The sequence below is a fragment of the Allobosea sp. 117 genome (assembly GCF_000702305.1).
Lineage (GTDB): Bacteria > Pseudomonadota > Alphaproteobacteria > Rhizobiales > Xanthobacteraceae > Ancylobacter.
The window spans coordinates 112,591-166,490 of record NZ_JNLC01000014.1; the positions used below are offsets into that span (position 1 = coordinate 112,591).

60 protein-coding genes (2 of these 60 only partly in view) are annotated in these 53,900 nt (G+C 68.4%); 26 read left to right on the forward strand and 34 right to left on the reverse strand.

Translation table 11 applies throughout. The features are described 5' to 3' along the window. The 6 genes from U742_RS0113640 to U742_RS0113665 all read left to right on the forward strand — a co-directional run. Positions 1–51, forward strand: partial view of an ABC transporter substrate-binding protein gene (locus U742_RS0113640; protein WP_156034225.1) — the end only. 1,545 nt of this gene lie to the left of the window's left edge; 51 of the gene's 1,596 nt are visible here — the last part of the coding sequence; its start codon lies beyond the left edge, outside the window; its stop codon occupies positions 49–51. Positions 52–306: 255 nt separating this feature from the next. Beyond that, the gene (locus tag U742_RS0113645; RefSeq protein WP_029353915.1) at positions 307–1,320 is read left to right on the forward strand and encodes an ABC transporter permease subunit; all 1,014 of its coding nucleotides are present in this window, start codon (positions 307–309) and stop codon (positions 1,318–1,320) included. Further along, entirely contained in the window at positions 1,310–2,233 is a 924-nt protein-coding gene (locus tag U742_RS0113650; RefSeq protein WP_051661168.1) for an ABC transporter permease subunit, read from the forward strand. Before U742_RS0113645 ends, U742_RS0113650 begins: the two co-directional genes overlap by 11 nt. A gap of 2 nt (positions 2,234–2,235) precedes the next feature. Further along, positions 2,236–2,841 (forward strand): hypothetical protein, encoded by a 606-nt coding sequence (locus tag U742_RS0113655; protein ID WP_029353919.1) that lies wholly within the window; start codon positions 2,236–2,238, stop codon positions 2,839–2,841. A 49-nt stretch (positions 2,842–2,890) separates the two neighbouring features. Then, a complete protein-coding gene (locus U742_RS0113660; protein WP_029353920.1) occupies positions 2,891–3,883 on the forward strand; it encodes an ABC transporter ATP-binding protein in 993 nt (330 codons plus the stop codon). Beyond that, complete coding sequence (locus tag U742_RS0113665; protein ID WP_282568326.1) at positions 3,880–4,881, forward strand: dipeptide ABC transporter ATP-binding protein; 1,002 nt, start codon at positions 3,880–3,882, stop codon at positions 4,879–4,881. Before U742_RS0113660 ends, U742_RS0113665 begins: the two co-directional genes overlap by 4 nt. Positions 4,882–4,889: 8 nt before the next feature. On the opposite strand, the gene U742_RS0113670 is transcribed toward U742_RS0113665, so the two are convergent. From U742_RS0113670 to U742_RS0113685, 4 genes are all read right to left on the reverse strand, one after another. Then, entirely contained in the window at positions 4,890–5,762 is an 873-nt protein-coding gene (locus U742_RS0113670) for an energy transducer TonB family protein (RefSeq protein WP_029353922.1), read from the reverse strand. Next, the gene (gene exbD / locus U742_RS0113675; protein ID WP_029353923.1) at positions 5,759–6,244 is read right to left on the reverse strand and encodes a TonB system transport protein ExbD; all 486 of its coding nucleotides are present in this window, start codon (positions 6,242–6,244) and stop codon (positions 5,759–5,761) included. Before exbD ends, U742_RS0113670 begins: the two co-directional genes overlap by 4 nt. A 9-nt stretch (positions 6,245–6,253) precedes the next feature. Then, positions 6,254–7,279: a tonB-system energizer ExbB gene (exbB, locus tag U742_RS0113680; RefSeq protein ID WP_029353924.1), complete on the reverse strand. Its 1,026-nt coding sequence runs from the start codon at positions 7,277–7,279 to the stop codon at positions 6,254–6,256. A 209-nt stretch (positions 7,280–7,488) separates the two neighbouring features. Beyond that, on the reverse strand, positions 7,489–8,937 hold the full coding sequence (locus U742_RS0113685) for an FAD-binding oxidoreductase (protein ID WP_029353925.1): 1,449 nt from the start codon (positions 8,935–8,937) through the stop codon (positions 7,489–7,491). Positions 8,938–9,111: 174 nt separating this feature from the next. Here U742_RS0113685 and U742_RS0113690 point away from each other — a divergent pair, with 174 nt between their 5' ends. Genes U742_RS0113690 through U742_RS0113700 form a run of 3 tightly spaced genes read left to right on the forward strand, consistent with a single transcriptional unit; the run spans position 9,112 to position 12,608 of the window. Then, entirely contained in the window at positions 9,112–10,920 is a 1,809-nt protein-coding gene (locus tag U742_RS0113690) for an ABC-F family ATP-binding cassette domain-containing protein (protein WP_029353926.1), read from the forward strand. Next, entirely contained in the window at positions 10,917–11,735 is an 819-nt protein-coding gene (locus U742_RS0113695; protein WP_029353927.1) for a TrmH family RNA methyltransferase, read from the forward strand. Before U742_RS0113690 ends, U742_RS0113695 begins: the two co-directional genes overlap by 4 nt. 42 nt (positions 11,736–11,777) lie before the next feature. Then, positions 11,778–12,608, forward strand: coding sequence for a quinoprotein dehydrogenase-associated SoxYZ-like carrier (locus U742_RS0113700; RefSeq protein ID WP_248310360.1), 831 nt, complete (start codon positions 11,778–11,780; stop codon positions 12,606–12,608). A 197-nt stretch (positions 12,609–12,805) separates the two neighbouring features. On the opposite strand, the gene U742_RS0113705 is transcribed toward U742_RS0113700, so the two are convergent. From U742_RS0113705 to U742_RS0113755, 12 genes are all read right to left on the reverse strand, one after another. Continuing rightward, complete coding sequence (locus U742_RS0113705) at positions 12,806–13,174, reverse strand: hypothetical protein (RefSeq protein WP_197028256.1); 369 nt, start codon at positions 13,172–13,174, stop codon at positions 12,806–12,808. A 14-nt stretch (positions 13,175–13,188) separates the two neighbouring features. Beyond that, positions 13,189–13,878, reverse strand: a complete 690-nt coding sequence (locus U742_RS0113710; RefSeq protein ID WP_051661169.1) for a hypothetical protein — start codon at positions 13,876–13,878, stop codon at positions 13,189–13,191. 23 nt (positions 13,879–13,901) lie between these two features. Next, complete coding sequence (gene pqqE / locus U742_RS0113715; protein ID WP_029353934.1) at positions 13,902–15,044, reverse strand: pyrroloquinoline quinone biosynthesis protein PqqE; 1,143 nt, start codon at positions 15,042–15,044, stop codon at positions 13,902–13,904. Beyond that, positions 15,041–15,322: a pyrroloquinoline quinone biosynthesis peptide chaperone PqqD gene (gene pqqD / locus U742_RS23575; RefSeq protein WP_029353936.1), complete on the reverse strand. Its 282-nt coding sequence runs from the start codon at positions 15,320–15,322 to the stop codon at positions 15,041–15,043. Before pqqD ends, pqqE begins: the two co-directional genes overlap by 4 nt. Beyond that, positions 15,323–16,057: a pyrroloquinoline-quinone synthase PqqC gene (gene pqqC / locus U742_RS0113725; protein ID WP_029353937.1), complete on the reverse strand. Its 735-nt coding sequence runs from the start codon at positions 16,055–16,057 to the stop codon at positions 15,323–15,325. It lies immediately after the preceding gene. After that, positions 16,054–16,980 (reverse strand): pyrroloquinoline quinone biosynthesis protein PqqB, encoded by a 927-nt coding sequence (pqqB, locus tag U742_RS0113730; protein ID WP_029353940.1) that lies wholly within the window; start codon positions 16,978–16,980, stop codon positions 16,054–16,056. Before pqqB ends, pqqC begins: the two co-directional genes overlap by 4 nt. A gap of 46 nt (positions 16,981–17,026) precedes the next feature. Then, complete coding sequence (pqqA, locus tag U742_RS23770) at positions 17,027–17,104, reverse strand: pyrroloquinoline quinone precursor peptide PqqA (RefSeq protein WP_081853019.1); 78 nt, start codon at positions 17,102–17,104, stop codon at positions 17,027–17,029. A 192-nt stretch (positions 17,105–17,296) separates the two neighbouring features. Further along, positions 17,297–17,986, reverse strand: a complete 690-nt coding sequence (locus tag U742_RS0113735; protein WP_029353942.1) for a response regulator transcription factor — start codon at positions 17,984–17,986, stop codon at positions 17,297–17,299. Further along, positions 17,983–19,650, reverse strand: coding sequence for a sensor histidine kinase (locus tag U742_RS0113740; protein ID WP_248310361.1), 1,668 nt, complete (start codon positions 19,648–19,650; stop codon positions 17,983–17,985). The genes U742_RS0113735 and U742_RS0113740 overlap by 4 nt, the downstream gene beginning before the upstream one ends. Positions 19,651–19,783: 133 nt before the next feature. Next, positions 19,784–20,035 (reverse strand): hypothetical protein, encoded by a 252-nt coding sequence (locus U742_RS0113745; RefSeq protein WP_029353945.1) that lies wholly within the window; start codon positions 20,033–20,035, stop codon positions 19,784–19,786. Positions 20,036–20,092: 57 nt separating this feature from the next. Next, complete coding sequence (locus tag U742_RS0113750; RefSeq protein WP_029353946.1) at positions 20,093–20,539, reverse strand: cupredoxin domain-containing protein; 447 nt, start codon at positions 20,537–20,539, stop codon at positions 20,093–20,095. Positions 20,540–20,771: 232 nt separating this feature from the next. Further along, entirely contained in the window at positions 20,772–20,921 is a 150-nt protein-coding gene (locus U742_RS0113755) for a hypothetical protein (RefSeq protein WP_248310362.1), read from the reverse strand. A 615-nt stretch (positions 20,922–21,536) separates the two neighbouring features. On the opposite strand from U742_RS0113755, the gene fae reads away from it, so the two are divergent. Continuing rightward, positions 21,537–22,043 carry a formaldehyde-activating enzyme gene (gene fae, locus U742_RS0113760; protein WP_029353950.1) on the forward strand — a complete coding sequence of 169 codons (507 nt, stop codon included), beginning with the start codon at positions 21,537–21,539 and terminating at the stop codon, positions 22,041–22,043. 287 nt (positions 22,044–22,330) lie between these two features. On the opposite strand, the gene U742_RS0113765 is transcribed toward fae, so the two are convergent. The 4 genes from U742_RS0113765 to U742_RS0113780 all read right to left on the reverse strand — a co-directional run bounded on the left by U742_RS0113765 (position 22,331) and on the right by U742_RS0113780 (position 25,365). Then, complete coding sequence (locus tag U742_RS0113765) at positions 22,331–23,044, reverse strand: ABC transporter ATP-binding protein (protein ID WP_029353951.1); 714 nt, start codon at positions 23,042–23,044, stop codon at positions 22,331–22,333. Between the two features lie 10 nt (positions 23,045–23,054). Continuing rightward, positions 23,055–23,780, reverse strand: coding sequence for an ABC transporter permease (locus U742_RS0113770; RefSeq protein WP_029353953.1), 726 nt, complete (start codon positions 23,778–23,780; stop codon positions 23,055–23,057). 68 nt (positions 23,781–23,848) lie between these two features. After that, positions 23,849–24,847: an ABC transporter substrate-binding protein gene (locus U742_RS0113775; protein WP_029353955.1), complete on the reverse strand. Its 999-nt coding sequence runs from the start codon at positions 24,845–24,847 to the stop codon at positions 23,849–23,851. Continuing rightward, the gene (locus U742_RS0113780) at positions 24,844–25,365 is read right to left on the reverse strand and encodes a DUF3280 domain-containing protein (protein ID WP_029353957.1); all 522 of its coding nucleotides are present in this window, start codon (positions 25,363–25,365) and stop codon (positions 24,844–24,846) included. The genes U742_RS0113775 and U742_RS0113780 overlap by 4 nt, the downstream gene beginning before the upstream one ends. Positions 25,366–25,614: 249 nt before the next feature. On the opposite strand from U742_RS0113780, the gene U742_RS0113785 reads away from it, so the two are divergent. The 6 genes from U742_RS0113785 to U742_RS0113810 all read left to right on the forward strand — a co-directional run bounded on the left by U742_RS0113785 (position 25,615) and on the right by U742_RS0113810 (position 30,768). After that, the gene (locus tag U742_RS0113785) at positions 25,615–26,847 is read left to right on the forward strand and encodes an ABC transporter substrate-binding protein (RefSeq protein WP_029353959.1); all 1,233 of its coding nucleotides are present in this window, start codon (positions 25,615–25,617) and stop codon (positions 26,845–26,847) included. A gap of 20 nt (positions 26,848–26,867) precedes the next feature. Continuing rightward, complete coding sequence (locus U742_RS0113790; protein WP_051661170.1) at positions 26,868–27,857, forward strand: YVTN family beta-propeller repeat protein; 990 nt, start codon at positions 26,868–26,870, stop codon at positions 27,855–27,857. A 38-nt stretch (positions 27,858–27,895) separates the two neighbouring features. Then, a complete protein-coding gene (locus U742_RS0113795) occupies positions 27,896–28,336 on the forward strand; it encodes a cupredoxin domain-containing protein (RefSeq protein WP_029353963.1) in 441 nt (146 codons plus the stop codon). 97 nt (positions 28,337–28,433) lie between these two features. Beyond that, a complete protein-coding gene (locus tag U742_RS0113800) occupies positions 28,434–29,222 on the forward strand; it encodes an ABC transporter ATP-binding protein (protein WP_029353965.1) in 789 nt (262 codons plus the stop codon). Between the two features lie 29 nt (positions 29,223–29,251). Further along, on the forward strand, positions 29,252–30,067 hold the full coding sequence (locus tag U742_RS0113805) for an ABC transporter permease (RefSeq protein ID WP_029353967.1): 816 nt from the start codon (positions 29,252–29,254) through the stop codon (positions 30,065–30,067). Next, complete coding sequence (locus U742_RS0113810) at positions 30,064–30,768, forward strand: hypothetical protein (protein WP_248310363.1); 705 nt, start codon at positions 30,064–30,066, stop codon at positions 30,766–30,768. Before U742_RS0113805 ends, U742_RS0113810 begins: the two co-directional genes overlap by 4 nt. Here U742_RS0113810 and U742_RS0113815 read toward each other — a convergent pair whose 3' ends face one another. The 8 genes from U742_RS0113815 to U742_RS0113850 all read right to left on the reverse strand — a co-directional run bounded on the left by U742_RS0113815 (position 30,769) and on the right by U742_RS0113850 (position 38,308). After that, positions 30,769–31,359, reverse strand: a complete 591-nt coding sequence (locus U742_RS0113815; protein WP_029353971.1) for an HXXEE domain-containing protein — start codon at positions 31,357–31,359, stop codon at positions 30,769–30,771. A gap of 58 nt (positions 31,360–31,417) precedes the next feature. After that, a complete protein-coding gene (locus U742_RS22560; protein WP_051661172.1) occupies positions 31,418–32,197 on the reverse strand; it encodes a class I SAM-dependent methyltransferase in 780 nt (259 codons plus the stop codon). A gap of 85 nt (positions 32,198–32,282) precedes the next feature. Then, entirely contained in the window at positions 32,283–32,828 is a 546-nt protein-coding gene (locus U742_RS0113825) for a PQQ-dependent catabolism-associated CXXCW motif protein (protein WP_029353975.1), read from the reverse strand. Positions 32,829–32,962: 134 nt separating this feature from the next. Next, positions 32,963–33,835 (reverse strand): substrate-binding domain-containing protein, encoded by an 873-nt coding sequence (locus tag U742_RS0113830; RefSeq protein WP_156034226.1) that lies wholly within the window; start codon positions 33,833–33,835, stop codon positions 32,963–32,965. Continuing rightward, positions 33,804–34,394, reverse strand: a complete 591-nt coding sequence (locus U742_RS0113835; RefSeq protein ID WP_029353979.1) for a c-type cytochrome, methanol metabolism-related — start codon at positions 34,392–34,394, stop codon at positions 33,804–33,806. The genes U742_RS0113830 and U742_RS0113835 overlap by 32 nt, the downstream gene beginning before the upstream one ends. A gap of 209 nt (positions 34,395–34,603) precedes the next feature. Beyond that, positions 34,604–36,409 (reverse strand): lanthanide-dependent methanol dehydrogenase XoxF5, encoded by a 1,806-nt coding sequence (gene xoxF5, locus U742_RS0113840; protein ID WP_029353981.1) that lies wholly within the window; start codon positions 36,407–36,409, stop codon positions 34,604–34,606. A 406-nt stretch (positions 36,410–36,815) separates the two neighbouring features. Beyond that, complete coding sequence (locus tag U742_RS0113845; protein ID WP_029353983.1) at positions 36,816–37,781, reverse strand: quinoprotein relay system zinc metallohydrolase 2; 966 nt, start codon at positions 37,779–37,781, stop codon at positions 36,816–36,818. A gap of 131 nt (positions 37,782–37,912) precedes the next feature. Continuing rightward, on the reverse strand, positions 37,913–38,308 hold the full coding sequence (locus tag U742_RS0113850) for a c-type cytochrome (RefSeq protein ID WP_029353985.1): 396 nt from the start codon (positions 38,306–38,308) through the stop codon (positions 37,913–37,915). Positions 38,309–38,567: 259 nt separating this feature from the next. On the opposite strand from U742_RS0113850, the gene U742_RS0113855 reads away from it, so the two are divergent. The 6 genes from U742_RS0113855 to mgtE all read left to right on the forward strand — a co-directional run bounded on the left by U742_RS0113855 (position 38,568) and on the right by mgtE (position 44,088). Then, positions 38,568–39,188 (forward strand): amino acid kinase family protein, encoded by a 621-nt coding sequence (locus U742_RS0113855; protein ID WP_038361566.1) that lies wholly within the window; start codon positions 38,568–38,570, stop codon positions 39,186–39,188. Next, on the forward strand, positions 39,164–39,763 hold the full coding sequence (locus U742_RS0113860; protein ID WP_248310364.1) for a flavoprotein: 600 nt from the start codon (positions 39,164–39,166) through the stop codon (positions 39,761–39,763). Before U742_RS0113855 ends, U742_RS0113860 begins: the two co-directional genes overlap by 25 nt. Continuing rightward, positions 39,756–41,207, forward strand: coding sequence for a DUF6513 domain-containing protein (locus U742_RS0113865; RefSeq protein WP_029353990.1), 1,452 nt, complete (start codon positions 39,756–39,758; stop codon positions 41,205–41,207). The genes U742_RS0113860 and U742_RS0113865 overlap by 8 nt, the downstream gene beginning before the upstream one ends. Then, positions 41,204–41,770: a DUF447 domain-containing protein gene (locus tag U742_RS0113870; protein WP_029353992.1), complete on the forward strand. Its 567-nt coding sequence runs from the start codon at positions 41,204–41,206 to the stop codon at positions 41,768–41,770. The genes U742_RS0113865 and U742_RS0113870 overlap by 4 nt, the downstream gene beginning before the upstream one ends. After that, the gene (locus U742_RS0113875) at positions 41,767–42,489 is read left to right on the forward strand and encodes a (5-formylfuran-3-yl)methyl phosphate synthase (protein ID WP_029353994.1); all 723 of its coding nucleotides are present in this window, start codon (positions 41,767–41,769) and stop codon (positions 42,487–42,489) included. The genes U742_RS0113870 and U742_RS0113875 overlap by 4 nt, the downstream gene beginning before the upstream one ends. Before the next feature lie 204 nt (positions 42,490–42,693). After that, positions 42,694–44,088: a magnesium transporter gene (mgtE, locus tag U742_RS0113880; protein WP_029353996.1), complete on the forward strand. Its 1,395-nt coding sequence runs from the start codon at positions 42,694–42,696 to the stop codon at positions 44,086–44,088. A 114-nt stretch (positions 44,089–44,202) separates the two neighbouring features. On the opposite strand, the gene U742_RS0113885 is transcribed toward mgtE, so the two are convergent. The 6 genes from U742_RS0113885 to U742_RS0113910 all read right to left on the reverse strand — a co-directional run bounded on the left by U742_RS0113885 (position 44,203) and on the right by U742_RS0113910 (position 49,615). Beyond that, complete coding sequence (locus U742_RS0113885; RefSeq protein ID WP_029353998.1) at positions 44,203–44,415, reverse strand: DUF1059 domain-containing protein; 213 nt, start codon at positions 44,413–44,415, stop codon at positions 44,203–44,205. A gap of 127 nt (positions 44,416–44,542) precedes the next feature. Next, a complete protein-coding gene (locus U742_RS0113890) occupies positions 44,543–45,343 on the reverse strand; it encodes a formylmethanofuran dehydrogenase subunit C (protein WP_029354001.1) in 801 nt (266 codons plus the stop codon). Beyond that, a complete protein-coding gene (fhcD, locus tag U742_RS0113895) occupies positions 45,340–46,266 on the reverse strand; it encodes a formylmethanofuran--tetrahydromethanopterin N-formyltransferase (RefSeq protein ID WP_029354004.1) in 927 nt (308 codons plus the stop codon). Before fhcD ends, U742_RS0113890 begins: the two co-directional genes overlap by 4 nt. Next, positions 46,266–47,936: a formylmethanofuran dehydrogenase subunit A gene (locus U742_RS0113900; RefSeq protein ID WP_029354006.1), complete on the reverse strand. Its 1,671-nt coding sequence runs from the start codon at positions 47,934–47,936 to the stop codon at positions 46,266–46,268. The genes fhcD and U742_RS0113900 overlap by 1 nt, the downstream gene beginning before the upstream one ends. Then, entirely contained in the window at positions 47,933–49,225 is a 1,293-nt protein-coding gene (locus U742_RS0113905) for a formylmethanofuran dehydrogenase (protein ID WP_038361571.1), read from the reverse strand. The genes U742_RS0113900 and U742_RS0113905 overlap by 4 nt, the downstream gene beginning before the upstream one ends. Before the next feature lie 9 nt (positions 49,226–49,234). Next, entirely contained in the window at positions 49,235–49,615 is a 381-nt protein-coding gene (locus tag U742_RS0113910; protein WP_029354010.1) for a 4a-hydroxytetrahydrobiopterin dehydratase, read from the reverse strand. 165 nt (positions 49,616–49,780) lie between these two features. Here U742_RS0113910 and U742_RS0113915 point away from each other — a divergent pair, with 165 nt between their 5' ends. The 4 genes from U742_RS0113915 to mch form a co-directional block, all read left to right on the forward strand. After that, positions 49,781–50,809 carry a beta-ribofuranosylaminobenzene 5'-phosphate synthase family protein gene (locus U742_RS0113915; RefSeq protein WP_029354012.1) on the forward strand — a complete coding sequence of 343 codons (1,029 nt, stop codon included), beginning with the start codon at positions 49,781–49,783 and terminating at the stop codon, positions 50,807–50,809. 103 nt (positions 50,810–50,912) lie between these two features. Further along, positions 50,913–51,812 (forward strand): NAD(P)-dependent methylenetetrahydromethanopterin dehydrogenase, encoded by a 900-nt coding sequence (locus tag U742_RS0113920; RefSeq protein WP_029354014.1) that lies wholly within the window; start codon positions 50,913–50,915, stop codon positions 51,810–51,812. Further along, positions 51,775–52,938, forward strand: a complete 1,164-nt coding sequence (locus U742_RS0113925; RefSeq protein WP_029354016.1) for an ATP-grasp domain-containing protein — start codon at positions 51,775–51,777, stop codon at positions 52,936–52,938. The genes U742_RS0113920 and U742_RS0113925 overlap by 38 nt, the downstream gene beginning before the upstream one ends. Before the next feature lie 9 nt (positions 52,939–52,947). Continuing rightward, positions 52,948–53,900, forward strand: the 5' portion of a protein-coding gene (gene mch / locus U742_RS0113930; RefSeq protein WP_197028257.1) for a methenyltetrahydromethanopterin cyclohydrolase. 10 nt of this gene lie beyond the right edge of the window; 953 of the gene's 963 nt are visible here — the first part of the coding sequence; its start codon is at positions 52,948–52,950; its stop codon lies off the right edge, out of view.

Below are 53,900 nucleotides of genomic sequence, written 5' to 3' on the forward strand. Positions count from 1 at the left end.
AAGGTCAGCCCCTTCGGCCGGCACGAATTCTACGGCGTCAGCCTGAAGTGATGCGAGCCGGTGCCGGCGGAAGGAGCGCTCCGCCGGCACCGTGCCTTCCGGAACCACGCGACCGAGGAGATGGGCAGGCGGCTTCTCTGTCCGGAGGGAATCTCCGGCCGGCCGTCCGCGGCATCGCACGGTTATACGCCCAGCGCATTGGCGCCCCGTCCGTGATGTGACGACCCCGATCCGCCGCCGACCGCATCCGCCGCTGCTTCCGGCGGAGCGGCGTCCGGCATGGCGTATCGCAAGCCCGGGATATCGATGTTCCAGTTCATTTTCCGCCGCGTCGCGCTGACGCTGCCGACCTTCGTGGCGCTGATGTTCGTCACCTTCGTCGCGGTGCGGCTCGTCCCCGGCGACCCGATCGAGGCGCGCACCGGCGAGCGCGGCATCGCGCCCGAACGGCTTGCCCAGCTTCGCCATGATCTCGGCCTCGACCAGCCGGTATGGAAGCAGTTCCTCGACTATGCCGACGGACTCATCCACGGCGATTTCGGCGTCTCCATCGTCACCAAGACGCCGGTGCTCAACGAGTTCCTCACGCTGTTTCCGGCGACCATGGAGCTCGCCGTCTGCGCGCTCCTCTTCGCCGTCGTGTTCGGCATCCCGGCCGGCGTGCTGGCGGCGGTGAAGCGCGGCAGCGCGTTCGACCACGGGCTGATGATGGTGGCGCTCACCGGCTATTCCATGCCGATCTTCTGGTGGGGCCTGCTGCTCATCATGTTCATGTCGGAATATCTCGGGCTCACCCCGGTGTCCGGCCGCATGGACCTGATCAACTACTATTTCGAGCCGGTCACCGGCTTCATGCTGATCGACAGCCTGCTCTCCGACCAGGAGGGCGCGTTCGGCGCGGCGGTGGCGCACCTCATCCTGCCCTCCATCGTGCTCGGCACCATCCCGCTCGCGGTTATCGCGCGCATGACCCGCTCCTCCATGCTGGAGGTGCTCGGCGAGGACTATGTGCGCACAGCGCGCGCCAAGGGCCTGTCGCCGCTGCGGGTGGTGGGCCTGCACGCGCTGCGCAACGCGCTGATACCGGTGGTGACCGTCATCGGGCTGCAGACCGGCACGCTGCTCGCCGGCGCGGTGCTGACCGAGACCATCTTCGCCTGGCCGGGGGTCGGCAAATGGCTGATCGAGTCGATCTCGCGGCGCGACTACCCCGCCCTGCAGGGCGGCATCATGCTGATCTCGGGCATCGTGATCCTGGTCAACCTGCTGGTCGACCTCGCTTATGTCGCCATCAACCCGAGGATACGCCATGGCGGATGATCAGGTGATCGACCCGTCCGGCGGCGCCGCGCTGATCGAAAGCGTGCCGGCGGAGCTGTCCTCGTTCCGCGCCTTCTGGAACGCTTTCCGCGAAAACAGGGGCGCGGTGCTCGGCCTCGTCGTGGTGGTTTTCATCGCGCTGCTCGGCGTCTTCGCCCCGCTGGTCGCGCCGCATTCGCCGATCGAGCAGTTCCGCGCCCACGTCCAACAGCCCCCGGTCTGGGCGGGCGGCGGCTGGGAATTCCCCTTCGGCACCGATGCGGTCGGGCGCGACGTGCTTTCGCGCCTCATCTACGGCGCGCGCATCTCGCTCGGCATCGGCCTGTCGGTGATGGTCGTCTCGGTGACCGTCGGCATCGTGCTCGGCCTCGCCAGCGCCTTCCTGCGCGGCCTCGTCGAGACGGTGGTGATGCGCATCATGGACGTCATCACCGCGATTCCGAGCCTCGTCCTCGCCATCCTCGTGGTGGCGGTGCTCGGCCCGAGCCTGACCAACACCATCGTCGCGGTGACCGTGGTCTATCTGCCGCGCTATGTGCGCATCGTACGCGCCGCCGCGCTGTCGGAGCTCTCGAAGGAATATGTCGTCGCCGCGCGCGTCGCCGGCGTCGGGCGGCTGCGGCTGATGTTCGTGACCGTGCTGCCGAACTGCCTCGCCCCGCTGATCGTGCAGGCGGCGCTCGGCATCTCCGACGCCATCCTGGAGGCAGCCGCGCTCGGCTTCCTCGGGCTCGGCGCGCAGCCCCCGACCCCGGAATGGGGCGCCATGCTCGCCGACAGCCGCGAATTCATCCGCGCCGCGCCGTGGATCGTGACGCTGCCGGGTCTCGCCATCCTCGTCACCGTGGTCGCCATCAACCTGATGGGCGACGGCCTGCGCGACGCGCTCGACCCGAAGCTGCGACGGAGCTGAGGATGCAGAGCTGGATCGGCCCGGCCATCATCGCAGCCGTCATCTCATCATTGGTGACCGTCATCGGATGGTGGTTCAACCACCGGCATGAGCACAGGACACAGGTGGCACGCCGCCAGGAGCGAATACGCGACGTGCAGACCGCGCTGCGCGCCGAGATTCGCAGCCATAGAAGGCGATTGTTGCTGTTCGAACAGGCGACGGCACTCAAAGAGGCCGTGGGGGACGGTCCGGCGTTCACGCCATTCGTCCCCAGCGAGGTGCGGAGCTTCCTGTTCGAGGCCGTCGTTACGGACATCCCGATCCTGCCGGTCGCCGTCATCGACCCCGTGGTGATCTACTATCGGCAGGTACACGCCCTGACGCAGTTTGCGGAGGATTTGCGCGCCGATCGCTTCGCGTCGCTCGAATGGCCCAGAAAGGCGGCGATGCACGCCGACTATATCGCCATGGGAATCTATGCCGGGACGCTGGCGGACGAGGCGATAAGCGCCATAGACGCCGCACTGGCGCGGGCGGCGCTCAGTAGCTCGGCTTCGGACCGGTCGGTCCGGAAATCGGCTTCGGAGCCGGCGGGGCCGGGATCGGACGAGGGTTCCAACCCATGATGATTTCCTCCACGCGAAACCAATATAGGCTCCGGGGAGCACAAATCCAATGACCCCCCTCCTCTCCATCCGCAATCTCTCCGTCTCCTTCGCCACCGGGCGCGGGCCGTTCCGGGCGGTCGACGGCGTCGATCTCGACGTCGAGGCCGGCGAGGTGGTCTCGATCGTCGGGGAATCGGGTTCCGGCAAGTCCGTCGCCATGCTGGCGGTGATGAGACTGCTGCCGTGGACCGCGACGGTGACCGCCGACCGGCTGAGCTTCGACGGCCATGACATGCTGACGCTGTCGAGCCGCGAGCGGCGCAGGATCATCGGGCGCGACCTCGCGATGATCTTCCAGGAGCCGATGTCGAGCCTGAACCCCTGCTTCACCGTCGGCTTCCAGATCGGCGAGGCGCTGAAAGCCCATCTCGGCCTCTCGCGCGCCGAGCGCAAGGCGCGCTGCATTGAGCTGCTCGATGAGGTGGGCATTCCCGAGCCGGAAAGGCGCCTTTCCGCCTTCCCACACCAGCTCTCCGGCGGCATGAGCCAGCGGGTGATGATCGCCATGGCGCTCGCCTGCCGGCCGAAGCTGATCATCGCCGATGAGCCGACCACCGCGCTCGATGTCACCATTCAGGCGCAGATCCTCGACCTGCTCATGCGGTTGCAGCGCGACAACGGCGTCGGCCTCGTGCTCATCACCCACGACATGGGCGTTGTCGCCGAGACCGCGCAACGCGTCTGCGTCCACTATGCCGGCCAGCAGGTGGAGATGCAGGACACGTTCGGCCTGTTCCGCGACCCGCATCACCCCTATACCGCCGCGCTGCTGGCGGCGCTGCCCGAGCGCGCCCATGGGCGCATCCTGCCCTCCATTCCCGGCCTGGTGCCGGGCCTCGCCGACCGGCCGAAGGGCTGCCTGTTCTCGCCGCGCTGCCGCTTCGCGACCGAGCACTGCCGCACCGTGCCGCCGCCGCGCGCAGGGGCGGAGCTCGGCTTCGCGCTCTGCCATACGCCGCTGGTCGACGGCGTGCCCCAGAAGCTGGAGGTGGTGGCATGAGCGAGGCGGGCACTGGCGCAGCGGTAATGTCGAAGACCGGCGAGGCGGTGATGGAGGCGATCGACCTCGCCCAGACCTACGAGGTCTCGCGCGGCCTGTTCGGCAAGACCGGCTCGGTGAAGGCGGTCACCGGCATCAGCTTCCGGCTGGCGCCGCGCTCGACGCTGGCGGTGGTCGGCGAGAGCGGCTCCGGCAAGTCGACGCTGGCCCGCATGCTGACCATGATCGAGCGGCCCGGTCGCGGCGCGCTCATCATCAACGGGGTCGATGTCGCGGAAGCCGATACCTCGACACTGCGCCGCTATCGCGGCGAAGTGCAGATGGTGTTCCAGAACCCGTACGGCTCGCTCAATCCGCGCCAGACTGTCGGCAAGGCGATCGAGGAACCGCTGCTGGTCAACACCAACCTCTCCGCCGCCGAGCGGCGCGAGCGCGCGCTCGACATGATGAAGCGCGTCGGGCTCCGGCCCGAGCATCACGGGCGCTATCCGCACATGTTCTCCGGCGGCCAGCGCCAGCGTATCGCCATCGCCCGCGCGCTGGTGCTGAGGCCGAAGATCCTCGTGCTCGACGAGCCGGTCTCGGCGCTCGACGTCTCGGTGCGTGCGCAGGTGCTGAACCTGCTGGTCGAGCTGCAGGAGAGCCTCGGCGTCGCCTATGTGTTCGTGTCCCACGATCTCGGTGTGGTGCGCCACATGGCCGACGAGGTGCTGGTAATGTATCTCGGCCGTGCGGTGGAGCACGGCCCGCGCGACGCCATCTTCGACCACCCCAAGCACCCCTATACGCGGGCGCTGCTCTCCGCGACGCCGGTCGCCGAGCCGGGCCGCAAGCGCGAGCGGATCGTGCTGGAGGGCGAGCTCCCCTCCCCCTTCAACCCGCCCTCCGGCTGCCCCTTCAACCCGCGCTGCCCGCTGGTGATGGAGCGCTGCCGGAGCGAGATGCCGCCGCTGGAGGAGAAGGGCGGGCGGCTGGTGGCCTGCTGGGCGGCGGTATAGGCCGCCCCTCACCGCTGGGTGAAATCGACCGGCACGGTGAAGGAGAAGCTGCCGCCGGGAATGTCGGGCGGGGGCGCCGGCATCGGCGAGGCGCGGCGCACCATGGCGACCGCTTCGTCGTCGAAGCGGGCATTGCCCGAGCCTCCGGCGAGCCGCGCCGAGAGCACGCGCCCCGAGCGGTCGATGGTGAAGGCGACGCGGGCCCTGCCGCGCCCGTCCTCGCCGCTCGGATAACGCTTATGGCGGTTGAGATGCGCCATCAGCCGCGAGCGCCAGTTGGCCGGCGACATGCTGCGCGAGGAGCTCGAGCCCGCCGTCGGCGCGGCGAGGCGCGGTGACGGCGCCGCATCCATCGCCGGCGCGGCGGAGGTGCGCGGCGCGGGCGGCTTCTCGTTCTTCTTTTTCTCGATCGGCTTCGGCTTGGGCTTCGGGCGTTCCTTGGGAACCTCGATCTTTCGCTCGGGCGGCGTGAGGTCGAGCGCCAGCGGCATGGGCGGGGGCAACGGTACCTCGATGTTCACCGCCGGCGACTCCTCCACCTGCGGCAGCGGTTCCTCGACCTGCGGCAGCGGCGGCGGGGGCGGCACGTCCTCGACCCGCGCCAGCGGATCGGGCGGCACCTCCTCCTCGACCTTTTCCGGCGCTTCCATCATCTGCGGGCCCGGCGCCACCTCGACCGGCTCGGAGGGCGGCGCGACGGGGAGCGGCGCCAGCTCGATCATGATCGCCGCCGGCTCCTCCATCGGCACGATGGGAGGGCGCGAGGTGATGTAGCCGAGCGCAGCGCCGTGCAGAGCGACGATCACCACACCGCAGCCCAGCCAACGCGACGTCTCGCCGGCCCGGTGCTGCGCCCCGCCCTGCAGCAGCAGCACGCTCATGGCGTCGGGGTTCCGGCCGCGGGCGCCGGAGTGGCGCCCGTTGCGCCCGGCACGGGCGCGCCGGGAAGCTGCTCCAGCCCGACCAGCGCGATCTTGAGATAGCCGGCGGCGCGCAGGAGGTTCATCACCTCCATCAGGTCGCCATAGCTCACCGTCTTGTCGGCACGCAGGAAGATGCGGGTGTCCTTGTTGCCGCTGGTGATATTGGCGAGCGCCACCGCGACACCGTCGCGCGGCACGTCCTCATTGCCGAGTGCCAGCGTCAGGTCGTCCTTCACGGTGAAGTAGACCGGCTTGTCGGGGCGCTGCTGCGGCTGGGCGGTGGAGGCCGGCAGGTCGACCGCGACGTCGACGGTCGAGAGCGGCGCCGCCACCATGAAGATGATCAGCAGCACCAGTATCACGTCGATGAAGGGCGTGACGTTGATCTCGTGGTTCTCGGCGAGATCGTCGCTGTCGCTCGATTGCAGCCTGGCGCCCATGACGGTTCCTCACTCGGCGGCGGCGCGCACCCGCACCGGCGGCGCATAGGGGATCTCCTGCCGGGCGGGCGCCGCATCGCGGCGGTCGAGATCGCGCGAGAGCAGGCGCAGCGTCTCGGCGGAGGCATCCCCGAGCAGGGCGCGATAGCCGGAGACCTGCCGGGTGAAGTGGTTGTAGATCACCACCGCAGGGATCGCGGCGACGAGGCCGATGGCGGTGGCGAGCAGTGCCTCGGCGATGCCGGGCGCCACCACGGCGAGGTTGGTGGTCTGCGCCTTCGAGATGCCAATGAAGGAATTCATGATGCCCCACACCGTGCCGAACAGGCCGACGAAGGGGGCGGTGGCGCCGATGGTGGCGAGCAGGCCGGTGCCGCGGGTGATGCGGCGCCCAGCGCCCGCCTCGATGCGTCCGAGCGAGATGGCGACGCGTTCCTTGATGCCCTCGGCCGGCAGCGGACCGGAGCGTTCGAGCTCGAGATCGGTCACGCGGAGCATCGCGGCCGCCGGACCGCCGGCGCGGGCGAGCGCACGGCGCGCGTCGTCCAGCGTCGTCGAGCCGAGCAAGCTGCGAAGCGCGCCGCGGAGGCGGCGGACGGTGAAGAAGAGTTCCAGCGTCTTGGCCAGCCACACCGTCCAGGTCACCACCGAGGCGAAGGCGAGGCCGATCATCACGGCCTTCACCACCCAGTCGGCGGCCATGAACATGCCCCAGGGCGAGAGGTCGTGCGGCAGCTCGGCATTGGCCACCGGCGCCTCGGCCGAAGCGGGGACTGGCGACGGGGCGACACCAGAATCGACCGGGGAAGATGGCATCTCGACCGGGTGGGCCTGCTGCAGCTCCGCTCCCGGCGCGCCAGGAGAGGGATTGACGCCCTGAGCCGGGGCCGCCTGCACCTGCTGCGGCGAAACCGGCTGTGCCGGAGCGGGTGCCACGCTCTCCTGAGCGGCGAGCGGCGCCGGCACGAGAGCGGCGAACACCGCCAGCGCGGCAAGCAGGCGAGCGGGATGCGAAGCGAACCGACGAAGCGACATTCGGCTATCCGGGTTCGGCCGGCAGCCATATGCCGCGCTCGCGCGCGGTCCCGGAGAGCCGGCCAATAGTCAGGTTTCGCGCTTCCTTAAACCCGCGAGCCACACGCCGACAACATGAAAATACAGAATCCGGGGAATGTAGAATTGTTCAAATGAAATAAATCGCCAGAATCTTCATCTAGTTTTTCATCGTTCCAAACTGGCAACATCTACTCCCTTGCCGCGATGACCTTGCCTGGATTGAGTGTGTCGGCGGGATCGAGCGCCTGTTTCAGGCGCTTCATCAGATCGAGGGCGACCGGATCGGCATAGTGGGCGAGTTCGCCCCGCTTCAGCAGGCCGATACCGTGCTCGGCGGCGATCGACCCGTCCATGTCGGTCACCACGTCGTGAACGATGCGGTTGAAGCGCTCCCACTGGGCGATGTAGTCGGCCTTCGCCATGCCGACCGGCTGGCTGAGGTTGAAATGGATGTTGCCGTCGCCGACATGGCCGAACGGGCATGGCCGGATGCCGGGCAGCGCCGCCTCGACCGCGGCGATCCCCCGCTCCAGGAATTCGGGCACGCGGGAGACCGGCACGGAGACGTCGTGCTTGATCGAGCCGCCCTCGAATTTCTGCGCTTCCGACATGTCCTCGCGCAGCTTCCACAAGGCGTCGGCCTGCGCCTCGCTGGCGGCGATGGTCGCATCCAGCACCTCGCCCGCCTCCATGGCCTCGCCCAGCGCCGCCTCCATCAGCGCGCCGAGATCGAAGGCGCGGGTGGGCGAGGAGAACTCGGCGAGCACGTACCAGGGATAGGTGTCGCCGAGCGGGCGCTGCGTGCCCGGCATATGCTTGAGGACGGTCTCCAGCCCGAAGCTCGCCATCAGCTCGAAGGTGGTCAACGCATCGCCCGCCGTGGCGCGCAGGCGGCTCAGCAGGGCAAGGGCGGCAGCGGGATCGGGTACGCCGGCGAAGGCGGTCGCCCGCTGCACCGGCAGCGGAAAGAGCTTCAGCACAGCGGCGGTGATGATACCGAGCGTGCCTTCCGAACCGAGGAAGAGCTGCTTCAGATCGTAGCCCGCATTGTTCTTGCGCAGGCGCTTCAGCCCGTTCCAGACGCGACCGTCGGCCAGCACCACCTCGAGGCCCAGCACCAGCTCGCGCGCATTGCCATAGCGCAGCACGGCGGTGCCACCGGCGTTGGTTGCGAGGTTGCCGCCGATGCGGCAGGAGCCCTGCGAAGCGATGTGCAGCGGGAACAGGCAGCCGACTTTCTCGGCGGCGCGGTGCACCTCGTCGAGGATGCAGCCGGCCTCCACCGTCATCGTCATGTCGAGCGGATCGACGGAACGCACGCGGTTGAGGCGGGCGAGCGACAGCAGCACCTCGCCGAACGGCATCTGCCCGCCGACCAACCCGGTATTGCCGCCCTGCGGCACGACGGGAACGCCGGCCCCGGCGCAGGCCGCGACCACAAAGGCGACCTCCTCCGTGCTGCCGGGGCAAACCACCGCCGGCGTGCGCCCCTCATAGAGCCCGCGCTCCTCGTGCAGATAGGGCGCCACATCCTGCGGCGCGGTGAGCACGTGCTGGCTGCCGATACGCTGGGCGATGTGGGGGAGAAGGCTGTCGACGGCGGGGGCAGAGGAGGACGGCGCAGTGGAGGACGGCATGGGGAGAAGCCTGTCGCATGGTCACGGATAATGTTGTGCGGGAGCGTGTCGCCCCTCCTCCTTCTCGCACGGCGTCCCGGCCTCCGCCATGGGTCTCTCCGCTCTCCCGGACCTGACCGACCTCCCATACGCGCCCCCTTGCCCGGTCCTCGCTTTGCCCCTATCGGAAGCGCCATGGCGCCCCCTCTCCTTCTCCTGCAGGACATCAGGCTCACCTTCGGCGGCACGCCGCTGCTGGAGGGAGCCGAGCTCTCGGTCGCGGCCGGCGAGCGGGTCGGCCTGGTCGGGCGCAACGGCTCGGGCAAGTCGACCCTGCTCAAGATCGCCGCCGGCCTCGTTCACGCGGATACGGGCACGCGCTTCCTGCAGCCCGGCACGACGGTGCGCTACCTGCCGCAGGAGCCGGACCTCTCGGGCTTTGCGAGCACCCTCGCCTATGTCGAAGCCGGGCTCGGGCCGGGCGACGCCGACTATCGCGCGCGCTATCTGCTCGAACAGCTCGGCCTGACCGGCGAGGAGAGCCCGTCGAGCCTGTCCGGCGGCGAGGCCCGCCGCGCGGCGCTCGCCCGTGCGCTCGCGCCGGAGCCGGACATCCTGCTGCTCGACGAGCCGACCAACCATCTCGACCTGCCGGCCATCGAATGGCTGGAAAGCGAGATCGCCTCCTCGCGCTCGGCGCTCGTTCTGATCAGCCACGACCGGCGCTTCCTCGAGGATCTGACCCGCGCCACCGTCTGGCTCGACCGCGGCCGCACGCGCCGCATGGAGCGCGGCTTCAAATTCTTCGAGGAATGGCGCGATCAGGTGCTGGAGGAAGAGGAGCGCGAGCAGCACAAGCTCGCCCGCCAGATCGTCGCCGAGGAGCACTGGATGCGCTACGGCGTCACCGCCCGGCGCAAGCGCAACATGCGGCGCGTCGGCGAGTTGGCCGAAATGCGAAAAGCATTCCGCGAGCACCGCCGCGCCGTCGGCACGGTGACCATGACCACGGCCGAGGCCGAGGTCTCGGGCAAGCTGGTGGTCGAGGCCGAGGGCGTCTCAAAGTCGTTCGGCGACCGGGCGATCGTGAGGGATTTCTCGATCCGCATCCAGCGCGGCGACCGCATCGGCATCGTCGGTCCGAACGGGGCCGGAAAGACGACGCTGCTGAAGCTGCTCACCGGCGAGCTGGCGCCGGATTCCGGCATCATCAAGCTCGGCACCAATATCGAGATGGCGACGCTCGACCAGCGCCGCGCCGCGCTCGATCCCGAGCGCAGCGTGCGCGACACGCTGACTGACGGGCGCGGTGACCAGGTGTTCATCGGCGGCAATCCGCGCCACGTCATCGGCTACATGAAGGACTTCCTGTTCGCGCCCGAGCAGGCCGGAACGCCGGTCGCCTCGCTCTCCGGCGGCGAGCGCGGGCGGCTGCTGCTGGCCTGCGCGCTGGCGCAGGCCTCCAACCTCATGGTGCTGGACGAGCCGACCAACGACCTCGACCTCGAGACGCTCGACCTTTTGGAAGAGATGATCGACGACTATGCCGGCACGGTGCTGCTGGTCTCCCACGACCGCGACTTCCTCGACCGCACGGTGACGGCGGTGATCGCCTATGAGGGCGAGGGCCGCTGGACCGTCTATGCCGGCGGCTACGAGGACATGGTGGCGCAGCGCGGACGCGGCGTCGAAGCGCGTGCCGGCGCGGTCAGGGTCGCGGCGCCGAAGCCGGTGGCCGAGAAGGCGGCGGAAAGGCCTGCGGCGAAGCGCAAGCTCTCCTTCAAGGAGAAGCATGCGCTGGAGCAGTTGCCGAAGACCATCGCCAAGCTGGAAGCCGAGATCGCGACGCTGGCCGCCAGGATGCAGGCGCCGGACTTCTATTCCCGCGATCCGGCCGGCTTCGCTAAGACCTCCGAGGCGCTGGAGACGGCGCATGCGGCGCTCTCGAAGGCCGAGGAGGAGTGGCTGGAGCTGGAGATGCTGCGCGAGGAACTCGGGGCGTGAGGCTGATCCCCCTCGCCTCGCCTGACGATCCGCGCATCGAGGCCTATCGCGTCATCAAGGAACGCGACCTCGTCGGGCGCGGCGGGCGCTTCGTGGTCGAGGGGCGCACCGTGCTCGACGTCGCGCTGTCGCCGCGCAACCGCTTCCGGCTGGAATCGCTGCTGCTGTCGGAAAGCCGGGTGGCGGCGCTGGGCGGCCTGCTCGCGCAGGCGCCGGACGACCTGCCCGTCTACACCGCCAGCCAAGAGATCCTCGACGGCATCACCGGCTTCCACATCCATCGCGGCCTGCTCGGCATCGGCCTGCGCGGCGCCGAACCCGACATGGGCACGCTGCTCGCCGGCCTGCCGGACAAGGCCGTCGTGGCGGTGCTGCTCGGCATCACCAATCACGACAATGTCGGCGGCATCTTCCGCAACGCGGCGGCCTTCGGGGCGGACGCGGCGCTGCTCGACTTCGCCTCCTGCGATCCGCTCTACCGCAAGGCGATCCGCGTCTCGGTCGGCGGCAGCCTGATCGTGCCCTTCGCGCGGCAGGGCGGCGCCGGCGACGTGCTGGACGCGCTGGAGCGCGCCGGCTTCACGCCGATCGCGCTGAGCCCCGCAGGCACCGAGGTGCTGAGCGAGGTGGTGCGGCCGAAGCGCGTGGCGCTGCTGCTCGGCGCCGAAGGATCCGGCCTCTCCGCCCCCGTGATGGCCCGGGCGCACACAGTGCGCATTCCCATGAAGGGCGATTTCGACTCGCTCAACGTGGCGACGGCGGCGGGCATCGCGCTCCATCATTTGACCTGCGATCCACGCAGCTTTCGCGTATAAATGCCCGGAAGCCGGAAAACCGGCCGATGCCGGGAGGGCATCATGCGCATGATGAACGCCGTGCTTGCCACAACCATCATGGCGGCCGCATTGCTCGCCACTTCCGTCGCCGCCTCCTCGGCGCAGGAGCCGGGCGCGGACGCGACGTGGAACGCGCTGAAGCCGGACGTGTTCGGCGAGCGGCCGGTCACCGAGGCAAGCCCGCTTGTCACGCTCACCGCGCCGGTGCGGGCCGAGGATGCGGCGATGGTGCCGATCGAAGTGGTGGTGGCGCTGCCCTCCGGCGATGCGCGGACGGTGAAGAAGGTCACCCTCATCGTCGACGAGAACCCCGCTCCGGTGGCGGCGACCTTCACCCTCGGCGGCGCACGGCACGACATCACCATCGGCACGCGGCTGCGCGTGAACTCCTACAGCTATGTGCGGGCCATCGCCGAACTCTCCGACGGCGCTCTCGTCATGGCGGCGCGCTATGTGAAAGCCTCGGGCGGCTGCTCGGCGCCGGCGATGAAGGACGAGGAGAACGCGCTGAAGAACATCGGCCAGATGAAGCTTCGCCTCGTCGAGGGCGACCAGAAGGGCGACGCGACGCAGGCCAACCGCCTCGCCCGCGTGCAACTGATGATCCGCCACCCGAACTATTCCGGGCTGCAGATGGACCAGGTGACGCGGCTCTACATCCCGGCGAAGTTCGTCGACCGGATCGAGGTGAAGCAGGGCGACGAAATGGTCTTCACCATGGAAGGCGGCATCTCGCTCAGCGAGGATCCGGCGATCCAGTTCTCCTTCGAGCCGACCGGCCAGCAGATCCACGTCAATGCCGGCGACACCGACGGCCGCAACTTCAAGGGCGACCTGCAGCCGGCGGGGTGAGTGGTCGCCAGCCCGAGCCGTCAGGCGGATGCAAAGAAAGGCTTGGCCAAAAAGCTTTTCCTGGGTCCCGGATCAGCGTTCTGGCTTCGCCGTCACTTGTCCGGGACACGTGGAGCTGTTGTTTCCCGGACAAGCTGCGCGAAGCGCAGCGCCGATCCGGGATCCAGCGAAGACCCTTCGCCTTGCCGCTCAAATCCTCAATAGAAGCAGGTCACTTCCGCTTCCGCCTGGGCGCGGCGAAGGTCGGCGACCATGTCGCGGAACATGCCGGTCGCGCGGAACACCTCGGCCTGCTGGCCACCGACCTGCGTCATGCTGAGGATGGTCTCGGCCTGGACGTATTTGTCGTAGGGCAGGATGGTGGCGATGGTGTCGATCGAGCAGGAGCACTTCTCCAGCGCCTGCCGGCTCTGGCCGTTCGCCGCCATGCAGCCGAACACGTAGTCGGCGCGCGCCACCGTCGGATAGTCGTTGACGAGGCCGGCGGGCGCGGCGTTCTGCGCGAGCGCGCCGGTGGAGGCGAGGCCGAGCACGAGGCCGGCGGCGGCGAACATCTTCACGCGCATTGGGGCGTCTCCCTTCATTTCGCCGCGGCGGGCGCGTTGCTTCCGGCAAGGGTGAGGCGCGTCTCGATCATGTTGGCGCTGCCGTCCGCCTTAGGGGTGGTGACGTTGACGGCGTAGAGCCCGCCGGGCACCTCGTCCGAGAACAGGAACTCGTAGCGGCGCTGCGCGATCTCGAGGAGTTGCACCTTGTTCGGGTCGTTCGCGAAGGGCGTCATGACGAGCTTCCATCCCGTCACGCTGCGCCCGTCATAGTCGAAGCGCGCCTCCTCGACGGTGCCGCCGGCGAGGCCGTCGCGCATGCGGTTGCGGATGTAGAACGGGCTGCCCTTGGTGAGCGCCGCGATCTCCTTGGCCTCGCGCTCCAGCAGTACGAGCACCACGGGGTTGCCGGTCATCACCGGGAACGGCCCGGCCTCGGTCTTGTTATCGCCGCGCCGGATGTCGATGTCGGAGACCCGCTTGGCCGGATCCTCCGGTACCGCGGAGATGGTCAGATCGAGCGTCTCGTCGAAGCTCTCCCCAAGCTTCGCATCGGCCGTGGTGTGCTTGTAGGCATAGGAGATGCGGGTGCCGGGCTGGAGCAGCGCCAGATAGGGCTTGTCGAAGAACAGCTCGGAAGCGGTCGGCAGCGCCGCCAGCGCGGAGGTCGCGGCAGCGACGGCGACAGCCAGCACGATGACGGGACGCAGGAAGGCGATACGCATGAACCAAAGCTCCGTCGCCGCGCTCAGGACGCGCGATCCGGGTTGAGGAAGCGGCGATAGTCGTAATCCTCGACGCCGGCGGCGGCGTCGATTTCCGCCAGCTCGAGCAGATGCCGGTGCAGCGGCGACTTGTGGCAGGCGGGATCGGTGGCCGCGGCGTCCCCGGCGATCGCCATCGCCTGGCAGCGGCAGCCGCCCCAGTCGATCTCCTTGCGCTCGCAGCCTTTGCACAGCTCGGGCATCCAGTCGGTGCCGCGGAAGGCGTTGAAGGCCGGCGAATCCTGCCAGATCTCGCTCAGCGAATGCTCGCGCACGTTCCAGAAGTCCAGATTCGGGATGGTCTCGGCGGCGTGGCAGGGCAGCACCTTGCCCGACGGCGTGACGTTGAGCGACTGGCGGCCCCAGCCATTCATGCAGGGCTTGGGATATTTCGCGTAATAGTCCGGCACCACGGCGTCGATGGTGAGCTTGCCCTTCAGCCGCGCGCGCGCCTCCTCCACCACGTCGAGCGCCTTGAAGACCTGCTCGCGGGTCGGCATCAGCGCGGCGCGGTTGCGCAGCGCCCAGCCGTAATACTGCGCATGGGCGATCTCGACGCGCCGGGCGCCGAGGTCCTGCGCGAGCTGGATGAAATCCGGGATCTGATGGATGTTCGCCCGGTGCACCACCGCATTGATGGTCAGCGGCAGGCCGAGCCGGCGTACCTCGGCGGCGAAGGAGAGCTTGCGCTCGAAGGCACCCTTATAGCCGGAGACGCGCTCGGTCACCGGGCTGTCGGCGCCCTGGAAGGAAAGCTGCACATGATCGACGCCGGCATCCGAGATGGCCTGCAGCCGCTCGGGCGTGACGCCGACGCCGGCAGTGATAAGGTTGGTGTAGAGCCCGACCTCGACGCAGTGGCGGATCATCTCCTCCAGATCGCGCCGCGAGGTCGGCTCGCCGCCGGACAGATGCACCTGCAGCACGCCGAGCCGCGCGGCCTCGGAGAAGACGCGCAGCCAGCTCTCGGTATCGAGTTCGACATTGCGGCGGTCGAGCTCGACGGGGTTCGAGCAATAGGGGCATTGCAGCGGGCAGCGATGCGTCAGCTCCGCCAGCATGCCGTAGGGCGCCGGCACCGGGGGACGGGTGCCGGCGAGTGCTTGCGTATCGGCGTGCACATTCATGATGCGACCTCCACCAGCCCCTTCTCGGACAGGCCGCCGAGAAAGGCGTCGACATCGGTCTCGATGCGTGCGCGGTCGACGGCGAAGGCGCTCGCCAGATCGTCGACGATCGCCGCGATGTCACGCTCGCCATCGACTCGCTTGAGGATCTCCACCGCCACCGGATCGGGATGCAGCACGCGCTCGGGAGCGAGCAGCACCCACTGGCCGCGCGCCTCATCGTGCCGCAGCCGCACGCCGCGGGCGAATTTCGGCACTCCGGTCGCGGCAAGGACCACTTATCCCTCCTTGGGCGCGAAAGCGCCGGGATAGGCCATCTTCGGGTCGACATAGGCGAAATAGAGCGCGTCGAGCTGTACCCACAGCACGTCGCACTTGAATTCCAGCGCGCGGATCGCCGCTTCCTGCTGCTCGGGCGTCTTCGCATGCCGCTTGACGTAGTCGAGCGCGAAATCCGCGTCGCGCGGGGCCTGCGTCAGGCGCTTGTCGAAATAGGCGAGCGTCTCCTTCGAGACGAAATCATAGTTCGCCAGCATGCCGGCGACACGCTCGCCGATGATGCCGGGCGAGAACATCTCCGTGAGGGACGAGGCGATGGCCTCCAGCAGGCTCTTCTCGCGGACGAAATGCACATAGGCGTCGACCGCGAAGCGCGTGGCGGGCAGGAGGCCGCGCAGCGAGGCGACATAGTCGCGATCGAGGCCGAGACCGTCGGTGAGCTTCAGCCAGCGGGCGATGCCGCCCTCACCCTCGTGCTCGCCGTCATGATCGATGATGCGCTGGCGCCAGACGCGACGCAGCTCGGGCTCCTCCATGCGGGCGAGAATGGAGGAATCCTTCACCGGGATCATCGCCTGGTAGTAGTAGCGGTTGAGCGCCCAGGCCTGCACCTGGCCGAAGCTCAGTTCGCCGCCGTGCAGCAGCTTATGGAACGGGTGAAGGCTGTGATAGCGCCGCGCGCCGACGTCGCGCAGGCGGGCTTCGAGTTCCTCGGGCGAAAGCAGCGTGGTCATAGGGTGATCTCCATCCCGTCGCGGGCGATTTCCCAGCCCGCCCGGTCCGTCGCGGCCCGTTCAGTCGAGCCGTCCACCAGAACCGGATTTGTATTGTTGATATGCACGTAGACCTTGCGACCGACCTTGATATCGGACAAGGCGGCCATCGAGCCGTCCTCGCCGACCATCGCCATATGGCCCATGCGCGCGCCGGTCTTGGTGCCGACGCCGGCGCGGACCATCTCGTCGTCGGTGAACAGCGTGCCGTCGAACAGCACCAGATCGGCGCCCTCGAGACGGGCACGCAGCGCATCGGTCATCCGCGCACAGCCCGGAACGAAGAGGACGCGCGCACCGCCGGCCTTCAGCTCAACGCCGATGGTCTGCTCGCCCTCGATGTCGGTCGCAAGTGCGCCATGCTCGGCGATCTCGCCTTGCTCCAGATAGAGCGCGATCTTGCCGGGCACCGGAAAAATCTCCGCGCTCACGCCGTCCACCGGCTCGAAGGTCGAGCCCAGCGTCACCTCGCGGCGCTCCACGACGCCTTCGGCCAGCACGTCGAACACGCTGTTCGCCCTGAGCACCGCATGCACGGCAGGCGTCGCGTTCAACACAAAGGGCTGCATCTCCCGAAGGTTCAGCAGCCCGGCGACATGGTCGATATCGGCGTTGGTCAGCAGCACAGAGGCCACCGGCGTGTGCCGGCGGCCTCCTCGCGGATGCAATGCCGGCACGGCTTGAATCTGCGACAGGATCTCGGGCGCGCAGTTGATGACGGCCCAGCGCTCGCCGTCCGCGCTGACCGCTATGGACGTCTGAGTCCGGCGGCTGACGCGCGGATCACCCTCCCAGGCGAGCGCACAAACCGGGCATCGGCAGTTCCACTGGGGGAAGCCCCCGCCGGCTGCCGAGCCGAGCACCACGAGACGGAGGCGAGACACGCGCTATGGCCTATGAATGCCGTCGCTCAAGCCCCGCCCCTCAACCTCAGAAGTCAGCCGGAAAGTAGGCGTTGACTTCCATGCCGACGCAGACTTCGACGATGCAGGGGGTCGTCCAGGTCATTTTTGCTTCCTCCAGTGAAATGCCCCAGTATAAGTTTCTAAGAAACTTATAAGAAGCATCTTTGCTCTACGGCACCAGATGCCGCAGTAATACTCTGGTGTTCGACACAGGAAACGTCAAGATCAGTTTGATGTTAATCTATGTCGACAATATGCCAAGCGGCAATACTGCACCGCAATATGATCCGACCACTCACGCGGGTACCGGCTCGAACATGAAGCCGCGTCCGCGCACGGTGACGATGAGGCGCCCGCCATCGGGCATCGCCTCGGCCAGCTTGTGGCGCAGATAGCCGACATAGACATCCACCACGTTCAGCGAGGCCCCGCCATGGCCCGCCCAGAGCGCCGAGAAGATGTCGGCGCGGGCCAGCGGCTCGCCGGAATGGCGCATGAGCAGCGCCAGCAGCTCCACCTCGCGCTCGGTGAGGCGCACCCGGGTGTCGCCCGCCTGCGCCTGCCGCGTGTCGAGATCGAGGGTCAGCGGCCCGGCGCTCAGCACGCGCGGCTCGCCCTCCCCGGTGCTGCGGCGCAGGGCCTGCACCTTCACCCGCGCCAGCAGCTCCTCGAATGCGAACGGCTTCACGATGTAGTCATCGGCGCCGGCGAGCAGGCCCTCGGTGCGCTCGTTCACACTGGAACGGGCCGAAAGCATGATGATCGGCGCGGTCTGGCCGGCGGCACGCAGAGCCTTGCACACATCGATGCCGGAGCGGCCGGGCAGCATGACGTCGAGGATGATCGCCTCCAGCGGCTTGCCATTGGCCGCGCGCAAGGCCTGCTCGCCGTCGCCGACGAGCTCCACCTGGTAGCTCTCCGAAGCGAAGCCGCGCCGCAGCAGCGAGCCGATGTCGGCATCGTCCTCGACGATCAATATGGTCATTGCGCAGCCTCCAGAATGAGAGCCGGGGCCAGCGCCGGAAGGCGCAGCGTCACGACGGTGCCCTCCGCCGGAGCATCCCGGCCCGGCCCGCGGTCGCGCGCCGCATCCTCGCGCGTCCGGCTTTCGATACCGATCGTGCCGCCATGAGCTTCGACGATCCATTTCGCAAGCGCGAGACCGATACCAAAACCCGAGCCCTCACGCCCCCCGCCTGCACCGCGCCAGAAGCGCTCGAAGACGTGCGGCAGCTCGTCGCGGGGAATGCCCTCTCCATAGTCCCGCACCGTGATCACCGCCTGGCTCCCCTGCCCGGTAGCCGCGATTCGGATCACGGCTCCAGCCGGGGAATGGCGCACGGCATTGGCGACGAGCCCGTCCAGCACCTGACGCAGCCACTCCCGGTCGGCGTCGACCGCGAGCTCCGGCGGCGGCGCATCGACCTCCAGCGTCATGCCGGCGGCCCGCACCACCGGCAGCACGCTCTCGGCCGCCTCGGCGATCAGATCGGCGACCGGCAGCAGATGCCGGTCGAGCTCGATCTGGCCGGTCTCCGAACGGGCGATCCGCAACAGGTCCTCGACGCGGCGGTGCAGGCGGCGGGCACGCGACTGGATGACCAGCAGGGCCGCCCTCAGGTCGTCCGGCTGCGGCGCGCCCTGGCGGAGCGTCACCTCGGCCTCGCCGAGGATGACGGTGAGCGGCGTGCGCAGCTCATGGCTGACATCGGTGAAGAACCGCCGCCGCGCCTGATCGACATTTTCCAGCCGCTCATTGGCGGCGCGCAGCTCGACCGTGCGCGCGTCGACGATCTCCTTGAGCCGCTGCTGGTCGGCGACGAGGCGCGCCTCGCGGCGGGCGAGATGGGCGGCCATGCGGTTGAAGCGGACCATGGCGAGGCTCAGCTCGTCGTGGCCGGTGACGGTGAGGCGCGTATCCGACCGCCCCTTGGCGATCGCGGCCGCGGCGGTGGCAACCTCCGCCACCCGGTGCACCAGCGAGCGCCCGAGCAGCTGATAAAGAGCGATCGCCGCCAGGAAGACGAAGGCGACGCCGGCAAGGCCCCAATGGACCGCCTGCTCACGCAGGCTGTGGACGGCCGCCTGCGCCGCCTGCGCGGTCACGCGCTCCTCCTCCATCGCGATTCCGAGCGGCGCGCCGAAACCGGCGGCGAAGACGTCGAGCGCCACCCGCACCCCGGCCTGGGGATCGGGAGTGGCCAGCGCTTCGGAAATCTGCCGGTTGAGGCTTTCGAACTGGGCGTTGAGACGCGCCACGGTGCGGCTGCGCGCCGCCATCATGGTGCGCTGCTCCTCGCCGCTGAGCCGCGCGACATCCTCGCCCAGTGCGGTCTCGAAACGCTGGAAGGAGTCGCGGACCCGCTCGCGCGCGCCGTCGAGCCGGTCGCCGTCGAAACCGGGGGCCTGCGTCGCCTGCAAAGTCACGAGCGCATAGTCGCCGACGCGGCCCGACAGGCTGGAGAGCAGCTCCAGCCGCTTCTGCGCGCCGACGAGCCGCTCCACCTGATCGTTGGCCGCCCCCAGCGCCACGACGAGCGCCGCCGAGGCCGCCGCCGTGACGAGCACGGCGATGGCCAGTAGCAGCGCCATGCGCGCGCGCAGGGAAGAGAGATTCAGCCGCACCATGCCGGCGGTGTCCCGGATCATCCGACCGTCGAACCTGGCGAAATGATTTCATGTCCGCGTCGCATGCGCACGCTGCACCGCAACAGAAACGCGGCCGCGCCCGGCGGCCGCTTTCCCGGTTGCAGCGCAGCGAAATGCGCGTGGATCGGCGTCCTCAGCCCTTCACCGCCTTCTTCCCGTCGCTGACGAAATCGAGGCACTCGTCATATTCCTTCTCGCCGAGCTCGCGCTCGGCGCCCTTGAGCGCCTTGTTCAGCTTGTCGAGCGTCACCTTCTGCGGCTTCTTGGCGATCTCCGCCTTCAGCACGGCGATGCCGTCGCTGCATTCCTTCGCCTCGTCGGCGAGCGCGAAGGACGCGCCGGCGCAGAGCGTGGCTCCGGCAAGAAGAAGGGTGGCGAGCTTCATGGCGGTATCCTCCCGATGGATGTTCTTGGTCGTCGATTACTTGTCGGCACGGGCGCTTTATTTGACCGTGATGGTCCCCTTCATGCCCTTCTCCTCCAGCCCCTCGATCCACCAGTCATACTTGCCGGGCCGGATAGTGACGAATTCGAGCGAGATGGTGCCCGCATCGTCGAACTCGATGTGGTGCGGGGGGCCGTAGGGATGGATTTCCAGATGATTGATGACGATCTGGTTCATCCAGATCATGCGGAAGAACTCGGGCGCCATGAACTTGTATTCCTTGCCGCCGTTGGACGTGACGTCCAGGCGGTAGGACTTGCCCGATTCCATCTCGATGTCCTTGACGGACACCACGAAGTCGTTGCCGCTGGTGTCGCCGAGCACGATCTCCGGCAGGTTCTGGCGGCCCTTCACAAGGTCGCCCGCGCTCGCGCCGCCGGCCACGAGCCCGGCACACAGCGTCGCGGCCAGCGCGAGGCCGGCACGCAGTGGCGTCTTCTTCATGCGATCCTCCTGGCGTTGCTTGCGCGCTTGGAAGGAGCGGCGACGAACCGACGCTCCCCCCGCGCGAATTCTTCCGCCGGGAAGCTAGAGACGCCATTGTTTGCTGTCTAGTGAATTGATTCTTATGAATAATTTATGATCGACCGCCCAATGGGCGGCGCGATCATAAATCGGATGGCGGGGAGCCGCGGCGCGGCGAAACCATTCGCCGACGCCGCCACTCGACTGCCGCTCAGATGTCGCGCTCGACGGTGCCGGGACGGCCGCAACGATATTTCGTCACGCGCCACTTCGGATGGGATTCCGACCATTCGGCGATCACCGGCTGGGCGCCCATCATGCACTGGATCGGGAGGGAGACCTGTTCGAGATTGAGGGACAACGCTTCTTCCTTGCAGACGCCCGGCGACGCAACAAGACAGATCGACAGTATAAGCTCCATGGCTGGACCCTTCGGATTTGGACCTGGCTATTCGAGCGTTTTCCCTAGACACCGTCAGAGCAGCAATTTGTATGCCAGATACCAAGTCGCAAGCCCGAGTGACGGAACCGGCGGCCAGCACTCATGCTGCAATGCAACATTCTAAGGGTGCGCAACAAGGGATTGCAATCCCCCGCTATCGGCCCGTCATAGTGAGCGGCTACGCTGCGCTGCGGGCGACGGTCAAAAACTGTGCGGCGGAGACCCGCGGCTGACCAATCGCTCGGCACCGCGGCCGATGCGCGACGGAGTGTCGCGAAAAGTCCCGCCGGTGTGCCGTTCCTCCCGTCCCGTCATGGCCGATGCGTCGAAAACACCCGGGAAAGCAGTATTTTCAACGAAGATTCCCTTGCAGGACGTCGCGATGCGGCACTAGTCTCGCGCCCGTGACGTGTCTGGTCGTGCTATCGGGCCAACCGGTTTGGTGTGTCAAACGCTGCAACAAAGATAGCCGGGACATTCGGAGAGGGCGGATCCCTTCCCTCGATTGATCAACCCCGTATTGGGAGGATTTAGATGGCCAAGATCAACAAGGTTCTGATCGGCGAGTCGCTCGTGGGCGACGGCAACGAAGTAGCCCATATCGACCTGATCATCGGACCGCGCGGCAGCGCGGCGGAAAGTGCTTTCGTCAACGCGCTGACCAACAACAAGGACGGCTTCACCTCGCTTCTCGCGGTGGTGACCCCGAACCTGCTGGCCAAGCCGAACACGATCCTGTTCAACAAGGTCACGATCAAGGACGCCCGCCAGGCGGTGCAGATGTTCGGACCGGCGCAGTACGCGGTCGCCAAGGCGGTCGTGGATTGCGTCGCCGACGGCACCATCCCGGAGGAGGAAGCCGACGACCTGTTCATCTCGGTCGGCGTGTTCATCCACTGGGAAGCGGCGGACGACGCCAAGATCCAGAAGTTCAACTACGAAGCCACCAAGGAAGCCCTCAAGCGCGCCGTCGCCGGCGAGCCGAAGGCCCGCGACGTGATCGCGCAGTCGTCGACCGCCAAGCATCCCTTCGCGGCTTAGATCGGAAGCAACCCTGGGCAGCCAAAAGCTCCGCCCGCGGCCCCGCCGAAGGGCCTGCTCCAGCGGTTGGCGGCGATCTTCCTCGACAAGTAAGGGCGGCGCGTCCGCCCGGGCTTCGCGTAGATCAAGCGGCTCTGCCGCTTCATGACCGCCGACTCACCAAGACCCGGGACTTCGTGTCCCGGGTCTTTTTCATTCCGGCAGGAATCCGGACCCGGGACTTCGTGTCCCGGGTCTTTTTCATTCCGGCAGGAATCCGGACCCGGGATTTCGTGTCCCGAGCTTTTTCATTCCGCCGCCGGCAGCAGCCCGCGCCGCACCGCGTCGATCGCGGCCGGATCGGCACGCTCGGCGGGCGACAGCGTCACCGGCAGGTCACGGACGATACGGGCCGGCGTTCCGCCGAGCACCACGATGCGGCTGGCGAGCTCGACCGCCTCGCGGCTGTCGTGGGTGACGAACAGCACGGTCGCCGGGCGTCGCGCCAGAAGCCGGCGCAGCAGTTCGCGCAGCCGCGCCGCCCCCGCCTCGTCCAGCGAGACGAAGGGCTCGTCCATCAGCAGCACCTCCGGCTCTACCGCGAAGGCGCGGGCGAGCGCGACGCGTCGCTGCTGGCCGAGCGACAGGCGCTCGGGATAGGCACTGGCCTGCTCGGACAATCCGACCTCGGCGAGCATGGCGCGGGCACGGCCCTCGTCCTCCGGCCCGAGCGGCAGGGCGACGTTCTCCAGTACCGTCCGCCACGGCAGCAGGCGCGGATTCTGGAAGGCGTAGGCGATGCGCGGGCTCGCCGGATCGAAGCGCACGGCGCCGGAATAGTCGCGGTCGAGCTCGGCGACGATGTTGAGCAGCGTCGTCTTGCCGAGGCCGGAGGGGGCGAGCAGCACGAGGAAGCTGCGCTCGGGCACCGCGAGCGCGAAATCGCGGAAGATCACCCGCTCCGGCGCCCCGGCGATAGCCGGAAAGCGCTTCTCGGCAATGGCGATGTCAATGGCGGCCATGGGTGCGCGCCTATCGGCGCCAGCGATTGGCGTGGCGCTCCCACGGCTGGAGCACGCCGATCTCGATGAGCTGGACGACGGCGGTGAAGGCCAGCGCATAGGCGAGCACAGTGGCGACGTCGAACAACTGGAACGCCGTCTGCAGTTCGAAGCCGACCCCGTTCGAACGGCCCAGCAGCTCGACCACCAGCACGATCTTCCAGGTGAGCGCGAGGCCCGAGCGCGCCGAGGCGGCGAAGAAGGGCGCGAGCTGCGGCAGCACCACGTGCCGCATTGCCTTCCACGGCCCGAAGCGGAAGACGCGCGCCATCTCGTCGAGGTCGCGCGAGAGCGCCAGCGCCCCTTCGCGCATCGTCACCGCGACGTTCGGGATCTTGTTGATGGCGACCGCGGTCACCGCCGCCGCCTCGGTGAGGCCGAACCAGATATAGCAGAGGATGATCACCACCAGCGCCGGCAGGTTGAGCAGCACGATCACCCACGGCCCGAAGATGCGGTCGAGCGCCGGCGAGCGGCCGAGCGCTATGCCCACCATCGAGCCCACCGCCATGGCGATGAGGAAGCTCGCCGCGACGCGTCCCAGCGTGATGGCGATGTTGGTGACGAGCGCGCCGCCCTCCGCCGCGCGGGCGAGCGCCGCCGTCACGGCCGCCGGCCCGGGCAGCAAGGACGAGGCGACCAGCATCGCCGCCGCCTGCCAGGCCAGGACGAGCAGCGCCAGCGAGAGCGCCGTCATCGCCAGCGAGGAGCCGATGCGGCGCATCAGGCTGGAGGACGGGGAGGCTGCCGCGGCCATGGCGCCGGTCAATCCTTCGCCGGGCCGAACAGGGCGGCGTCGAAGCGGGCGTCGGGGCCGACCAGGTCCTTGCCGCCGATACGCGCCAGCACCTCATAGAGCCTGGCGCAGGAGGTGCGCTCCGCCGCGCCGAAGGCGCCCGGAATGCCGGCGCGGAAATAGTCGCGCAATTTGAGGAATTCGGCCTGGTCCGCCGCCTGCATCAGCGGGCGCAGCCGCTCCCAGGCGGCATCCGAGGTCGCGAGCACGCGATTGGCCGCCGAGGCGGCGCGGAAGAAGGCCTGAAATGCAGCGCCCCGCGCCTCTTCCGACTTCTCGCGCCAGACGAAGCCGACCAGCGGCGGCGTCGGAGAGATGCCGAGCCCGCTCACCACCTCGTCCATGTCGATGAGGCGGCGCAGGCCGCGCGCGTCGAGCCGCGCGGCATAGGGCCAGAAGGTGAGCGCGGCATCGACGCGTCCGAGCACGAGCTGCTCGCTGATCAGCGGCGCGGCGCCGTAGACCGGCTCGACCAGACTGGCGAGGTCCGCGCCGGCGCGCTCGCGGGCATAGGCACGCAGCAGCAGCCAGCTCTTGTCGAGCGGCCCGCCGGCGATGCCGAGCTTGCGGCCCTTCAGGTCGGAGAGCGCGCGCACCGGCCCGTCGGCCTGCACCATCACCGCGCCCAGCGCGTTGGAGAAAGGGGCGAAGCGCAGCATCTCGCCGCCATTGCGGCGCTGCATCGCCCAGAGCCAGTCGCTGACGATCAGGTCGATGTCGCCGGCCTGCAGCGCCACTGTGGTGGCCTGCCCCGAGGCGAAGTCTACGCTCTCTATGGCGAGGTTCTCGCGCGCATCGAGCCCCTCCCCCTTGATGGTCGCCACCAGCCAGTTGAGCGTGCCGAACTTCAGCGCGCCGATGCGCACTGACGGCGAGGCGGCGCGCAGCGAGCGGGGCGTCATCGCAAGCGCGGCGGTGGCGCCGGCTCCGAGAAGCAGATCGCGGCGCGAGAGGAGCGGTGTCGTCATGGGGCGGCCTTGCCGGTCAGCGGCGGATCGAGCAGCCGGTTGCGTATCAGATAAGAGACGCCCCGCAGCCAGGATTCATCGGTGTTGTTGCGGATGTCGGCGCTGCCGGCGCGCAGCACCTGCCCGGTCGCGACGTCACGGAGCTGGAAATTGATGTTGAGGATGAGGTTCGAGACCTTCTGCACGAGGCCGATGACCTCGAGCTCGGCGCCGAGGGCGCGGGCGATGGGCAGATCGCAGCCGTTGCAGTTGCGGATCGGCGAGGCCTCGTCGATCTGGGCCTTCTGCGGCGCGGTGTCGACCACCTGATAGCCGGCTGCGGCGAGGCGCTTGCGCATGTCTTCGGTGATCAGGGCGAGACGGCGCTGCTCGTCCGGGCGCGGGCCGCCGATGCCGGCCTCGCCGCTGGTGTCGAACAGCTCGAAGCCGAACACCACGACGCGGGTCGCCGCGCTCGCCGGGCCGGCCATCGGCAAGGCGGCGAGCAGCACGCCGAACAGCACCGGAATCAGCTTCATGCCGCATCGCCTCCCGGCGAATTGTCGTTGTCTGTTGAAGTGATCATATCGGGGGCACCGTCTCCCGCAACCGACGACATTCAAAATTCCGTCAAGCTGCGACAGAAGTTCCCAGAATTGGCAGGAACTTTCAAACTCTTATTAATTTCTTATGCGATCTATTCTGTTGAACACTTGATTTCGTTTGGTACTCTTCTGCCGGCGGCGGCATTACCTTAGGTCAAACACTAGCCGCGGGAAGAAATGCCAATGAGACGGATGGCTCACGCCGCTGCTGGCGCGGCCGTGCTGGCCCTTGCGGCCCTCGCGCCCGCCACCGGCGTGCATGCGCAAAGCGAGGCGCCGCCAGCGGCCACGCCGCAGAACGCCGCCCCGCAGGCGCAGACCTTCCACATCGGCGTGGTACGCCAGATGCCCGAGCAGCCGCCATGGGTGGCGCCGCTGATGGCGCCGCCGGAAGACCTCGGCATCGCCGGAGCCCAGCTCGGCATACGCGACAGCCTGACCAGCGGGCGCTTCCTCAAGCTCGACTACAAGCTCGAGACCGAGATCGTGCCGACCGACGGCGACCCGCTGCCCGCCGCGCAGAAGCTGGTCGAGGCCGGCAACAGCTTCCTCATTCTCGACGTGCCGGCGGACCAACTGCTCAGGATCGCCGACGCGCTGAAGGACAAGGATGTCCTGATCATCAATGCCGGATCGGCCGACGACCGGCTGCGGCAGGAGGACTGCCGCGCCAACGTGTTCCATGTCGCGCCCAACCGCGCCATGCTCACCGACGCGCTGGCGCAGTTCCTGATATTCAAGCGCTGGCGCAACTGGTTCCTGATGGTCGGGCGCACCGACAATGACAAGCTCTATGCCGAGGCGGTGCGCCGCTCGGCCAAGAAGTTCGGCGCCAAGATCGTGGCGGAGAAGACCTGGGACTATGGGCCGGATGCACGCGCCACCGCCCAATCCGAGGTGCCGCGCGGAACCCAGGTCGGCGAGTACGACATCCTCGTCGTCGCCGACGAGCTTGGCGAATTCGGCGACATCCTGCCCTACAACACCTGGCTCGCCCGGCCCATCGCCGGCACGCAGGGGCTGATGCCGCTCTCCTGGCATCCGACCATGGAGAACTGGGGCGCCTCGCAGCTACAGAGCCGCTTCTTCAAGCAGTCCAAGCGCTTCATGCAGACGCTGGACTTCCAGATGTGGGAAGGCGTGTTCGCCATCGGCTCGGCCGGGCTCAAGACGCGCTCCAACGACCCGAAGGCGATCCGCGCGCTGATGCTGTCGTCTGGCTACGACCTGCCGGTGTTCAAGGGCGTGGCCGCGAGCTTCCGCGACTGGGACCACCAGCTCCGCCAGCCGATTCTGCTCACCCACGCCACCAACACGGTCACGCTGTCGCCGCAGCAGGGCTACCTGCACCAGCGCACACCACTCGACACGCTCGGCTTCGACAAGCCCGAGACTGCCTGCAAGCTCGACAAATAAGACGATCCTGGGAGGAAGATATGACGATCCGCACCCTGCCCGCTGCCGGCTTCGCGCTGTTCGCCGGGACCCTTCTCGGGGTCAGCGCGCTGCCGGCGCAGGCGCAGGTCCGCGCCTTCATCTCCAACGAGCGCGATCACACCATGAGCGTGATCGACATGGACAGCCTGAAGGTGATCGAGACGGTGAAGACCGGCCGGCGCCCGCGCGGCATCACCGCGAGCCCCGACGGCAAGCTGATCTATCTGTGCGCCTCCGACGACAACCGCGTCGAGGTCTACGATTCCAAGACCCTGAAGCTGGTGAAGACGCTGCGTTCCGGGCCGGACCCCGAACTCTTCGTGCTCGCGCCGTCCGGCAACCCGCTCTACATCGCCAATGAAGACGACAACATGGTCACCGTCGTCAATGTCGACAACAACGAGCTGGTGGCGGAGATCCCGGTCGGCGTCGAGCCGGAAGGCATGGCGGTCAGCCCGGACGGGCGGTTCCTGGTGAACACCTCCGAGACCACCAACATGGCGCATGTGATCGACACCAAGAGCAACGAGATCGTCGAGAACATCCTGGTCGATTCGCGCCCGCGCTACGCCAAGTTCAACACCGACAACACCCAGCTCTGGGTCAGCTCGGAGGTCGGGGGAACCGTCGCGGTGGTCGATCCCAAGACGTGGAAGATCACCAAGAAGATTTCCTTCGAGATCCCCGGCGTGAACAAGGACGCCATCCAGCCGGTCGGCATCCGCATCACCAAGGACGGCTCCAAGGCCTTCGTGGCGCTCGGCCCGGCCAACCGGGTCGCCGTGATCAACGCCAAGACGCTGGAGGTGGAGAAATATCTGCTGGTCGGCCAGCGCGTCTGGCAGCTCGCCTTCACCCCCGACGAGAAGCTGCTGCTCTCCACCAACGGCAACTCGAACGACGTCTCGATCATCGACGTCGCCAGCGAGAAGGTGACCAAGTCCGTCGCTGTCGGCCGCCTGCCCTGGGGCGCGGTGGTGGTGCCGTAATCGTCCGTGCAAGCCAACAAAGCCCCGAGGAGGAACCGATGAAGTGCACCCTGGCCGCCGCCGCGCTCGGCGCCGTCGCCCTGTCCGCCGCCATTTCCACAACCCCTGCGCTCGCCACCGGCGACCTCGCGCTGAAGCCGATCGAGCTCAAGGAGCTGGTGGTCGGCGAAGGCGAATCCGGCTTCGGCGTCTCGCAGAAGACCTATGAGCTGGAGACCGGCAAGGCCTACCGGCTGATGATCAAGTCCACCGGCAACAAGGAATGCGCCTGGCAGTCGCCGGGCCTCTCGCAGAACATCTGGCTGCGCAAGGTCGAGGCGGGCGGCATGGAGATCAAGGCGGTGCATCTCATCGAGCTCGAATTCGAGGATGCCGGCGAGGCCGAAATCTTCTTCGTGCCGGTGCGCACCGGCACCTTCAAATGGTTCTGCAAGGGCATGGAAGCGCGCGGCATGGAAGGCGAGTTCGTGGTGAAGTGAGCGCGCCGGAACCTTGAAGGGTCCATGATCGTCATCCCCGGCCATGCGCCGGGGATGTCTTTTCGGAAGACGCGGATTGCCGCAGCGGAAGCATCGGATGCAGACCGAGCTCGACAGGTTGGACGCCGCATCGGCCGCCGCGAAGCCGCCGCCGGCGCTCGAGGTGCGCCATGTGAGCCACGTCTTCGGCGCGCGCAGGGCGCTGGACGACGTCAGCCTCGCCGTGCCGGCCGGCAGCTTCACCGCTCTGCTCGGCCCCAACGGCGCCGGCAAGACGACGCTGTTCTCGCTGATCACCCGGCTCTACGACAACCGCACCGGCTCGATCCGCGTGCTCGGGCACGACGTGCGGCGCGAGCCGGCGGCGGCGCTCAGCCAACTCGGCGTGGTGTTCCAGGCGCGCACGCTCGACCTCGACCTCACCGTCACGCAGAACCTCGTCTATCACGCGGCGCTGCACGGCATCGGCTTTGCCCGCGCCCGCGTCCGGGCCCGCCAGGTGCTCGAGCAGGTCGGCCTCGCCGATCGTGCGAAGGACAAGGTGCGCCAGCTCTCAGGCGGGCAGATGCGACGGGTCGAGATCGCCCGCGCGCTGGTGCACCGGCCCTCCCTGCTGCTGCTCGACGAGCCGACCGTGGGCCTCGACATCAGCTCGCGCGCCGCCCTCGTCGCCGAGGTGCGGCGGCTGGTGGCGAGCGAGGGCCTAGGCGTGCTGTGGGCGACGCACATCATCGAGGAGATCGAGCCTGGCGACCGCGTCATCGTGCTGGACAAGGGCCGGGTGCGCGCCGAGGCCGGCTATGCCGAACTCGTCGGGGCGGCCGGCGACCTCTCCGCCGCCTTCCTCGCCCTCACCGCCGGGCCGGACGCGGGAGGCGAATCGTGAGCTTCGTACCCGAGCGCCGCGGCGGGCGGCTGACGTTCTCCGGCTATCTCGTCTGCCTCGCCGGCATCTGCTGGCGCGAGGGGCTGCGCTTCGTCAACCAGCGCGGCCGCTTCCTCTCGGCGCTGGTGCGCCCGCTGGTGTGGCTGTTCATCTTCGCCGCCGGCTTCCGCTCGGTGCTCGGCGTCTCGATCATCCCGCCTTACGAGACCTATGTGCTCTACGAGGTCTATGTGGCGCCGGGGCTGGTGGCGATGATCCAGCTCTTCAACGGGCTGCAGTCCTCGCTGTCCATGGTCTATGACCGCGAGGTCGGCGCCATGCGCATCCTGCTGGTCAGCCCCTATCCGCGCTGGTTCCTGCTGCTGTCGAAGCTGATCGCCGGCATCTGCGTGTCGCTGCTGCAGGTCTACGCCTTCCTGGTGGTGGCGTGGTTCTGGGAGGTGGAGGCGCCGCCGATCGGCTATCTGACCGTGCTGCCGGCGCTCCTCCTCACCGGCCTGATGCTCGGCGCCATGGGACTGCTGATGAGCTCGCTGTTCCGCCAGCTCGAGAACTTCGCGAGCGTGATGAACTTCGTCATCTTCCCGATGTTCTTCACCTCCTCGGCGCTCTACCCGCTCTGGCGGGTGCAGGAGAGCAGCCTCGTCCTCTACTATATCTGCCTGTTCAACCCCTTCACCTATGCGGTGGAGCTGATCCGCTTCGCGCTTTACGGGCAGTTCGACGCCTTCTCGGCGCTCGTCGTCGCCGCCTGCGCGCTGGTGTTCCTGATCGGGGCAATCATCGCCTATGATCCCTCCGCCGGCATCATGGCCCGCCGCGGCGGGCCGGACGCGGCCAAATGAACAAGACCACAACGAACAAGATCAACTGGGAGACGCCAATGATCTCAGCCATCCCATGCCTGCCGCTCGCGCGCAGCCGTCTGGCCCGCGGACTTCTGATCGGCGCCCTGCTCGGTTTACCCGCCCTCGCGCCGGCTCCCACCGCGGCGGCGTCGCCCCAGGCGGGAAGCCTGTGGCCCTGCATCCAGCCGCGCGTCGCCAGCCTCGCCGCCGCGCAGATGTGGGCCGGCCCGCCGGTGGAGGGCCTCGCCTGGCGCGACGACGACAAGGTGGCCGGGCTGGTTCCCGTGCTGGCGGCGCGGCGCACCTCGATCGAGGACGCCAGCGCGCAGATCGAGGCCTTCGCCAAGGAGGCCGGGCCGCAGAAGAAGGAAAGGCTGACGCTGCTCTTCGCCGGCGTGTTCGACCAGATCAACACGCTGCGCTCGCGCATCCTCTCCGGCATCGAGCGCTATTCGCAGCACCAGATCGACCTCGCCGCGCGCATCAAGGAGGAGAGCCTCGCCCTCGCCAAGGCGAAGAAGGCGGCCACCACCGACGAGGAGAAGACCAAGGCGGCCGAGATGGAGAAGCAGCTTCTCTGGGACACCCGCATCTACGACACCCGCACCCAGCAGGTGACGGCGGTGTGCGAGAGTCCGGTGATCCTCGAGCAACGCGCCTTCGCCATCGCCCGCGCCATCCAGAACGTGATGGAATGATCAGCGGCTGCGCAGCCGCGTGAGCACATAGACGATGATCAGCAGGTGGAGCACCAGCGCGACGGCGAGGCCGAATGCGTGCTGGGCGAACCCAACCTCTGGTAGCGCTCCGACGACGAAGATGGTCGCCAGACTCAGCGGCAGGAACAGCGCGACCGCGGTGACGAGGCCGGGATTGTAGACGCCGAGACGCGCTCGCGCGCCGATATGGGTGATGCCATTCACCAGCATCGCATAGGGCGCGACGAGACCCCAGCCGGGCCCGAAGGCGAGCGCCGCATAGAGCGCGGCGAGATTGAGCCCCCACACCACCGGGACATTGATGACCAGCACGGCGGCGACGCTGAGCGCATCGCGCCCGCCGAACACGCGCCCGTTGGCGAAGGAGCGGAAGCGGTCGCCGGTGTGCTCCTCGACCTGATGCACCATATAGCCGGGGCTGTGCAGAAAGATCAGCAGGAGCGGCAGCGGCATCACCGTCGCGAGGGCAGGCGTGAGCGCGAGCAGCGCGGCCGCCATGAAGCCGGCGCCCGTGACCCAGTGCTCGGCGAGCCATACCCAGCCGCGCAACCGTTCCGATAGGCCCGCCATGCAGCGCCCCGACGCGATGATTCGCGCTCATGGTAGCTGCCCCGATATCGCCAGACCGTTAAGCGGGGCTGCGCTGACCCCACACCGCGACGCCGCCGCCGCCGAAGCCCCAGAAATCGGGGGATTTGAGCAGGAGCAGCGCCTCGTCGAGCCGCTCGCCACTCATCGCGCCCGAAGACAGCATGCGCTCGCGCATCTGGTCGGCCGTAAGGGCGAAGAACTCGGCGACCGGCGAGCCGCCCTGGATCACCGAGAAGTCCCCCTCCCCGCCGACCCGCTCCAGCCCCATGGTCGCGACCATCTGCGGCAAGGCGCGGGCCCAGAAGCAGTCCCGGCCGGACGCCTTCACCACCGTATCGGTCAGCGCCACCATGAAGTCCCGGTAAAGACCGGAGGACGAGGTGTGGACCGGGAAGAAGTCGACCTCCTCCAGCAGCAGCCAGCCGCCCGGCTTCAGCGCCTCGACCATCCGGCGCACGGCGCGCTCGGGCTCTGGAAGATGGTGCAGCAGCCAGCGCGTGTGCACGAAATCGAACTCCGCCGGCGGCAGCGGGTCCGCCATGATGTCGTGCGTGCGTGTTTCCAGGTTGGGATGTTCGAGGCCATCGAGCAGGGCGGTGTTGATGTCGGTCGCCACCACATGGCCGGACGGGCCGACCTGCGCGCACAGCCACCGCGCGACGGAACCGCCGCCCGCACCGACTTCGAGGCAGCGCGCGCCGGGCCCGAGACCGAGCGCGGTCAGGCGCCGCATCGTCATCGGATCGAGCAACTGCTCCAGAAGCGCCAGACGCCGATTCGCCTGGTTCCAGGAATTGTCGAGCGCATAGCCTGACATGGGCCGCCCCTGCCCCGTCGACAACCATGGGTATCATCATAGGCGAAATGCGCGTGCGCGCCAATGCGCCGCGAAGATCGCGACGTCAGCCTGCCGGCCGTGTCCAGGGATGCGCTTCTTCCAGCGGCAGGCCGGCCTTGGCCCAGCCGTCGCTACCGGCGGGATACCAGGCGACGCGGGTGAAGCCGTAGCCGAGCGCGCGCTTGGCCGCATTCCATGACATCCAGCAATCGGTCTGGCAGTAGAAGACCAGCGGCGCATCGCGGCGCCCGCCGGTGAGCGCGTCGAGGCCGGCGCGGAAATAGCCGTCGACCTCGGCATTCAGCGCGCCATAGCCGACATTGGGGAGCCAGGCGCTGCCCGGCAGATGGTCGCGCCGCTTGTCGCGCCAGAGGGTACCGGCCGGAAGGTTGGCAGGCTTCACGTCGCGGGGCATGACGTCGACGAAGATCGCGCTCTTGTCGCGCCATGCGCGTTCGGCAGCGACGGTGTCGAGCACCTTCGCGCCGCGCAGCGTCGGCGGCGTCGGCGCGCGGTATTCCTCCATGCGGTAGCCGTCGGGCTCGGCCACGGGAGCGGGCCCCTCGGCGAGCGCCGGGAAGGCGAGCAGCGCCAGCGCGAGGCCGGCCATGCCGAGCCAGGCGAGGCGCACAGGCGAAGCCGCCTCATCCGGCGCCGGCCGCTTGTCCCCCGAAGCTTCCGTCAGGGACCATCGGCCGGGGTGCCCCGCGCGGTCCGACAGGCGGGCCGACGCGGGATGCTTCGTCATTTACCCGCCTCCAGCGGCCGGTTCTGCTCGTCGAGCAGCGGCACACCAAAGTCGAGAAGGATGCGGTTGATCTCCGGCTGCGCCTCGGTGATGAAGGTGTTGAGCTGGTGCTTCCAGTTCAGCTCGCCGGGCCGGATGCCGAAGGTGATGCGGTAGACCATGGCCGGATCACCGCGCTCCTTGACCAGCGGCACCACCGCCAGCGGCGCCTCCGAACGGCGCGCGTAATAGCCGCCGATCGGCCCCCACAATATGCCGGCGTCGATGGTGCCGGCATTGATGTCGGCGATCATCTGCTCGGCCGGGCTCTCGTAGCGCCGGTCGACGGTGAGCGCATAGGGGCGGGCAAAGCCCATCAGTCCATTGCGGGCTAGCGCGTCGGCCGGCGGGGTGCCGGCGACGACGCCGATGTGCTGACCCTTGAGGCGCGGATCGGCCAGCGCGTCGACACCGTCGAGCGGGCTGTCCTTGCGGTAGATCAGCACCCAGGCCGACTTGTAATACGCGTTGGTGTTCAGCACCGGATCGCCGCCGGCGACATAGCCCATGACGATGTCGCAGCGCTTGGCACCGAGCGTCATGCGGTAGAAGCCGGTGGCCTGCGGAAACCACGTGTAGTCGAGCGTGATGCCGAGCTTCTTTGCCAGCAGTTCGGCGATCTTGTTCTCGAATCCCTCGCCCTTCTCGTCGGTGAAGGGCATGTTGGCGGGATCCGCGCAGACCCTCAGGGTCGAGCGGTCGACGAGATCGGAGACCTGGGCGCGGGCGGCCGGCGTGCCGGCCAGCAGCCCGGCGGCCAGCGCCGCGAGGGCCGCAGCCCTCAGGCCACCGCGCCGCTCAGTTAGACCGGCCGAAGCACTGGTTCTCATTGTCGCCATACGCCTTCGTCTTGTCCTCGCGCTTGGAGGGACGCTCGCGACCGAGCGCGCCGTCGGCACGTGCCTTGAGATAGACGTAGAGGTCGTCGAGATAGCACATCACGTTCAGGTTCTCGCCGAAAGCCGGCATGACCTGGTCCGCGGTGCCGACGCCGATCGTCTTCTTGCCGTTGACCACCGTCTCCATGAACTGCTCATAGGTCAGGGTCTTCAGCGAATTGGCGAGGGCCGGGGCGTAGGTCGAGCCCATGCCGTCCGGGCCGTGGCAAACGTGGCACTCGGCGTGATAGCGGCGGTAGCCGCTGTAGGTGTACCAGTCGAGCGTGCCGTCGGAACCGATATGGTAGGTCGGCGTGCCGTCCGGCAGCGTGTACTTGCCCAGCTCGTCCTTGGTCGCCTGAGCCTGCGCCTCGCTCGCCGGGGCGGCGGCGGGGGCCGGCTGCTGGGCGGAGGCCGGCACGGACGGCAGGGCGAGCACGACGGCCAGCAGCACCGAGGCCACGACCGACGCAGCACCAGAAATCGACCGTCCGAAAACAGAATTCGTCATGGGGTCACTCCCGAAGGGACAGGGCCCGGATTCGGGTCCGATTGGCCGGACAGGGCGGCCTTCGGACCGGTTATCTTAAGAATCTCATAAGGCGCGCAGCGCGGAGACGGCGGGGCCTGGCACACCGGGTTGTCCGATGGCCAGGCCCCAGTCCCTTTATGGTTTCGTCACGGAATTGGCGCGGCCCGCGAGGAGCCGCGCCTGGTCGATCAGTTCGGCAGAGCGAAGACGGTGAGCTGGCCACCGAGGTTGGTGTAGTTGCTCAGCGCCGCATAGCCACCCACCGCGCCGAGGCCGGCGTTCGGGTCGGTCAGGCCGGCCGCGAGGCCGATGCCCGCCCAGCCGCCGACACCCGACAGGATGGCGACATACTGGCGACCCTTGTGCTCATAGGTGGTGACGTTGCCGATGATGCCCGACGGGGTCTTGAACTTGTAGAGTTCCTTGCCCGACTTGGCGTCGACCGCCTTCAGATAGCCTTCCAGCGTGCCGTAGAAGACCACGTCGCCGGCGGTGGCGAGCGCACCCGACCACACCGAGAACGGCTCCGGCAGCGACCACACGATCTTGCCCTTGGTGTTGTCCCAGGCGATGAAGTTGCCCATGCCGCCATGGCTGCCCGGCGCGGGGAACATCGACAGGGTGGCACCGACATAGGGCTGACCCGCGGTGTAGCTGACGCGGAACGGCTCATAGTCCATGCAGACGTGGTTGGTCGGCACGTAGAAGAGGTTCGTCTTGGGCGAGAAGGCCGCCGGCTGCTGGTCCTTGGTACCGAGCGCCGCCGGGCAGATGCCCTTCGTGTTGACGTCCTCGCCCTGCGCCTCGGTCGAGTACTTGGAGACGACCAGCGGACGACCGAAGGTCGGGCTGCCCTTGTCCATGTCGACCTTGGTGGCCCAGTTCACGGCCGGGTCGTACTTCTCGGCAACCAGCAGCTCGCCGGACACGCGGTCGAGCGTGTAGCCGAAGCCGTTGCGGTCGAAGTGCGTCAGCAGCTTGCGCGGCTGGCCGTTGAACTGCTGATCCGTGAGGATCATCTCGTTGATGCCGTCATAGTCCCACTCGTCGTGGGGGGTCATCTGGTAGACCCACTTGGCCATGCCGGTGTCGGCGTCACGCGCCCAGATGGTCATCGACCACTTGTTGTCGCCGGGACGCTGCTTCGGGTTCCAGGTGGAGGGGTTGCCCGACCCGTAATAGACGAGGTTCGTCTCGGGATCGTAGGAGTACCAGCCCCAGGTGCAGCCGCCGCCGATCTTCCACTGATCGCCTTCCCAGGTCTTCAGCGAAGAATCCTTGCCGACCGGCTTGCCGAGAGCGGTGGTCTTCTCCGGATCGACGAGGATGTCGCTGTCCGGGCCCATCGAATAGCCGCGCCAGACCTGCTTGCCGGTCGCGGTGTCGTAGGCGGTGACGTGGCAGCGCACGCCGAACTCGCCGCCCGAGATGCCGACGATGACCTTGTCCTTCACCGGAAGCACGGTGGCGGTGTTGGTCTCGCCCTTCTTCGGGTCGCCGTTGACGACCGACCACTTCTTCTGGCCGGTCTTCGCGTCGAGCGCGACGAGCGTGGTGTCGGCCTGGTGCAGGAAGATCGTGCCGTCGGAATAGGCAAGGCCGCGATTGACCGTATCGCAGCACATCACCGGAATGACGTTCGGATCCTGCTTGGGCTCGTACTTCCAGAGGATCTTGCCGTCGTTGTTAAGATCCAAAGCATAAACGATGTTCGGGAACGGCGTGTGAACGTACATCACGTCGCCGATCACCAGCGGACCGCCTTCGTGACCACGCAGGACGCCGGTCGAGAAGGTCCAAGCGACCTGCATCTTGCCGACGTTGCCAGCGTTGATCTGGTTGAGCTGGGAATAACGCGTATTCGCGTAATCGCCAGTCTGGATGCCCCACTGCTTCGGATCTTTGATGATCTTGGTGAGGCCGTCATTGGCCGAAGCGGGGCACATATAAGCCGCGGTGCCAAGCAACACCGCCGCATAGGCAAATTTGCGCATGCGTAATCTCCTCCTGAACGCGATCCTCCGCGCGGGACAAGCTGTTAAAGCTGACCCGCTTCGGCTTATTGTTGTCGTTTCTGACCGTTCATCTTCGGCAGCGTGTCACGACCGACTGGGGGAGAACAGCCGGATATCATGGGGGCCTATCGCCCCTAGCTGGCCTACGAACCGAATTCCAGGAGTTGCCCTCCCGATAACCCGTTGAAGCCGAAGATGCAGCGACCCTAGACCGATTTTGAACAACACGCAATAAGAACCGGCCCGTGAAAACGCTCTTATTATGATTTTGCTGCAAGTGCGAAAAGGCATTCTGGATGCCAGCCTGAACGACTTGGCTCCGCCGGAATTACTCGCCTTATCCTTTTGTTTTGCTTGACACGTTGCTTGACCTGCGCATCCGCGATCATTCCCACTCGAATTCGTGATAGGCGGCGATCGCGTTGCGCGCGTTGAACTCGTCGAACAGCGCCCAGCGATCGCGCTCCGAACGCCCCGCCTCGTCCGCCGCCTGCCCCATGGAACGCCCCTCTGCGATGAGGCGCCGCACGTCGTCGCGCAGGATTTCGAGATAGCGCCGCTCGTCCGCCGAAGCCGCCGGCCATTCGACCGAAGCCGGCCCGTGCCCCGGCACGGCGCGGGCGATTCCCGGCCGGGCGACCAGGGCGTCGAGCAGCTTCAGCCAGCCCTTCAGGCTGCCGTCGAGGGTGGGAATATGGCCGACGAAGAGGAGGTCGCCGAGGAACCACGTCCCGGTAGCCGAATCGAACACCGTGAGGTCGTTGTCGGTGTGGGCCGTCGGATGCGCGTCGAGGACGAGGCGCCGCCCGCCGAGATCGAGCTCCATCCTCGTGTCGACCAGCGTCTCGGGCAGGACGATCCGCGTCCCCTCCGCGGCGGGGCCGAGCATGCGCTCGACCTGGGCGAGATAGGTCTCCGCCCGCACCGACAGGGCGCGCGGCATCTTGCGATGGGCGACGAAGACGGCCCCCTGCCCTTCGAAGGCGGCGTTGCCGAGCACGTGGTCGGGGTGCATGTGGGTGTTGATGATGTAGCGGACCGGTCGGTCGGTCACCGCCCGCACCGCGGCGCGCATGCGCTCGCCGGCGAGTCGGCTGTTGCCGGTGTCGATGACCGCCGCCGCCTCCGAGCCCACGACCAGGCTCATATTGGCGATGGCGCCGTCATTGTCGGCGGCGATGAGCTCGTAAGGCGCGCGATAGACGAAGGTGCCTGGCGCGATCTCCTCGAGCGGCTCCGGCGCCACGGCGCCGTTCTGCTCCGTTGTGCCGGCGCGTGCGGATGCCCGCCCGCCGAGCCACGCGACGCTCATCAGAGCCAGCAGTGCACGGCGACTGAAGCGTTCCGGCATGAGCGCGCTCCGGGCCACTCAAGCGGCGCCGCCCGCACGGATGCGGGCGGCCCTGTCTCGTCAATCTATAAAGCGGAAGCGGGACGATGTCCGGCGCGGCGCGCTCCGAGTCGCGCCCGAGCGGCAGCGCCTTACTTCTTGTTGCCCTTCTCGTCGAACTGCGAGAGATAGGCGAGCAGGTCGGCGCGGTCGCCTTCCTTGGGCAGGCCGGCGAACACCATCTTGATGCCCGGCAGGTAGGCCTTCGGATTCTCCAGATACTTGCTCAGCTTCTCGGCGTCCCAGACGTCGCCGTTCGCATTGTGCTGCTTCAGCGTCTCGGAATAGTTGAAGCCTTCGACCGCGCCCATCTTGCGGCCGACGATGCCGTTCAGCTCGGGGCCGACCTTGTTCTTGGCGTCCGCGCCGACGGCGTGGCAGGCCATGCATTTCTTGAAGACGGTCGCGCCCTTCTCGGGATCGCCGTCGGCGAGGGCGACGGTGGAACCGAGGGCAAGCAGGGCAGCGGCGGCGAGGATGCGATTCATACGAATTCCTTCCCAGACAGATTTTGGCGACGCCGTCATCCGCGGCGCTTTCATCGGGGGGCACCTTAACGCGCGTCTTAGAACGATCCTAGACGACGAAAGATCCAGTCCAACCGGTACTGAGGGCGATAAATGGCCGCATTTGAAGACGCGCGGAACGCCAGGACGTGCGGCACGGCGTCACGATCCGCCCCAGCAGGGGCGGATTTGCGGCGATCGGCTTTTCGCGTAGCGTCGCCCGCGGGATAGGAATGCCGGCATGAAACGGACCCCCGGAACGCCCCCGCGACGCCAATCGCCCGCCGACGTCGTCAAGCTCGGCGGCAGCCTCGTCGGCGACGCACGGCTGCCGGCCCTGCTCGCCGAGTTTGCGCGCATCGGCGCGCCGCTCGTCGTGGTGGGCGGCGGCGGCCCGCTGGCGGATGCGGTGCGGACGCTGCAGCCGAGGCTCGGCTTTGGCGACGCGGCGGCGCATCACATGGCGATCCTCGCCATGGAGCAGACGGCGCTCGCCCTCGCCGACCTCGCGCCCGGCCTCGTCCCCTGCGCCGACGCCGGCGCGATCGCGCAGGCGCACCGCGCCGGCCGTGCCGCGCTGTGGCGGCCGGCGGCGATGGCGCGCGCGGCGCAGGTGCCGGCGAGCTGGGAGGTGACGTCGGACAGCCTCGCGCTCTGGCTCGCCAAGGAGATCGGGGCGGCGCGCCTCACCCTGGTGAAGGCGGCGCCGGTCGAGGATCCGCACGGTCCCGCCGCCGGATGGGCTGCGAAAGGGCTGGTCGATCCCTATTTCCCGCAGATCGCGGCGGGATTCTCCGGCGCGATCGAGGCGCGCTCGATCAAGGACGCGCTCAACCGATGGAAGGCACGGGCGGCGGCATGACGCATGAGGACGAGAACCGGCGCGGCGCCTATCCGCGCTGGAGCTGGGCGCTGACCGGCTCGGGGCATTTCTTCACCGAATCGATCGCGCTGATCAAGGAGCTGGGCGACGTCGACCTGTTCGTGTCGGCGGCGGCGGAGGAAGTGCTGCGCATGTACAAGCAGGAGCTGCCGGAGGGCACCCGCATCCTGCACGAGACCACCGCCAGCTCGGCCCCCGTCGGGCGCTTCTATGACGGGCTCTACCACACGCTGATCGTCTCGCCGGCCTCCTCCAACACGGTGGCGAAGTGCGTCTACGGCATCTCCGACACGCTGGTCACCAACTGCTTCGCGCAGGCCGGCAAGTGTCGCGTGCACTCCATCGTCTTCGCCTGCGACACCGCCCCGGAGATGATCACCATGGCGCCGAAGGGGCCGGTACCGGTCTATCCGCGCCGTATCGACCTCGAGAACACCGCCCGACTCAAGGAGTTCGAGGACTGCACCGTGGTCGAATCGATCGCCGACCTCAGGGCGGCGGTGGAGGCACGGCGGCAGTTCCTCGCGGCACAGGACATGCCGGCCGATGGCTGACGAGCCGCCGCGCGAGAAGGTCGCGCTGGTCACCGGCTCGCTCGCTGAGCCGCGCCTGCGCAAGATCGCGGCGGAGATCGCCGATGACAGCCTCGATCCGGTGGTGGTGAATGTCGGGGTGAAGGTGGCGGCGCTGATGACCGCCGAGATCGTCGAGCGGCGCCTCGCCATCCCCGCGGGCACGGACAAGGTGATGATGCCCGGCCGCTTCCGCGGCGACCTCGACCGGCTGGCGAAGTTCTTCGGTGTGCCCTTCACGCGCGGGCCGGACGAGATGGCCGACCTGCCGGATTATTTCGGCCAGCAGCGCCGCGCCGCCGACCTCTCGCGCCACGAAGTGACGCTGTTCGCCGAGATCGTCGACGCCACCGCGCTCGACGTGCCGGCCCTAGTCGAGAAGGCGCGCCGCCTCGCCGCCGAGGGCGCCGACGTGATCGACCTCGGCTGCATGCCCGACACGACCTTCCCGCATCTCGAGGCGGCGATCGCCGCGCTGCATGCGGAGGGGCTGAAGGTCAGCGTCGATTCTTTCTCGGCCGATGAGCTTTCCCGCGCCACCCGCGCCGGCGCCGACTTCCTGCTCAGTCTCAATGAGAACAATCTCTCCATCGCCGACGAGGGGCCGGCGGTGCCGGTGCTGGTGCCGGCGACGCAGGGCGACATGGATTCGCTCGTCCGCGCCATCGAAGCCGCGCAGGCGAAGGGCATCGCCTTCTATGCGGACCCGATCCTCGATCCGATCCATTACGGCTTCACCGCCTCGATCCTGCGCTATGCGGAGCTGCGCCGGCTGTTCCCGGGCATCCCGATCCTGATGGGCATCGGCAACGTCACCGAGCTCACCGACGCCGACACCACCGGCATCAACGCGATCCTGATGGGCATCATCTCGGAGCTGCATCTCAACGCGGTGCTGGCCGTGCAGGTGAGCCCGCACTGCCGCACGGCGGTGCGCGAGTTCGACCGGGCGCGGCGCGAGTTCCTCGCCGCCCGCGAGGCCGGCGCGCTGCCGCAGGGCTTCGGCGGCGGCCTGATGGCGCTGCGCGACCGGCGCCCGCACGCCTCGACCCCGGAGGAGATCGCCGGCCTCGCGGCGCAGGTGAAGGATCGCAATTTCCGCATCGAGGTCGCGCAGGACGGTATCCACGTCTACAACCGCGACGGCCATCACGTCGCCGGCGATCCCTTCGCGCTGTTCCCGCACCTCAAGGTGGAGGATGACGGCGCGCACGCCTTCTATCTCGGGGTGGAGACGGCGCGCGCCGAGATCGCGCATCTGCTCGGCAAGCGCTATGCGCAGGACGAGCCGCTGCGCTGGGGCGTCGCCGGCGAGACGACCCCGAGCGCCGAGGACGCGCACCGTTTGACATTCAAGGAGGCGGGCACGACCCTGCGCGCCACTTCCGCCAAGCCCGACGACACCGTGAAAACCGACGAAGCATGATCCGCGAGACCATTGTCACCACCCGATCGCCCGATGGCGAGCCGCACATCGCCCCGATGGGCGCGACCGTGATCGAGGGCGGCTATCTGCTGCAGCCGTTCCGTCCCTCGCGCACGCTCGACAATCTGATGGCGACGCGCGAGGCGGTGCTGAACTTCACCGACGACGTGCGCCTGTTCGCCGCGTGCGTGATCGGTCGCCGCTTCCCGGTCGACGTGCGCAAGGCGACCCGGGTGAAGGGCGTGCGCCTTTCCGACGCGCTGTCGCATGACGAGGTGAGCGTCGACATCATCGAGGACGATCCGCAGCGGCCGAAGTTCCACTGCCGCGTCGTCTATTCGGACGGCCACCGGCGCTTCCTCGGGATGAACCGCGCCAAGGCGGCGGTGCTGGAGGCGGCGGTGCTGGTCAGCCGCCTGTCCATGCTCGCCGACGAGAAGGTGGACCGGGAGATGGAATATCTCGCCATCGCGGTGGAGAAGACCGCTGGGCCGGAGGAGTTCGAGGCCTGGGGCTGGCTGACCGAGGCGATCGCCGAGCACCGGCGGAAGCGCGCCTCATGAGCACGCCGTCGCCCCGCCTGCTGGCGAGCGTCGCCGACCTCGCGGAAATGGAGATCGCGCGCGCGGGCGGCGCCGACATCGTCGACCTGAAGCAGCCGGCCTTCGGCGCGCTGGGCGCCTGGAGCACGGAGGCGCTCACCGCCGCCGTGATGCTGTGGAACGCGTGGCCATCTACCGGACCTTCGCCGCGCCCGCTGCTCAGCGCCACCGCCGGCGACCAGCCGATGGTGCCGGCGATCCTCGCCCAGGCCGCCGGCATGGTGGCGGCCAGCGGCGTGCCGATCGTTAAAGTGGGGCTGTTCCGCTCCGCCCATGTCGCGGACTGCATCGAAGCGCTGGCCCCGCTCACCGCGCGCACCCAGCTCGTCGGCGTCCTGTTCGCCGACCAGGAGCCGGATTTCGGCCTCGTCGCCGCGCTGGGACAGGCGGGATTCGCCGGTGTGATGCTCGACACCGCCGACAAGCGCGCGGGCGGCCTCACCGCCCATATGGACGCGCTCACCCTCAGCCAGTTCGTCGTCGAGGCACGCCGGCACGGGCTGATGACCGGGCTCGCCGGCTCGCTCGCCCTCGACGACATCGAGCCGCTGTCGTGCATCGGCGCGGACTATCTCGGCTTCCGCGGCGTGCTGTGCGCGGACGGGCGCACGGGCAGCCTCGACCGCGGGCGGCTCGCCGCCGTGCGCGAGCGGATGCCGGCCTTCTCGACCGACGGATGAACCCTTCCGACCGGCCTTGACAGCACCGCCGCGCGGGTCCACTCACCCGCCGCGGTGTCACCGCCGCGCAACCGGACCCTTTTATCAATGCCCAGCGACAGTTGCAGTCGATTGCCGTCACCGGACGGCGCGGCCTGATCGCCGATTGGGGAAACCTGACGGCTCGCCGCGACCGCCGATGACGGCCGGTCAAGGAAGAGCCAGATGGACGAGATTCGGTCCCCCGAAGACCTCGACGACGTGGTGGCGCGCGCGCCGGCGGAAGCCGCTGCGCTGGCCGCCGAGCTCGTCGACGAACACCCCGCCGACATTGCCGAAGCGCTGGACGACGAGGAGCCGGAGGTCGCCTCCGCGGTACTCGCCAGCCTGCCGCGCGAGCAGCAGGTCGAGGTGCTCGACCTGCCCGACTTCGACCTGTCGAGCGACCTGATCGAGGCGCTGCCCGTCGAGGAGGCGGTGCGGCTGATCGGCGAGATGTCGGCCGACCGCGCCGCCGACCTGTTCCGCTACATGGAGGAGCCGGCGCGCTCGCACCTGTTCGCGCGGCTGCCGGCGGGAACGCAGGCCGAGCTGAACCGGCTGCTCTCCTATCCCGAGGACACCGCGGGCAGCCTGATGACGACCGAGTTCGTCACCGTGCCCTCGACCTGGACGGTGGGCGAGACACTGCGCCACATCCGCGAGATCGAGCGCACGCGCGAGACCATCTACGCGATCTACGTGCTCGATCCCCTCACCCACAAGCTGTTGAAGGCGGTGACCCTGCGCCGCCTGATCATCGGCGAGCCGGGCCAGCCGATCCTCTCCGCCGCGCCCAAGCACGACCCGATCACCGTCGATCCGCTGATGGACCGCGAGGAGGTGGCGCGGCTCATCTCGAAATACGACCTGCTGGCGGTGCCGGTGGTGGACGAGAAGGAGCATGTGCTCGGCATCGTCACCGTCGACGACATGATCGACGCGATCATCGAGGAGGGCACCGAGGACGCGCAGAAGTTCGGCGGCATGGAGGCGCTGGACGAGCCCTATATGGAGATCGGCTTCCTCGACATGCTGAAGAAGCGCGCCGGCTGGCTCTCCATCCTGTTCCTCGGCGAGATGCTGACCGCGAGCGCGATGCAGCATTTCGAGGACGAGCTCGAACGCGCCATCGTGCTCACCCTGTTCATTCCGCTGATCATGAGCTCGGGCGGCAATTCCGGCTCGCAGGCGACCTCGCTGATCATCCGCGCGCTAGCGCTGCACGAGATCAAGCTCGGCGACTGGTGGCGCGTCGCCCTGCGCGAGCTGCCCTCCGGCCTCGTGCTCGGCTCGATACTCGGCGTGCTCGGCATGGTGCGCATCACCATCTGGCAGCTTGCCGGCCTGCACGACTATGGCGAGCACTGGGTGCTGGTGGCGCTCACCATCGGCTGTGCGCTCGTCGCCATCGTCACCTTCGGCTCGCTGATCGGCTCGATGCTGCCCTTCGTGCTGCGCCGCTGCGGCTTCGATCCGGCGAGCGCCTCGGCGCCGTTCGTCGCCACCTTCATCGACGTCACCGGCCTCGTCATCTATTTCAGCGTGGCCCTGGTGATACTGAGCGGGACGCTGCTTTAGACGTCATCCCGGCCGAAGCGCAGCGCAGAGCCGGGATCGTGCGACAGCTTATCCTGCACACGATCCCGGATCGGCCTTGCGGCCGTCCGGGATGACGGTGAGCCGGCTCAGGCGTCAGGCGGCGCGCGGCGCGGCGGCCGGCGGCGTGCCCTGATGGAAGGCGTGCTTCATCTGCTTGCGCAGGTCCGGCGTGTCCTTGGCGCCGTGCACGGCGACGGCATGCTGGACGGCGGCGTCGAGCAATTCGCCCTCGGTGTCGGCGGCGATCGCCACGGTGCATTTCTTGTCACCGGGCATCTCGCGGCAATCGATGAAATAGCGTCCCATATGCGCCTCCTCATGGCAGGCGCCGGATCGCGCGGGGGACGTCCCTGTCGGCGTCCCTCCGAGGACGGCGCCGGGGCGGGACCCTACGCCCGCACCGACAACGCCTCAAATCACGAAAGCGGGCGGCTCACCCCAGCACCAGCACCTCGCCCTGCCCGCCCATCAGCGTGTCGCCGACGATGCGACGGGCGGCGGTCGCGTCCTTGAGGAGATGGGCGAGGTCCTTCACGCGGCGCGCCATGAGGCGCAGCGCGATCAGGTCGTGGCGACCGGTGTCGACAAAGCCGGCCGGCAGTTCCGGCGCGTTCCGCACCAGCAGCGTGCCGCGCTTCATGCCGCGCCCGGCGAGCGGGCCGACGCTGCCCTCGACCGCCGCCGTGCCGGCGATCATGTCGGTGGCGAGTCCCTCGCCGGCATCGCCCGCGACCACGACGAGGCCGCCGCGCTGGCGCTCGGCAAGGCGCGGGCCGGCCGACCCGTGGATGCGGATCACCCCGCCCGACATGCCGCGCCGCGAGCCCGAGCCGGCCGCGCCGGCGCGCGCGCCGGCATCCCGCGCGAGCTCGATGCGCCCGCCCGACATCTCGGCGCCGAGATAGTCCCCGGCATTGCCGGCGATGCGGATGACGCCGCCCGACATTCCCATCCCGGCGAAGGCGCCGACCGGGCCGTCGACGATGATCTCGCCGGCCCCCAGCCCGGCGCCGACCCCGTCGAGCCGGTCGTCGCCGATCTCGATCACCAGCGGCCCGTCGCCGCCGGCGTTCTCGATGAAGAACAGGTCGCCCAATCCGACGCGCCGCCCGCCATGCGGCACCTGGACATACTCGGCATCGCGACGCGACAGCGCGGACAACAGCGCCGGCGTGATGCCGGAAAGATCAACGCGGGCGGTGAAGGGAGCGACCGGCTTCAGCGTGATGGTCATGGCCGCACCTCCGCCAGCTTGGCATCCTCAGCCATGATCTCGCGCAGCTTGAAGTGGAACGGCCCGAGATTGCCGCCGTAGTTGCCGGCGTCGATGGCGACGATCCCCGACTCGGCACCGAGCTCGCACACCGCCTTGATGCCGACGCGGGTGGATTCCGCGACGCTGTCGAAGCTCACGCCGTCGATGACGATCTCCATCACCGAGCCGACCTCCGGGGTCAGCGCGCTCTCCACCGTGCCGTAGAGCGTCGGGCAATAGGCATGGTTGGTGGAGGCGAACAGGCCCTTGTATTTCGAGCCGACCTTGGAGCCGGAGCGCACCACCCCGCCGGGGAAGGGCAATATGTTGCCCTCGACCGTGCCCATCGCCTTCACCGCCACCTCGGCGGCCCTCAGCGCCGCCTCGCGGGTGCGGGCGAGAATGAGGAAATTGCCGCCGCCGACGCCCTCCACCGAGCCGGTGTCGTCGTCGCAGACGAACTCGCCCTCCATCACCGGCAGGCGCCAGAAGCGCTTGCTCCCGATCTTCTTGGAAATCTGGTGGCCGTCGGCGAAATAGCGGATGGTCCTCGCCAGCGGCACACGCTTGCCTTCCTCCATGCCGGCATAGCAGGCGGTGGTCGGGCAGGTGAGGATGCACTGGCCGAGGCGCAGCGGCACCACCTTCTTCAAGCTGCCGAAATCCATCGCGAAGATCAGGATGGAAACGCCCGGCCGCCCGTCCGGCGTCTGCCCGGCGGGGATTTCCCGCTCGACGCCGGCCTCGCAGCCGCAGCCGATGACCGAGGTGGCGAAGCCGGTGGTGGTGCGTGCTGCGATCATCGCCCATTCCGGCGTGTCGGCGGTGATGATCAGCCGCGTGCCCACCATCGGGAAGGCTTCGGCGAAGCTGTCGCGGATCTCGACGCCGTTGATGATCATCAGAGGCCCTCCCCCTCGCAGGTGAGGATGGTCGGCCCGGCGCCGCCGCGCAATTCGCCGTCGGCGATGCGGAAATGGTTCGCCTTCAGCCCGATGGCGTCGTCGAACCAGCGCTGCATGTCGCCCTCGATGGAGGAGCGGTCATAGGCCGGACGCAGCACATGGGTGGTGCCGCGCGCGAGGTCGACGATCTCGCCGTCCTTCACGATCATCCGACCGTTCTTGAACACGTAGCGGGCCTTCGAGAACATCGCCTCGCGGTCGGCATCCTCGCGGTAGACCACGACGTCGCCGACACCGCCGGCGCCGAGATGGCCCTTGTCCTTCAGGCCGAGGATACGGGCCGGGGCGGCGCGGGTGAGGATGGCGATCTCCTCCAGCGAATATTCGCGCCGGATCTCGCCGAGCATGGTGTGCGCCTGCGCCGCCTTGTTGAGCGTCGCGAGCTGGGCGTTGCGGAAGTCGCGATCCATCAGCAGGCGGATGAGGTGCGGATAGGTGGTGAAGGGACCGCCATTCGGGTGATCGGTGGTGAGGAAGATGCGCCAGGGGTCCTCGACGAGGAGGAACAGCTCCAGCCCGATCGCCCATTGCAGCGCGTTGACGAAGGACTTGTCGCGGTATTCGAACGGCACCACGCCGCAGGCGGCATCCAGCTCGATGTCCATGCCGATGGACTTCTTGGGGGATGCGAGGCCGCGGTTGCGGTATTGCGACATGTAGTCGGCCGAGGCCGTCACGGTCTGGCCGAACATCACCTGCCCGACATCGACCGAGATGTTCGGGCTGGCGTTCACCAATTCGGCGATGCGCGCGGCGGCGGACGAGAATTTCCGGTCGCCCTCGGTGCCGTAGGAATGGAACTGCAGGTGCGTCAGATGCAGGCGCCGCCCCTCCGCCGCGCGGATGGTGGCGAGCGTCGTCTCCTCGTTGCCCGGCACGCCGAGATTGCAGCCGTGCAGATGAATCGGGTGCGGCACGCCGAGCTCGGTCACCGCCCGGATCAGCGTGGTCAGCACCTTGCGCGGCGTCACCTCATAATGCGGGTTCGCCTCGTCGAGATTCATCCAGCGGGCGTTGAACTTGAAGGCGTTGATGCCGCCGGGATTGACGATCTTGACGGCGAAGGCCTGCGTCGCCTCGATCATCCAGCCGACATAGGCGTTGATCTGCTCCTGCCCCGCCCCGGCGGCGAGCAGGCGCAGGATGTAGTCGTCATTGCCGAGCACCAAATAGGCACCGGTATCGAGATTGGGGATGTCGGCCATCTCCAGATGCGCGCCGCGCGCATTGGCGCCGAGCATGGCCGGCTCGAACACCGTGGTGTAGCCGAGCTCGGCATAGCGGCAGCCGGTGGCATGGGCGGTCGGCACCGCGCGCCCGCCGCCGCAGCCGCAGAAGGCGCCGGTGAGCTCGGGATAGGCGCGGCGGTCCTCCTGCATCAGCAGGCGGGCGAGGTTCATCTTGCCGCCGGCGATGTGGCTGTGCAGGTCGATGCCGCCCGCCATCACCACGTCGCCGCCGAGGTCGATCTCCTCGTCGGCGCGCGCGTCGCTGGCGGCGACGATGCGCCCGTCCTCAACCTCGATGTCGCGCGTCGCACCGCTCGCGACACCGTTCTCGCCATTGGCCGGGTCGAGCACGCGCCCGCCCTTCAGCCGAAGTCTCATGCAACAGCTCCTGCTATCCGGCGCACAGCCTCGGCGACGCCGGGAAGCGTCGCGACGCGCAAGGCGCCGAGCGGCAGGCTCACAATCGAATCCATTCTGAAGACGGTGCCGGCATGGTCAATGCCGGGGGTGCCGACCGGGATGAACACGTCGGGGTCCCGGTCGAACGGGGTGTCGGGGTGGCCGAGCACGATGATCTTGCCGGCGAAGTCCTCGACGAGGGATGCCGGGGGCGGCTCCGGCCGGAATGCCGAGACCCAGACGAGGACGTCCGCGTCCTTCACCGCATTCGCGGCGGCGAAGAGGTCGGGGTCGTGCGCCGAGACGCCGCCGCGTATGGCGGTGCGCAGCGGATAGCCGAGCCGCCACAGCAGAAGCTGGTTGATGCCGATGATGTTGTCGCGCCCGCCGAGCGGGAAGACGCCGGCGCGGGTGGTCACGTTCAGCGCGTCGATGAGGGCGGTGACGCGCTCGGCGACGAGGTCGCCTTCCGCGAACTCCGCGGCGTTCCAGGTGGCGACGGCGTAGGCGGCGCCCTGCAGTGCCGCCGCGGTATCGGCGAGCGCGGGGAGCGGCACGCCGCCGATCGTCTCGCCGGTGATGCGCCGGCCGGCGACGAGGCCGTTCAGCGCCTCCAGCGCCGCGACGGGATCGCTGGCCGGTAGATGACTGACGGCGACGCCGTCGAGCTGCTTCAGCGCCCGCTCGCCGGGCGCGGCGCCGAGGAAGATCACCCGGCGGCTCTTGGCGAACAGGGGGTCGGCTGGGTAGAGCCGCTCGAACAGCCGGCCGAAGGCGGATGTCGGGTCGTCGCCAACCACCAGCAGCACGTCGCAGCGGTTGCGCACCTCGGCGAGCGTGGAGGCGAGCCAGCCGGTGCGCTGGGTCGCCGCGAAATTGCGGAACAATCCCACCGAGGCGGAATGGTCGAGCACGCCGCCGAAGGTCGCCGCGAGGTCGACGATCGCGCGCCCGCCGTCGATGTCGGCGCCAAGACCGGCGATCAGCGGCGAGCGCGCCGCCGCGAGAATGTCACGCGCCGCACTGGCCGCATCGTCCTGGCTGCACGCCTCACCGGCCCGGCTGGCCGAACGGTCCGGCTCCTCGCCGCGACGCAGGAACAGCTTGGCGGCCTCCGGGCAGACGGTGCCGCGCGCCCGCACCGCACGTCCCGAGACCTCGATTTCGAGGTCGTCGCAGCCGAGCCCGCAGAAGCCGCAGACGACGTCGCGGACGAGGCGGGGAGAGCCGTCGGAGGCGGCGACGCCGGGAGTGTCGATGGAAGTCATATGATACCGTCAATCATACTTGATATAGGCGAAGCGCAGATCGCCCCGCGGCGTTCCCTCGAGTGCGCTGTCGGGCGCAAGTCCCGGCTGCCACTCGATGAATTCCTCGATCTTCTTCGCCAACTGGAAATCGCGCTCGGTGACCCCCTTGGCATCGTGCGACATCAGGCGCACTTCAACCCAGGCATAGGAGGCCGTGATGTCGGGATGGTGCCAGGCGGCCTCGGCGAGGTGGCCGACGGCGTTGATGACCATCAGCGTGCCCTTCCAACTGCTGGTCTTGTAGGTCCGCCGGATCCAGCCGTCCTCCAGCCGCCAGCGCGGCAGCTCGGCCTTGAGCCGCGCCTCGATCTCGCTGGCGGAAAACGTCTTTTTGGGATCGATCGCCATGGCGTCATATCCTCCTTGGCACGTTCGCCCGTTCTGTAGGCGGGGCGATTGGTTGGATTCGGTAGCACGCGGCGGCGGCGCACCGCAAACCCGCATCGTGGCCTTCGCCTGCGCTCTTGTCCGCGAAAGCGGCCTCGCACTACGATACGCCTCGAGGAAACGCTCGTGAACAAAACAACGCTCGATCTTGAAGCGGCCCACGAGGATGGTCGGAACGCCGCGGTGCGCGTCACCGCGCCGGGCCGCCTGCATCTTGGATTCCTCGACCTCGCCGGCACGCTCGGCCGGCGTTTCGGCAGCCTCGGCATCGCGCTCGACCGTCCGGCGACCATCGTGCGCCTCGAACGCGCGGATGCGCTCTCCGCCAGCGGCCCCGACGCCGAGCGGGCGCGCGCCGCGGTCGAAAAGGTCGCACGTCAGCTTGGTCTCGACGACCGCGTGAAGGTCGTGGTCGAGGCGGCGCTGCCGCCGCATGCCGGGCTCGGCTCGGGTACGCAGCTCGGGCTCGCGGTGGCCGCCGGCCTGTCCGTCCTCAACGGCCGCCCGGTCTCGCCGCGCGAGCTCGGCGCCGTGCTCGGTCGCGGAGCGCGTTCGGCGATCGGCATCGGCGCCTTCACGCAGGGCGGCGTGATCCTCGACGGCGGCAAATCCGTGCGGCCGGACGCGGATGGCGCGCCGCCGCCGATCCTCGCCCGCCTGCCCTTCCCGGACGAGTGGCGCATCCTCATTGTGCAGGACCTCGGCCATCGCGGCCTCTCGGGGGCCGAGGAGGTCTCGGCGATGGAGGGGCTGCCGCCCTTCGCCGACACGCTGGCCGGCCACATGGCACGGCTCGCGGTCATGGTCGCGCTGCCGGCGCTGGCCGAGCACGACCTGCGGCATTTCGGCGAGGCGGTCGGCGAAATGCAGAGATTGCTCGGGGACCACTATGCGGGAGCGCAGGGTGGCCGCTATACGAGCCCTCAGGTCGCCGAGGTCATGGACTTCATCGAGGCGGCCGGCATACAAGGCGTCGGCCAGAGCTCCTGGGGCCCGACCGGCTTCGCCATCATCGGCAGCCGCGAGGAGGCCGAACGACTGATCGGTGAGGTACGCGCGCGCTTCGGCGCCCGGCCGAACCTGGCTTTCGACTGCGTGCGCGGCAGCAATGCCGGCGCGCGGATCGAACGGCTTGCCTGCGTCACGCAGTGCTGAGCGGCGGATTGGCGGAAAGCCCGCGTCGCTGATTTCCTTGCAATCCAAGGCCCAATGACGAGGCCGGTCACGGCCCGATTCCACCCGAGGAGTCTGAAAAGACATGGCGGACAAAGCGCCGATTCTGCACATCGTGTCGCCGCTGCGGCACGTTTCCCCGTTCGACGTGAACATGGCGGTGGACGCCGGCTACACGACCATCCTCCCCTATTCCGAGGTCAAGCTCGAGGAGATGGTCGACCTCACGCAGGACATGATGTTCTCGCGTGCGCCGGACCATGCCTCGCGCACCGGGCTGTTCATCGGCGGCAAGGATGCGAGCCTCGCGCTCGACATGGCCAAGGAGGCGCACTCCGCGCTGTTCCCGCCGTTCCAGATCTCGGTGTTCGTGGATCCAGCCGGCTCCTTCACCACCGCCGCCGCGATGATCGCCGAGGTCGAGCGCAAGCTCGCCGGGCGCCGCGAGGGCGGGCTCAAGGGCGCCAAGGTGCAGGTGTATGGCGCGACCGGCGTGGTCGGCGGCATCGCCGCGGTCATCGCCGCGCAGGCCGGGGCGCATGTGACGCTGGTCAGCCACCGCGATGTGGACACCGTCCGGCTGAAGGCCGCCGACTTCAAGGTCCGCTTCGACGTCGACCTCGCAAGCGCCGCCGCGCGCGACGACGAGGGCAAGCGCGCCCTGCTGCCGGAAGCCGAGATCGTGCTCGCCTGCGGCAAGGCCGGTGTGCAGATCCTCTCCGCCGAACACCTGTCGGTTGCGCGCCGGCTGCTGGTGGCGGCGGACGTCAACGCGGTGCCGCCATCGGGGATCGCGGGGGTGGAGGCGCTCGACGACGGCAAGCAGTTGGCCGGCGGCGCACTCGGTATTGGTGCACTGGCGATCGGGCATCTAAAGTACCGTGTCCAGCACGAGCTCCTGAAGCGGATGCGGACGACGGACACCGCGCTCAACATCGGTTTCGAGGATGCCTTCACTCTCGCCAGATCGCTGGTCGCCGCATGAGCCGCCCGATCTCGTCATCGTCGGCATCGCCGCCCGCGCGCTCGCGGCCGCGGCGCGGCGGGCCGGGATGCGGCCGATCGTGCTCGACCTGTTCGGGGACGACGACACGCGCGCCCTCGCGCATGAAGCGATCCCGATCCGCCGGCTCGGAGGCCTCGCCTTCGATCCGGACGACCTGTTCGAGCAGCTCGCGATCCACGCCACCGGCGATCTGCCGGTGGTGCTTGGCACCGGCTTCGAGCAGTCGCCGGAACTGGTCGAGCGCATCGGCCACGACTTCCGGCTGGTCGGCAATGGCAGCCGGACGCTGGCCTTCCTGAAGGAACCGGTGGTGTTCATGCGTCTCACCGCCAATCTCGGCATTCCCTATCCGACGGTCTTCACGGGGCCGGCGCCGGAAGGGGTGCGCACGCTGGAGAAGCGGGTCGGCGGCTCCGGCGGCTGGCATGTGCGCGAGGCGCAGGCCCCGCGCGGGCCGGGCTGGTACGTGCAGGAATATGTCGAGGGCGACACCTTCTCGGCGCTGTTCCTCGGCAACGGGCGGGAGGCGCGCCTGCTCGCCTTCTCGCAGCAATGGTGCGCGCCGACCGACGAGGCGCCGTTCCGCTATGGCGGCGCGGCCGGGCCGGTGGCCATCGATGCGGCGACCCGGGCCGGCATCTCCACCGCGCTCGACCGGCTGGTCTATGCCACCGGCCTTGTCGGCCTCGCCAGCGCCGACCTCGTGCGGACCGAGACCGGCTGGACGCTGCTGGAGATCAATCCGCGCCCCGGCGCGACCCTCGACGTGTTCGACCATGAGCCGCTGCCGCCGCTGCTGACGCTTCATTTCGCGGCCTGCGAGGGGCGCCTGCCCGACCTCGCGCCGCTTGAGCCGGCAGACGTCGAGACGGCACGGGCGGCCGCCGTGTTCTACGCGCCCGCGCCTTTCGAGATGCGGCTCGACCCGCTGCCCGACTGGGTCGCCGATCGCCCTCCGCAGGGAACGCGGATCGAGACGGGCGAGCCGGTGTGCACCGTGCTGGCCGAAGGCCGGACGGCGGAGGAGGCGCGCGAGACCGTCGCCCAGAGAATCAGCGAGCTGTGGCAAGCGCTGTCACGCGCCGGCCGGAAGGCAGCCGAATAAGAGGGAGAAATGCCCATGAGCGATCAACGCACAAGCCTTTCGGCACTCACCGCGCCGCTCGTCGAAAAACTGGTGGCCGATGCCGACTGGCTGCGGCTCGGCATCTCGCGGCTGTCGAATGGCGTGCGGATCGTCGATGCCGGCATCGCGGTGCGCGGCGGCATCGAGGCGGGACGGCGCATCGCCGAGATCTGCCTCGGCGGCCTCGGCCGGGTCAGCGTCGGCTCCAGCGGGCGGTTCCCGCGCTGGGGCACCACGCTGACGGTCGGCACCGCCGATCCCGTGCTCGCCTGCCTCGCCAGCCAATATGCCGGGTGGAGCCTGGCGGAAGGCGACTTCTTTGCGCTCGGCTCCGGGCCGGCGCGGGCGCTGTGGGCCAAGGAGGCGCTGTTCGCCGAGCTCGGCTACCGCGACCGTGCCAGCGCCGGTGTGCTGGTGCTGGAGGTTGACGGAGCGCCGCCGGAGAGCCTCGCCGCGCATATCGCCGCCGAGTGCGGCATCGCGCCCGAGGCGCTGACGCTGATCCTCACCCCGACGCGCAGCCTCGCCGGCACCGTGCAGGTGGTCGCGCGCGTGCTGGAGGTGGCGCTGCACAAGGCGCATGCGCTGCACTTTCCGCTGGACCGCATCGTCGACGGCATCGGCAGTGCGCCGCTGCCGCCGCCCGCGCCGGATTTCGTCTCGGCGATGGGCCGCACCAACGACGCGACGCTCTATGGCGGCGACGTCCAGCTCTATGTCGAAGGCCCGGAATCGGACGCGCGCGACCTCGCCGCCAAGCTGCCGAGCTCCACCTCGCGCGACTACGGGCGCACCTTCGGCGAGATCTTCAGCGCCTATAAAGGCGATTTCTATGCGATGGACCCGATGCTTTTCAGCCCGGCACGGGTTACCGTCACCGCACTCGAATCCGGACGCAGCTTCACCAATGGCGCGTTCGACGAGGAGGTGCTGGAGCGGTC

Excerpts from the sequence above, each read along its gene's own strand:
- U742_RS0113785 (WP_029353959.1), top strand. The coding sequence starts at position 25,615 with ATGAGACGGATGGCTCACGCCGCTGCTGGCGCGGCCGTGCTGGCCCTT.
- U742_RS0113815 (WP_029353971.1), bottom strand. The coding sequence starts at position 31,359 with ATGGCGGGCCTATCGGAACGGTTGCGCGGCTGGGTATGGCTCGCCGAG.
- pqqE (WP_029353934.1), bottom strand. The coding sequence starts at position 15,044 with ATGAATGTGCACGCCGATACGCAAGCACTCGCCGGCACCCGTCCCCCG.
- U742_RS0113890 (WP_029354001.1), bottom strand. The coding sequence starts at position 45,343 with ATGACCATCACGCTGAAGCCGGTCGCTCCCTTCACCGCCCGCGTTGAT.
- U742_RS0113870 (WP_029353992.1), top strand. The coding sequence starts at position 41,204 with ATGATCCGCGAGACCATTGTCACCACCCGATCGCCCGATGGCGAGCCG.
- U742_RS22560 (WP_051661172.1), bottom strand. The coding sequence starts at position 32,197 with ATGTCAGGCTATGCGCTCGACAATTCCTGGAACCAGGCGAATCGGCGT.
- U742_RS0113860 (WP_248310364.1), top strand. The coding sequence starts at position 39,164 with ATGGAAGGCACGGGCGGCGGCATGACGCATGAGGACGAGAACCGGCGC.
- U742_RS0113750 (WP_029353946.1), bottom strand. The coding sequence starts at position 20,539 with ATGAAGAAGACGCCACTGCGTGCCGGCCTCGCGCTGGCCGCGACGCTG.
- U742_RS0113825 (WP_029353975.1), bottom strand. The coding sequence starts at position 32,828 with ATGGCCGGCCTCGCGCTGGCGCTGCTCGCCTTCCCGGCGCTCGCCGAG.
- U742_RS0113850 (WP_029353985.1), bottom strand. The coding sequence starts at position 38,308 with ATGAATCGCATCCTCGCCGCCGCTGCCCTGCTTGCCCTCGGTTCCACC.
- U742_RS0113735 (WP_029353942.1), bottom strand. The coding sequence starts at position 17,986 with ATGACCATATTGATCGTCGAGGACGATGCCGACATCGGCTCGCTGCTG.
- mgtE (WP_029353996.1), top strand. The coding sequence starts at position 42,694 with ATGGACGAGATTCGGTCCCCCGAAGACCTCGACGACGTGGTGGCGCGC.
- U742_RS0113705 (WP_197028256.1), bottom strand. The coding sequence starts at position 13,174 with ATGCGCGTGAAGATGTTCGCCGCCGCCGGCCTCGTGCTCGGCCTCGCC.
- U742_RS0113790 (WP_051661170.1), top strand. The coding sequence starts at position 26,868 with ATGACGATCCGCACCCTGCCCGCTGCCGGCTTCGCGCTGTTCGCCGGG.
- pqqC (WP_029353937.1), bottom strand. The coding sequence starts at position 16,057 with ATGACCACGCTGCTTTCGCCCGAGGAACTCGAAGCCCGCCTGCGCGAC.
- U742_RS0113855 (WP_038361566.1), top strand. The coding sequence starts at position 38,568 with ATGAAACGGACCCCCGGAACGCCCCCGCGACGCCAATCGCCCGCCGAC.
- U742_RS0113665 (WP_282568326.1), top strand. The coding sequence starts at position 3,880 with ATGAGCGAGGCGGGCACTGGCGCAGCGGTAATGTCGAAGACCGGCGAG.
- U742_RS0113875 (WP_029353994.1), top strand. The coding sequence starts at position 41,767 with ATGAGCACGCCGTCGCCCCGCCTGCTGGCGAGCGTCGCCGACCTCGCG.
- U742_RS0113775 (WP_029353955.1), bottom strand. The coding sequence starts at position 24,847 with ATGACGACACCGCTCCTCTCGCGCCGCGATCTGCTTCTCGGAGCCGGC.
- U742_RS0113765 (WP_029353951.1), bottom strand. The coding sequence starts at position 23,044 with ATGGCCGCCATTGACATCGCCATTGCCGAGAAGCGCTTTCCGGCTATC.
- U742_RS0113685 (WP_029353925.1), bottom strand. The coding sequence starts at position 8,937 with ATGCCGTCCTCCACTGCGCCGTCCTCCTCTGCCCCCGCCGTCGACAGC.
- U742_RS0113745 (WP_029353945.1), bottom strand. The coding sequence starts at position 20,035 with ATGAAGCTCGCCACCCTTCTTCTTGCCGGAGCCACGCTCTGCGCCGGC.
- U742_RS0113885 (WP_029353998.1), bottom strand. The coding sequence starts at position 44,415 with ATGGGACGCTATTTCATCGATTGCCGCGAGATGCCCGGTGACAAGAAA.
- U742_RS0113740 (WP_248310361.1), bottom strand. The coding sequence starts at position 19,650 with ATGATCCGGGACACCGCCGGCATGGTGCGGCTGAATCTCTCTTCCCTG.
- exbD (WP_029353923.1), bottom strand. The coding sequence starts at position 6,244 with ATGGGCGCCAGGCTGCAATCGAGCGACAGCGACGATCTCGCCGAGAAC.
- U742_RS0113770 (WP_029353953.1), bottom strand. The coding sequence starts at position 23,780 with ATGACGGCGCTCTCGCTGGCGCTGCTCGTCCTGGCCTGGCAGGCGGCG.
- xoxF5 (WP_029353981.1), bottom strand. The coding sequence starts at position 36,409 with ATGCGCAAATTTGCCTATGCGGCGGTGTTGCTTGGCACCGCGGCTTAT.
- U742_RS0113835 (WP_029353979.1), bottom strand. The coding sequence starts at position 34,394 with ATGACGAATTCTGTTTTCGGACGGTCGATTTCTGGTGCTGCGTCGGTC.
- U742_RS0113910 (WP_029354010.1), bottom strand. The coding sequence starts at position 49,615 with ATGGCGATCGATCCCAAAAAGACGTTTTCCGCCAGCGAGATCGAGGCG.
- U742_RS0113690 (WP_029353926.1), top strand. The coding sequence starts at position 9,112 with ATGGCGCCCCCTCTCCTTCTCCTGCAGGACATCAGGCTCACCTTCGGC.
- U742_RS0113865 (WP_029353990.1), top strand. The coding sequence starts at position 39,756 with ATGGCTGACGAGCCGCCGCGCGAGAAGGTCGCGCTGGTCACCGGCTCG.
- U742_RS0113830 (WP_156034226.1), bottom strand. The coding sequence starts at position 33,835 with ATGAGAACCAGTGCTTCGGCCGGTCTAACTGAGCGGCGCGGTGGCCTG.
- U742_RS0113650 (WP_051661168.1), top strand. The coding sequence starts at position 1,310 with ATGGCGGATGATCAGGTGATCGACCCGTCCGGCGGCGCCGCGCTGATC.
- U742_RS0113795 (WP_029353963.1), top strand. The coding sequence starts at position 27,896 with ATGAAGTGCACCCTGGCCGCCGCCGCGCTCGGCGCCGTCGCCCTGTCC.
- U742_RS0113905 (WP_038361571.1), bottom strand. The coding sequence starts at position 49,225 with ATGACTTCCATCGACACTCCCGGCGTCGCCGCCTCCGACGGCTCTCCC.
- U742_RS0113655 (WP_029353919.1), top strand. The coding sequence starts at position 2,236 with ATGCAGAGCTGGATCGGCCCGGCCATCATCGCAGCCGTCATCTCATCA.
- fhcD (WP_029354004.1), bottom strand. The coding sequence starts at position 46,266 with ATGATCATCAACGGCGTCGAGATCCGCGACAGCTTCGCCGAAGCCTTC.
- pqqA (WP_081853019.1), bottom strand. The coding sequence starts at position 17,104 with ATGACCTGGACGACCCCCTGCATCGTCGAAGTCTGCGTCGGCATGGAA.
- U742_RS0113845 (WP_029353983.1), bottom strand. The coding sequence starts at position 37,781 with ATGCCGGAACGCTTCAGTCGCCGTGCACTGCTGGCTCTGATGAGCGTC.
- U742_RS0113925 (WP_029354016.1), top strand. The coding sequence starts at position 51,775 with ATGCCTTCACTCTCGCCAGATCGCTGGTCGCCGCATGAGCCGCCCGAT.
- U742_RS0113810 (WP_248310363.1), top strand. The coding sequence starts at position 30,064 with ATGAACAAGACCACAACGAACAAGATCAACTGGGAGACGCCAATGATC.
- U742_RS0113780 (WP_029353957.1), bottom strand. The coding sequence starts at position 25,365 with ATGAAGCTGATTCCGGTGCTGTTCGGCGTGCTGCTCGCCGCCTTGCCG.
- U742_RS0113920 (WP_029354014.1), top strand. The coding sequence starts at position 50,913 with ATGGCGGACAAAGCGCCGATTCTGCACATCGTGTCGCCGCTGCGGCAC.
- U742_RS0113660 (WP_029353920.1), top strand. The coding sequence starts at position 2,891 with ATGACCCCCCTCCTCTCCATCCGCAATCTCTCCGTCTCCTTCGCCACC.
- fae (WP_029353950.1), top strand. The coding sequence starts at position 21,537 with ATGGCCAAGATCAACAAGGTTCTGATCGGCGAGTCGCTCGTGGGCGAC.
- U742_RS0113900 (WP_029354006.1), bottom strand. The coding sequence starts at position 47,936 with ATGAGACTTCGGCTGAAGGGCGGGCGCGTGCTCGACCCGGCCAATGGC.
- exbB (WP_029353924.1), bottom strand. The coding sequence starts at position 7,279 with ATGTCGCTTCGTCGGTTCGCTTCGCATCCCGCTCGCCTGCTTGCCGCG.
- U742_RS0113700 (WP_248310360.1), top strand. The coding sequence starts at position 11,778 with ATGCGCATGATGAACGCCGTGCTTGCCACAACCATCATGGCGGCCGCA.
- U742_RS0113710 (WP_051661169.1), bottom strand. The coding sequence starts at position 13,878 with ATGCGTATCGCCTTCCTGCGTCCCGTCATCGTGCTGGCTGTCGCCGTC.
- U742_RS0113670 (WP_029353922.1), bottom strand. The coding sequence starts at position 5,762 with ATGAGCGTGCTGCTGCTGCAGGGCGGGGCGCAGCACCGGGCCGGCGAG.
- U742_RS0113645 (WP_029353915.1), top strand. The coding sequence starts at position 307 with ATGTTCCAGTTCATTTTCCGCCGCGTCGCGCTGACGCTGCCGACCTTC.
- U742_RS0113800 (WP_029353965.1), top strand. The coding sequence starts at position 28,434 with ATGCAGACCGAGCTCGACAGGTTGGACGCCGCATCGGCCGCCGCGAAG.